39 protein-coding genes and 1 tRNA gene (1 of these 40 cut by a window edge) are annotated in these 43,797 nt (G+C 56.4%); 6 read left to right on the forward strand and 34 right to left on the reverse strand.

Features of this window, described 5'->3' with window-relative positions; all coding sequences use genetic code 11:
- From pelG to AB5Z20_RS03745, 9 genes are all read right to left on the reverse strand, one after another.
- Positions 1-230 carry the 5' portion of an exopolysaccharide Pel transporter PelG gene (gene pelG, locus AB5Z20_RS03705; RefSeq protein ID WP_368156278.1) on the reverse strand. It extends 1,315 nt beyond the left edge of the window, so 230 of the gene's 1,545 nt are visible here — the first part of the coding sequence; its start codon is at positions 228-230; its stop codon lies off the left edge, out of view.
- Between the two features lie 3 nt (positions 231-233).
- On the reverse strand, positions 234-1,661 hold the full coding sequence (gene pelF / locus AB5Z20_RS03710; protein WP_368156279.1) for a GT4 family glycosyltransferase PelF: 1,428 nt from the start codon (positions 1,659-1,661) through the stop codon (positions 234-236).
- Positions 1,658-3,538 (reverse strand): DUF2194 domain-containing protein, encoded by a 1,881-nt coding sequence (locus AB5Z20_RS03715; RefSeq protein WP_368156280.1) that lies wholly within the window; start codon positions 3,536-3,538, stop codon positions 1,658-1,660. The genes pelF and AB5Z20_RS03715 overlap by 4 nt, the downstream gene beginning before the upstream one ends.
- Complete coding sequence (locus AB5Z20_RS03720) at positions 3,535-4,440, reverse strand: hypothetical protein (protein ID WP_368156281.1); 906 nt, start codon at positions 4,438-4,440, stop codon at positions 3,535-3,537. Before AB5Z20_RS03720 ends, AB5Z20_RS03715 begins: the two co-directional genes overlap by 4 nt.
- A complete protein-coding gene (locus AB5Z20_RS03725) occupies positions 4,437-6,605 on the reverse strand; it encodes a hypothetical protein (protein WP_368156283.1) in 2,169 nt (722 codons plus the stop codon). Before AB5Z20_RS03725 ends, AB5Z20_RS03720 begins: the two co-directional genes overlap by 4 nt.
- Before the next feature lie 214 nt (positions 6,606-6,819).
- On the reverse strand, positions 6,820-7,923 hold the full coding sequence (locus tag AB5Z20_RS03730; protein ID WP_368156284.1) for an AAA family ATPase: 1,104 nt from the start codon (positions 7,921-7,923) through the stop codon (positions 6,820-6,822).
- Positions 7,924-8,215: 292 nt separating this feature from the next.
- The gene (locus tag AB5Z20_RS03735) at positions 8,216-8,530 is read right to left on the reverse strand and encodes an AAA family ATPase (protein ID WP_368156285.1); all 315 of its coding nucleotides are present in this window, start codon (positions 8,528-8,530) and stop codon (positions 8,216-8,218) included.
- A 249-nt stretch (positions 8,531-8,779) separates the two neighbouring features.
- Positions 8,780-8,853, reverse strand: a tRNA-Arg gene (locus AB5Z20_RS03740).
- Complete coding sequence (locus tag AB5Z20_RS03745) at positions 8,831-9,499, reverse strand: ABC transporter ATP-binding protein (RefSeq protein WP_368156287.1); 669 nt, start codon at positions 9,497-9,499, stop codon at positions 8,831-8,833. Before AB5Z20_RS03745 ends, AB5Z20_RS03740 begins: the two co-directional genes overlap by 23 nt.
- 122 nt (positions 9,500-9,621) lie before the next feature.
- On the opposite strand from AB5Z20_RS03745, the gene AB5Z20_RS03750 reads away from it, so the two are divergent.
- Positions 9,622-10,584, forward strand: a complete 963-nt coding sequence (locus AB5Z20_RS03750; RefSeq protein WP_368156288.1) for a glycosyltransferase family 2 protein — start codon at positions 9,622-9,624, stop codon at positions 10,582-10,584.
- Positions 10,585-10,700: 116 nt separating this feature from the next.
- On the opposite strand, the gene AB5Z20_RS03755 is transcribed toward AB5Z20_RS03750, so the two are convergent.
- The 6 genes from AB5Z20_RS03755 to AB5Z20_RS03780 form a co-directional block, all read right to left on the reverse strand.
- On the reverse strand, positions 10,701-11,936 hold the full coding sequence (locus AB5Z20_RS03755) for a glycosyltransferase family 4 protein (protein ID WP_368156290.1): 1,236 nt from the start codon (positions 11,934-11,936) through the stop codon (positions 10,701-10,703).
- Between the two features lie 21 nt (positions 11,937-11,957).
- Complete coding sequence (locus AB5Z20_RS03760; protein WP_368156291.1) at positions 11,958-13,016, reverse strand: glycosyltransferase family 2 protein; 1,059 nt, start codon at positions 13,014-13,016, stop codon at positions 11,958-11,960.
- A gap of 8 nt (positions 13,017-13,024) precedes the next feature.
- Positions 13,025-14,140, reverse strand: a complete 1,116-nt coding sequence (locus AB5Z20_RS03765) for a glycosyltransferase family 2 protein (protein WP_368156293.1) — start codon at positions 14,138-14,140, stop codon at positions 13,025-13,027.
- A gap of 1 nt (position 14,141) precedes the next feature.
- Positions 14,142-14,897, reverse strand: a complete 756-nt coding sequence (locus tag AB5Z20_RS03770) for an ABC transporter ATP-binding protein (RefSeq protein ID WP_368156294.1) — start codon at positions 14,895-14,897, stop codon at positions 14,142-14,144.
- Positions 14,898-14,906: 9 nt separating this feature from the next.
- Positions 14,907-15,719 carry an ABC transporter permease gene (locus AB5Z20_RS03775; RefSeq protein ID WP_368156296.1) on the reverse strand — a complete coding sequence of 271 codons (813 nt, stop codon included), beginning with the start codon at positions 15,717-15,719 and terminating at the stop codon, positions 14,907-14,909.
- A gap of 270 nt (positions 15,720-15,989) precedes the next feature.
- Positions 15,990-17,126, reverse strand: a complete 1,137-nt coding sequence (locus AB5Z20_RS03780; protein WP_368156298.1) for a glycosyltransferase family 2 protein — start codon at positions 17,124-17,126, stop codon at positions 15,990-15,992.
- Positions 17,127-17,320: 194 nt separating this feature from the next.
- Here AB5Z20_RS03780 and AB5Z20_RS03785 point away from each other — a divergent pair, with 194 nt between their 5' ends.
- On the forward strand, positions 17,321-19,312 hold the full coding sequence (locus AB5Z20_RS03785) for a glycosyltransferase family 2 protein (protein ID WP_368156299.1): 1,992 nt from the start codon (positions 17,321-17,323) through the stop codon (positions 19,310-19,312).
- A 549-nt stretch (positions 19,313-19,861) separates the two neighbouring features.
- Positions 19,862-21,439 (forward strand): DUF4012 domain-containing protein, encoded by a 1,578-nt coding sequence (locus AB5Z20_RS03790; RefSeq protein WP_368156301.1) that lies wholly within the window; start codon positions 19,862-19,864, stop codon positions 21,437-21,439.
- A gap of 188 nt (positions 21,440-21,627) precedes the next feature.
- On the opposite strand, the gene AB5Z20_RS03795 is transcribed toward AB5Z20_RS03790, so the two are convergent.
- From AB5Z20_RS03795 to AB5Z20_RS03845, 11 genes are all read right to left on the reverse strand, one after another.
- Positions 21,628-23,115 (reverse strand): sugar nucleotide-binding protein, encoded by a 1,488-nt coding sequence (locus AB5Z20_RS03795; RefSeq protein WP_368156302.1) that lies wholly within the window; start codon positions 23,113-23,115, stop codon positions 21,628-21,630.
- 164 nt (positions 23,116-23,279) lie between these two features.
- Complete coding sequence (rfbB, locus tag AB5Z20_RS03800) at positions 23,280-24,299, reverse strand: dTDP-glucose 4,6-dehydratase (protein ID WP_368156303.1); 1,020 nt, start codon at positions 24,297-24,299, stop codon at positions 23,280-23,282.
- A gap of 12 nt (positions 24,300-24,311) precedes the next feature.
- Positions 24,312-24,494, reverse strand: a complete 183-nt coding sequence (locus AB5Z20_RS03805) for a DUF6718 family protein (protein WP_368156304.1) — start codon at positions 24,492-24,494, stop codon at positions 24,312-24,314.
- A 28-nt stretch (positions 24,495-24,522) separates the two neighbouring features.
- Positions 24,523-25,134 carry a hypothetical protein gene (locus AB5Z20_RS03810; protein ID WP_368156306.1) on the reverse strand — a complete coding sequence of 204 codons (612 nt, stop codon included), beginning with the start codon at positions 25,132-25,134 and terminating at the stop codon, positions 24,523-24,525.
- Positions 25,135-25,158: 24 nt separating this feature from the next.
- Positions 25,159-26,058: a glucose-1-phosphate thymidylyltransferase RfbA gene (rfbA, locus tag AB5Z20_RS03815; RefSeq protein ID WP_368156307.1), complete on the reverse strand. Its 900-nt coding sequence runs from the start codon at positions 26,056-26,058 to the stop codon at positions 25,159-25,161.
- 134 nt (positions 26,059-26,192) lie between these two features.
- The gene (locus AB5Z20_RS03820) at positions 26,193-27,836 is read right to left on the reverse strand and encodes a rhamnosyltransferase WsaF family glycosyltransferase (protein WP_368156309.1); all 1,644 of its coding nucleotides are present in this window, start codon (positions 27,834-27,836) and stop codon (positions 26,193-26,195) included.
- Positions 27,837-27,866: 30 nt separating this feature from the next.
- Positions 27,867-30,875: a glycosyltransferase family 2 protein gene (locus AB5Z20_RS03825; protein WP_368156310.1), complete on the reverse strand. Its 3,009-nt coding sequence runs from the start codon at positions 30,873-30,875 to the stop codon at positions 27,867-27,869.
- 145 nt (positions 30,876-31,020) lie between these two features.
- On the reverse strand, positions 31,021-32,919 hold the full coding sequence (locus tag AB5Z20_RS03830) for a DUF2142 domain-containing protein (protein ID WP_368156311.1): 1,899 nt from the start codon (positions 32,917-32,919) through the stop codon (positions 31,021-31,023).
- Between the two features lie 48 nt (positions 32,920-32,967).
- Entirely contained in the window at positions 32,968-33,291 is a 324-nt protein-coding gene (locus AB5Z20_RS03835) for a DUF2304 domain-containing protein (protein WP_368156312.1), read from the reverse strand.
- A 7-nt stretch (positions 33,292-33,298) separates the two neighbouring features.
- Entirely contained in the window at positions 33,299-33,988 is a 690-nt protein-coding gene (locus AB5Z20_RS03840; RefSeq protein ID WP_368156314.1) for a glycosyltransferase family 2 protein, read from the reverse strand.
- Between the two features lie 39 nt (positions 33,989-34,027).
- Positions 34,028-35,083: a glycosyltransferase family 2 protein gene (locus AB5Z20_RS03845; protein ID WP_368156315.1), complete on the reverse strand. Its 1,056-nt coding sequence runs from the start codon at positions 35,081-35,083 to the stop codon at positions 34,028-34,030.
- A gap of 219 nt (positions 35,084-35,302) precedes the next feature.
- Here AB5Z20_RS03845 and AB5Z20_RS03850 point away from each other — a divergent pair, with 219 nt between their 5' ends.
- On the forward strand, positions 35,303-36,328 hold the full coding sequence (locus AB5Z20_RS03850; protein ID WP_368156316.1) for a glycosyltransferase family 8 protein: 1,026 nt from the start codon (positions 35,303-35,305) through the stop codon (positions 36,326-36,328).
- Positions 36,321-37,571 carry a lipopolysaccharide biosynthesis protein gene (locus AB5Z20_RS03855; RefSeq protein WP_368156317.1) on the forward strand — a complete coding sequence of 417 codons (1,251 nt, stop codon included), beginning with the start codon at positions 36,321-36,323 and terminating at the stop codon, positions 37,569-37,571. Before AB5Z20_RS03850 ends, AB5Z20_RS03855 begins: the two co-directional genes overlap by 8 nt.
- 38 nt (positions 37,572-37,609) lie before the next feature.
- Here AB5Z20_RS03855 and AB5Z20_RS03860 read toward each other — a convergent pair whose 3' ends face one another.
- The 8 genes from AB5Z20_RS03860 to AB5Z20_RS03895 form a co-directional block, all read right to left on the reverse strand.
- Entirely contained in the window at positions 37,610-38,539 is a 930-nt protein-coding gene (locus AB5Z20_RS03860; protein WP_368156318.1) for a glycosyltransferase, read from the reverse strand.
- Positions 38,540-38,671: 132 nt separating this feature from the next.
- Positions 38,672-39,166 carry a C40 family peptidase gene (locus AB5Z20_RS03865; protein WP_368156319.1) on the reverse strand — a complete coding sequence of 165 codons (495 nt, stop codon included), beginning with the start codon at positions 39,164-39,166 and terminating at the stop codon, positions 38,672-38,674.
- A 47-nt stretch (positions 39,167-39,213) separates the two neighbouring features.
- Positions 39,214-39,363 (reverse strand): hypothetical protein, encoded by a 150-nt coding sequence (locus AB5Z20_RS03870; RefSeq protein ID WP_368156327.1) that lies wholly within the window; start codon positions 39,361-39,363, stop codon positions 39,214-39,216.
- Positions 39,364-39,710: 347 nt separating this feature from the next.
- The gene (locus AB5Z20_RS03875) at positions 39,711-40,175 is read right to left on the reverse strand and encodes a hypothetical protein (protein WP_368156320.1); all 465 of its coding nucleotides are present in this window, start codon (positions 40,173-40,175) and stop codon (positions 39,711-39,713) included.
- Between the two features lie 384 nt (positions 40,176-40,559).
- On the reverse strand, positions 40,560-41,090 hold the full coding sequence (locus AB5Z20_RS03880) for an N-acetylmuramoyl-L-alanine amidase (RefSeq protein ID WP_368156321.1): 531 nt from the start codon (positions 41,088-41,090) through the stop codon (positions 40,560-40,562).
- A 95-nt stretch (positions 41,091-41,185) separates the two neighbouring features.
- Positions 41,186-41,620, reverse strand: coding sequence for a transposase (locus AB5Z20_RS03885; RefSeq protein ID WP_368156323.1), 435 nt, complete (start codon positions 41,618-41,620; stop codon positions 41,186-41,188).
- Positions 41,620-41,919, reverse strand: a complete 300-nt coding sequence (locus AB5Z20_RS03890; protein WP_368156329.1) for an IS3 family transposase — start codon at positions 41,917-41,919, stop codon at positions 41,620-41,622. Before AB5Z20_RS03890 ends, AB5Z20_RS03885 begins: the two co-directional genes overlap by 1 nt.
- A 161-nt stretch (positions 41,920-42,080) precedes the next feature.
- Complete coding sequence (locus AB5Z20_RS03895; RefSeq protein WP_368156324.1) at positions 42,081-42,326, reverse strand: transposase; 246 nt, start codon at positions 42,324-42,326, stop codon at positions 42,081-42,083.
- Between the two features lie 498 nt (positions 42,327-42,824).
- Here AB5Z20_RS03895 and AB5Z20_RS03900 point away from each other — a divergent pair.
- A partial coding sequence (locus AB5Z20_RS03900; RefSeq protein ID WP_368156325.1) for a helix-turn-helix domain-containing protein occupies positions 42,825-43,797 on the forward strand: 973 nt, incomplete at its 3' end.

Genomic DNA, 43,797 nt, shown 5'->3' on the forward strand with positions numbered 1-43,797 from the left:
GTGAGCGTAAGCGACGCCAGCAGCGTATAGGTCACCATGCACACCAGCAGATCCTGGTTGGCGCGTCCCACGCCCCACAGACCGCACAGCACCAAGATACCCACCTGGAGCAGCACGCCCAGCAGCATGGGGCCCGTGCACACAATGCCGGCGTAGCCGTAGGCGCGCATCGTGGCAAACAGACCCTTGCGTCTAAACAGGCGCTTGAGCTCAAAACCGATTCCGGCCATCGGCTACACCTCCTTCTTGGGCAAATTGAACGCGCGAGCCGTCTCGTCGTACAGCGCGCGATAGTTGGCGAGCATCTGCTCGTGTAGGTAGTAGGTCGCCACGCGACGCTGGCCGCGCTCCCCCATTTCCAGGCGGCGGGCACGGCTCGCGCACATGCGCTCCATGGCATCGGCCAAGCCCTTGCGATACATAGGCGGGGTCACAAAACCTGCCACGCCAAAGTCGTCGCCCGGGGCGCCCTCGAGCAGCTCGCGGCAGCAGCCCACTTCGGTCGTCACGCAGGGGCGACGCGCGCCCAGCGATTCCAACACGCTCAACGGCTGGCCCTCCGAGATGCTCGTCAAAATGGTAAAGTCGAGCTTTTCCATGTACTCGACCACATTGACGCGACCGGTAAAGATCAAGTCACGCACGCCCAATGTCTCCACCAGCGCATGGCACTCGGCGCCATATTCCTCGTCGTCCACGCCGCCCATAATGTGCAGGCGCACCTTGGGCAGGCGCTCGTGCAGCTCAAAGAAGGCATAGATCATGGTCTTAACGTCCTTGATGGGCGCCAGGCGCACCACCGCGCCAATGTCCACCCAGCCGTCATCGGGCTTTAAAGGAATGTCCTTAAAGCGATCGAACTGGATGCCGTTGGGGATAACCAGACATTTTTCTGCATCGCATCCCATGTCGATCTGCGTTTTGCGCGCATTGTGGAACAGACTCGTCACGCGGAAGGCGCGGCGGTAGATCTCCTCCGAAAGTAGGTAGAAAAAGCGGATCCAGCGGTCCTTAAACGACGGCACCACCCAGTCGGCGCGAATGATCTCCTCTTCGCGCTCGCGCGTGTAGATGCCATGCTCGGTCAGCAATGCCGGTGCGTGATTCATGCTGGAGCCCAAACTTGCAAGCAGACCGCCGTAGCCGGTCGAAATTGCGTGATACACGTCGGCCACCGGAACCTCGCTGCCCAGTAGATAGAGCACGGGCAGCAACATCGAACGCATGGTGTGGAAGGCATCGGCGAAAGGCGTATACGGGTACTCGGCCAGGCACACGTCGCGGAAGATGTCCATAAACGTGCGGCTCTGCAAAAATGAGAGCGGATGCACGTGGCGGCGCTGGAAAATGTCGAACAGCACGTCCCAGTCCGGATTGGAGAGCGAAACCAGACGGCGCAACGCCTCGCGCTCGCGGTCGTCGAAGTCGACTTCCTCCTGCTCGCCCGAAAGACGCAGAGCATCGTCCAGGAACACCTCGTGCACCTCGACGACGTTGCCGGGCAGCTCGTAGACAAACTTGCCGCGGTCTTCGGCGTGAGCGCCAATCACCCACAGCACAAACTCGTGCTCGGGCATGGCCATGATGTAGCCGTGCATCCAGGTGGACACACCGCCGTGCACGTAGGGGTAGCAGCCCTCGAGCACTAAGCAGATTCTCATCGGTCGCCGCCCTCCTTGCGCCCAATCGTCACGGTCTTGTCCGTCGCTTTGACTAGGTACAGGTCGCCCGTCAGGTGTTTAATCTCGCCACCGGACACCGTACCCGGCTCGCCGTTATTGGCGCGGAACATAAGCCAAGCCTCGTCGTGGAAGTTGCCCAGGTTGAGCGTCCAGGCATCATCGCCCGTATCCACGCTCACCGTCACGGACGAAAAACGCTGAATGGCACCCGAGCATTCCGAACCCGTCTGGTGGCGCAGGTCGGGCGCAGACTTGGTAAGCCAGTCCAGGTAGTCGGTCAGGCCGCCCTTGTAGACCTCCCAGCCCTCCTTAGCGCCGCGATCGGGATCCAGCAGGTCATCGGGATGCATAAAGTGAGTACTCACGTAGTGCATGTTGAGCTCGGACACCGCGGCCAGACGCATATAGGTGTCATCGACCATGCCGCCCGAAACGATACGCGGCTGCTCCACGATGCCATCGCTCGCCACGCCAAATTCCTGCACGTAGGGCAGGTCGGTTCCGTCCTCAAAGTACGTACTGGCAATGGTCTTAATGCGCGGCACGTCCTCGCCAATAATCTTGCGGGCGCGGGCCGAAAGGATATTCGACGGCGGCACGTAGACCGAGCCGTGCGCGTTGGGCAGCACCTCGTCCTGAAAGGCGACAAGCTCGTCGAGAGACGCGACAAGCGTCTCCTTGTTCTTCCACGTCTTGTAGTCGTACAGCGTGCCATAGTCGGTGTCCCAGAGCGCCAGCGGCTGATGGTTGTAGCCATGAAAGCCCAACTCACCGCCCATCTGCAGCAGCATGCCGCCAAAATAGCGGAACTGCGTGGTATCGGCCTGGCGCGCGGGCTCGGTTTGGTTGACCACGTCCTCGTAGTTTTCGATCATCACGCCGGTATAGCGAATGTCGTATTGCTGCGCGAGCTTTTGCAGGTCGGGCCACCACACCTTGGCATAAAAATCGGCGATAGAAAGGCCGTAGTCGCGTTTGATGTACGTGCCGTCGCCCGAGGGAACGGGGCTCGGGAAATCGTCCAGGTAAAACACCGCGCTATTGATGACCGGATAGGCCGTGGCATCGCCCAACAGGCTCACGGCCGCGGTATAGAAACCGCGCATGACCTTGTTGTAGATACCGATATTGCACACCACGGTACGGCCGTTGCCGCAATCGCTCGACCAAATAAGCGGAGTACCCGTGTCGCCGGTTTTAGCCCACACGTGGGCCGTCTCACGCAGCGAAACCGAGAGCGACGAATCGAAGGGATCCGATAACTCATAACGCTGGCCACCGCCGATCATAAAGTCCTTGCTCGGCACGATGCTCTCCGCCGTCGCATATTCATAGCCGGCAGAATCGATGCCCAGTTTGGGACCGATCGCCTGCAGATAGCTCGAATTGTCCGGTGTCATGGCGAGCATCAGCGAACCGCCGGCGCTCACCCAGCTCATAATGTCGCTCAAGTGCGTACCGAGCCCATCGATCGAAGGCATCAGTAAAATCACGCGGTCGAAGGATGTGAGGGAAGGAATCGCATCAACACCATCGGTGGCAATATCCACATCGCGGTGGGCAATTTTCATGTCGAGCAGAATCTGGTTAAACTGCTCTTTGACGTCCTCGACGCCATCTTGGCCCGAGTCGGTAATAACCAAGCACGTGGGCTTTTCGCCAAACATCGCCGAGCTTGCCGGCACCGCGTCGTTGGCAGCGAGCATGCCCAGCTTATGCTGCCCGGCGCTGTACTGCACGCCGGCACGCTCGATCAACAACACGGCGGCCATGGCGATAAAGACAGCCCATACCACGAGCAGGCCTATCCAGCGAAAATGGCCCGCACGCTCGCGGATATGTTGCACCACGCTCATCGGGCCTCCTCTCCTTCACGCCAAAATGACAACCTCTCGCGGTTCTCGGCGCTCAAATACACATGCTGCCTGTCAATTGCGTCGATTACACGCCGTACCGCCTGCCCATCGCGACGAATCACAGCCAAGCGCAGGCAGAGCATCCACACGTCCTGCTCGTCTGACGCATCGATCACCAACTGGCTAGCGACGTCCTCTGCCTTATCAATCTCGCCGGCATCGGCCAGCGCCGTGGCATAGCGAATGCGCAGCGCAGACCCGTCCTCACGCTCGCAACGACGCGCGAGCAAGCGTGCATACTGTTGACGCTGAATCTGTGCCACGCGGCCCTCTGCCAAACCCGAGTCCAGATAGTCGCCCAAATAGTCGCAATACGCATCCAGGTTATGCGAGCTGGGATCGGTCTTAAACGCGCGCTCCAACTGCTGCAGTTTAAGGTCGGACTCCTTGGAAATCTGCGCCACCGCCGTCGCGGCATAGTGCGCGACCTCAACATCGTCGTTGAGTTTTGCTGCCTGCAACTGTGCCAGGTACGCATCCGGATCCTCGGTAAGCATGGATAGCATCAGACGGCGGCGGTCGCCCGGGTCGTTGACGATCAGCGCTTCCTCGAGCGGCACCACGCCATCATCGCCCTCGCGCCCCTGCACGAGCAAACTGCGATGCATGTCGTCGTTAATGCGCAGCGTCTCCAGCGAGGCGTCCTTAAGGTCGTCACCGAACACCGCGCTACGCACCGAGAGCAGTGCCACGAGCAACGGACCCCACAGCGGTACGAGCACCATCACGGCAAGCATGTGCCCTCGAACCGGCAGCAAGCCCAGTTTCATAAGCGTCCACAGCACCAAACACACCAGCGCATGAATTAATAGCAGTACGGCAGCAACGGCAAGCGAGATCAAGCGGCCTCCCCCTCACCGTTGCCAGCGGGCGCAATGCACTGCAGCAGGGCCACAACATTCTCGCTGTCGACGCGCTCCACCGTAATGTGCTTGGCGGCCAAGCGCGCACAAATAACGGGAAGGTCGGCCTCGGTTGCCTGACGCATGAGCAGGTAAAGTGTGTCTCCATCAACCAAGCCCGCAGCGTCACTCTCGCGAATCGTCGATCCAATGGCGCCGACCAGCTCGCCAACAGGCTCCATGCCCGGCACCACGCGCAGGAGCAAGAAGCTCCCCATCTTGTTGTCCGCAAGCGCTTGCTCGGCGGCAAGCTCCCGGCCAAAGGCATCGTGGTTGAGCACGCACGTGCCGGCAACGCAGCGCTTATCCTGCGCCACGGCCTCGTAATCGAAGGCGCGTCCCAGCGCGCTTTCCACCAGGCCGCACAGGATGCGGAACAGGTTTTGGTAGTACAGGGTCATTTGGCTTTCGGCCACATGGCGCACAAAGATCAACACGGCGGGGGCTCCATCACGCTCGATCGCATAGCCAAACATCGGAAGCCCCGACGTCAACGCACGGTTCACCCACAAACCCGAGATCGCACCTTTGAGCACGGGCGCAAGATCGTCGAGCGATAGCGAGCGCGGAACATCGTTGGAAATCGCCGGGCTCGCCGCTACCAGGCGCGCAAATGCCCCGCCCGAAACATGGTAGATTGTCACCGAATCGTTCTCGAGAATCTCGCCCAGCAGCTCGCAGCACTTGCGGTATATATCGCGCGGGTTGAGTACGTCGAGCTCCCGCGTCACGGCAAAGATCTTGCCAAAACTGTCGTGGCGCCCCACAATCTGTCGCTTATAGGCACGCTTGTCCTCAATGGCGTCGCGATAGAGCCGCGTTAGAAACGTGTTGCGGTTTCGCACAAGCTCGTTCTCGTCACGCTCCGCCTTAACGGCCTCGCTGTTGCGCAGCTGTACATAGCCGCACACGGCGCCCACCACAAAGTACGCAATAAACGGCAGCCAATTGGAAGGCTCGTAAAACAGACCCTGAAAGGTGTAGCCGTACAGGGCAAAATAGCTCATGGCCAGACCAATCGACGCCAGCAGTGCGGCAACCAGGCCAAAGTCGAGCCCGTAGAGCGTGCCAATCAGGACCACATAGAGCAGACGATAGTCGAGCACGTTGAGCTGGGCAGATTGGGAGAACAGATGCTCCAGAACCTCGAACAGTACCCATGCGAAGCCCGTCTCCAGGCATTTAATGGGCAGAGTGCGCAGCTGAATGCGATCGATGGCTGCACGCAAGGGATTGGCCTTTTTGGTGCGGGTGTTAGCCCAGCGGGCGTGGATGGTCGAAAGGTCGCGCAGCAGGTCGTAACGCTGAAACCAGCCATAGCGTTTGCGAGCGGCATCGCCTGCGGGCAACGCATAGCCGGTCGACTCTCCATAGGCAACAGACAGCCCGGGGAACAGGCCCTGGAGCGCGCCGCCCAAGTCGCCCGTTGTGCGATGGAAAGCATCTGCAACATCGAGCGTCTCAAAGGTCGCATCCCAACTATCAAAGACGCGATGCACCAGCACCGCTAGCTCCTCCGCGCACAACAGGGGAAACGGCGCGTCCGCGGCACCTTGGAGCGCGACCGGCCCGGTCGAACAGGCTTCGAACAGCGGCACCAAGAAGGGGTCGTTGAGCGCCGCGGATGCTGTATAGAGATAGGGAGTGCACAGGATCTTGGCCTGGATGTCGTCTTGAGAGGCATAGTAGCGGCACAGGTCATTGGCCGCGCGGGCGATAATGCCCTTGCCAGTTTGGGTGGCAGCATCTGTGGCATTAGGGGCATCGTCGGCGCTCGCCGCGCCACCGGTACGTTCCGCGCCCGCAGGCCCCGCTACAAACAGCAGCTGCACACGGCGGCCCATACAGGCACGAAACACCGAGCGCAGCAGCTCAATGTCGCCAAAAGTCTCGGTATGCGGAGTGAGATAAGTAGAGAGGTAGACCACGCGGTCGAACTCATAAGCCTGGTCCAGGTGGCGCAGCAGCTCTTTCCACGAGCCGTGGGACGATGACTCGCGCTGCGCATCGTCGGCAGCTACAACCTGAACATGGTCACCGGGAAACGCCTTGGCACAAAAGTCGTCGTCAACATACGCGGTATTGCCAACAACCAGCACCTCCATGACGCGTCCCTTCCCTTAAATTCCGCTTTTGCCATAGTCAAACATGCGTATTGTACGCTGTCAACGCAAGCCGAGGCGCCTTTAAGGCTGTGTTAAGTACTTTTTTGAGGATGAGGGGCAAACAGAAGCAAATCGAACAGGGCGGCTCACGGCACCTTACCGTGAATCGCCCTCAATCGTTGTACGGTTAATCTCGAGGTTTTAATCTGGAGCTTTAATACCTCGATAGAATCTCATCTCTATTATCTTTGAGATACTCGTCCAAATCCGGCACAGTAAATTGAACATAGCCCCTCTGAGGCGCCTGGATTACTTCTCGTGAAAGCAGCTTGGCCCTAACAGAACTCAGCTCACTCGTCTTTTTACCAAGGCGTTTGGCTAAATCCGATGTCTTGGATTGCCTACTATCCTCGCACATGGCATACAGGTAGTTGATTTCATTACGGGAAAGACCAGAAATTGCAGGCTCGTGAACCACGTCGTGGAAACGCGCTTCGGCGAGTAGGATACCTTCATCAACATCGCGCTCAGTAACGAGAGTTGATTTCTCCCGATGAAGGTTGGCGCGCTGCCAGATTGAATACCCAACAAGTTGAACTAAATACGCATAACCTTTTGTTGCTCTCGCCGCTTTTGATAGCAAATCCCCGTCGAGAGAAAGACCGGTCGCGTTAAAGCTATCACTCAAAGAAAGTGCAATCTCGATTTGATTGATAGGAGCAAGGTCTTCAGGAACCGCGCGGCGAAGAAAAGTAAGTGCCTTGCCGTTAATGAGATCCATAACGCCCGATGGCAATCCGGCAAAGGCAAGAGCGATGTTGGCTTTCTCCCCAATGAGTAATTGAACTGTTGAGGCAATAATGCGCATTTCCTCAACTGGGGCATCTTGGACTTCATCAACAGCGATAAACAGGCCCTTTGAGCCCTGTGCAATCTGCTTTAGTTTTGCCCGAAGGCTCATTTCGCTTGAAGAAATGTCCAACTTGGCAGAAGCAATACCAACGTTAACGCCAAGCGAAGCGGAGGAAAAAGTCAGTTGGTCTTGAATCTGCTCCATAAGATCGTGCGACAAACGCGGACCAGCCGAAACAACAACGGCCTTCCAACCCAGTTCAATCGCTCGGTCGCGCAGATCGCAAAGAAGAACCGTTTTCCCCGACCCGCGCGGGCCTGTAATTCGCATAAGACGTGCGGGGGCGCCAACGCCGGACATGAGACCCTCCACGAACTCGAGAGAGATATCATCACGACCGATGATTCGAGGAGGCTCCGCACCGGCGGTCGGACGAAATGGATTGTAGAACTTGGCTTTGTCCATAACCAGAATCCTCAGGCAAACGTCGCTTATATAGATTTATAAACTAGTATATATGTATATATAGCTTTATAAGCGGCTATACAATCGATAATGTAAAGAGAATTCATTGAATTAGGGGATACATTCAGGCAAAACTAACCCAACGAAACAAAAATGTGGAAATAAATGCTCAATCGTAGCCAGACGATCACCAACGCCGATCCTGCACGTGCAATAAGCGCAGAGATGGCCCTGCTCCGCAAGCAAGGCCTCCAGAACTTCTCGCTTGCTCTCTCCGAGCAACGCTGTGTAATTAAACGTCGTATCGGGGGTATTGCGTATGACCCTCTTGGAACAAATCGAACAATCGAGCCGCCTCTTCAGGTCGAGAGAATGCTCCCAGGACGGTGTTGAGAATATCCCCGGCATCGCGTCCACGCGTTTCCATAGCAGGCACCGTTGCAGCGTCCTCTCCAAGAATGCGGATGTTACCGCGAGGTACCGACGCCACCACAACAGGTGAATGCGTTGTAACTAAAAACTGTACGTTTGGAAATATGCGAACCAGGTCCTCGAGAATCCGCGCCTGCCAGCGGGGATGCAAATGAAGGTCAATCTCATCGATCATAACAACAACGTATGGCCAACCACTTCAGACTTCAATTGTGCAGAGAAAAATGGGCAGGAGATAAGGCCTTTCGAGTCAGCGTTAGTGTAAGGATGTCGATGGCTAACCGCCAAACGCAAGCGGCCCCTGTCTTAGAATCTGGAATTGCTACATAACTCATAAATCGTGGAGCCCGCAGAAACAGAGTAGCTCAACTTCGCATTTGTGGACAAAAAAGCCCAGCAAAAGCTGAGCTTATTAAACAAAAGGTGCTCCATGGCGGATTCGAACCGTCGACCTTGGGATTAGAAGTCCCCTGCTCTATCCAACTGAGCTAATGGAGCAAATAACCACACGCCAAGCAAGCGCGAGCCCGCCAAGCGCAAATAAGTATAACCTACTTGAACTGTTCGCGGTATGCCTTGCATACCTCATCGACCGGGCCGTCCATACGAAGGTCGCCCTTCTCAATCCAAATGCACGCTGGCAGATGCGCGCAACCATACCCGAAGAGAAGTTCTTGAGCGGCATGTCGACAAAGTTCTGCAGCTCAACGAACTCGATAATGCCATCAAAGTCGGCATCGATATATTCCTTGGTATAGCCGACTAGCGCAACGTTCAAATAAATGTTCTCGCGTGCCGTCAGCTCGGGATCAAAGCCAGCTCCAAGCTCAATCAGAGGTGCAATGTTGCCATGAACCTTAACGCTGCCCTCGCTAGGCTCGAGCACACCAGCGATAATCTTGAGCATCGTGGACTTGCCGGAACCATTAGTACCGACCAAGCCCACGACCTCACCGCGGTGAATATCAAACGAGATGTGCTTAAGCGCCCTAAACTCCTCAAAGAACAACTCATGCTTAGCGAGCTTAATAAAACATTCTTTGAGGCTGGTCAGCGAGTCAGACGCCATGTTAAAGATCATGGTGGTGGCGTCGGCCTCGACAGCCAGAGGCTGCTCGTTGTTATCAACAACAGATTCAGTCATCACAGCATTCCTTTAGATGTAGAAAATGAATTTGCGCTCGGACTTGTGGAAGACGGCTACATCTCAGGATGCCAGGGCCAAACGGCTATACTTTCTACGATTGAATATCAAAGGAGCATTGAGTGAATTCTGAATCTATTGCCGTCATTATCCCCTGCTACAACGAAGCCCTCACGATCGGCAAAGTCATTGACGACTTCCACCGCGAGCTTCCGCAGGCGACGGTCTATGTATACGATAACAACTCGTCAGACGATACCTCGCGCATCGCAACGGAACACGGCGCCACAGTGCGCTTTGAGCCCCGACAGGGAAAGGGCAATGTCTGCCGTCAGATGTTCCGCGATATCGACGCCGATTGCTACCTCATGGTCGACGGCGACGACACCTACCCCGCCGAAGCGGCAAAAGCCCTCTGCGAGCCCATTCTTAATGGTACAGCCGATATGACCGTCGGCGATCGCCTGTCCAACGGCACCTACGCCGAGGAAAACAAGCGCGCCTTCCACGGCTTTGGCAACAATCTGGATCGTGCCATGATCAAATGGATTTACGGATACAGCTTCGATGACGTCATGACGGGCTATCGCGCCATGAACCGTCCCTTTGTCAAAACGTTCCCCGTGCTTTCCGAGGGCTTTCAGATTGAAACAGAACTTTCCATCCACGCCGTCGACCACCGCTGGCGCATCAAGGATGTGCCTATTGAGTACCGCGATCGCCCCGAAGGATCCGAATCTAAGCTTAATACCGTCAGCGACGGCATTAAGGTCGTCGCCATGATCGGCACGCTGTTCAAGGACTACCGCCCGCTCAAATTCTTCAGCCTCGTTGCGCTCCTGTTTGCAATAATCGGTCTTGCCCTGGGCATTCCCATCATTGTCGAGTATTTCCAGACCGGTCTTGTTCCGCGCTTCCCAACCGCCCTGCTCGCCGCATCGTTTATGTTCCTGTGTGGCTTAAGTCTCGCGACTGGTTTTATCCTCAACTCCGTGGCAAAGGTCGAAAAAAAGCAGTGGGAAGTCAATGTGTATAGCAAATACGCCTTCGGTGACTATCGCAACGACAACACGAACGCGAGGTAAACCGCCCCTACGCCGTTCGGTTGGTACTCCTTCTCACACAACTTTGGCAAAGAGGTGGGCCTATTTGCCAGCCTTCAGCATTTAATCCGCCTCGCGCACGAGCGGCCGCGTGCGGTTTACTTCGAGCGCTCGGCGATCAAACTCCGAATGAGGTCGACGGTAGCCTCATAGGAATGCGGGCGGTCGAACTGTGCCGCCGCGAGCTCGCGCGCCACGCGACCCATGCGCGCGCGTCCCGCCTCGTCCTCGACAAGCTCGCAGATCACCCTGGCGAGCCCCTCGGTGTCACCCGGCACAACATTCACGCCAAAGCCGTCACGCACGACCTTCTCGCGAAACTCAGCGTTCATGGACGTGTTGATCATGGGACGTCCCGAGGCCAGGTAATCGCCGATCTTGGTGGGCACGCTCTGGGGCGCGTTCGCCACCAACGAGTTGACCACCATGTCGGACGCCTTGAGCCAAGCCGCCATGACGCGGTACGGCATATAGCCTAAAAGCTCAGCAGGCGCTCCTGTTCGTTCAACTGCCGTCTGGACGGAGGCGCGCTCGGGTCCATCGCCAAGAATCTTGAGCCTGAGCTCGGGATACAACTTGGCAGCTATCGCCACAGCCTCGACGAGCGTCTCCAAGTCGTAGAGCGCCGAGATATTACCCGCGTAGGCAACCCAGACCTCGCCCTCGGGCTTTTTCACGGAGCCGGCGTTCTCAGCGGCGCCCGCGTCGAACTCATCGAGGTCGTTACCCACGTACACCACGAGCTTGGGGATATCCTCGGCGCGGTCGCGGAAAGGGCGCGCGGCGTACTCGTCGGACGTACCCACCACGGCGTCCGCCAACGCGTACGCGCGGCGAGCTTGGCGCTCGAACGGAGCGAACGCTATGTCGGAGAGCACCGGAACGTCGAGCGCGATACGGAAGGCCTCGGGCCACAGGTCGTTCACGTCGACCACGAAGGGGATGCCGTAGCGTTTTGCGGACCGTCCCACGGCGAGCGTCACGTCGTTGGGCGGAATCTGGCAGTAGATGAGATCGTAGTCGTGGTCCGCATCGAAGTACGCCGTCACGCGTTTGGCCATCACATGGTGCGCCCAGATACGCTGGGGACACATGTTGGCGGGATAACTCGGCTCGGCAATGAACTTCACGTTGAACGCGTGCATGCTCGTGTCGAACGTCGCCAAATCACGCTGGCGCTTCTCCCAGTGCTGGAAACCGCTCGTGATGAAGTCGACATCAAAGCCGCGCTCTACGAGGAGCGTCGCGAGGAACGTGTAACGCGTGGCACCCTTGACCTCGTGGCCAAGCTTGGCGTCGGCGCTGAATATGGCTATGCGCGGTTTACGGCTCATGGATCATCCCTTGATAGCGTGCTAGTGACGGCGCTTGGAGACCAAGCGCTTGATGGAGTTGTACGAGAAGCTCAAGCGGTTGAGGAGCATGGCCATACGGTAACGCTGCTCGCCGCGCGCCCACTGGTCTATGTCCGCGCGCCTCAGCTCGCGTCGGAACGCCTTGGCGCGCGCACGCCCACGGCGGCGGTCCTCATCGAACAGCAACGCGATGTTGTAGTGCGTGTCCACGATGAGGTGGACCTTCTCACGCATGTAGCAGACGGACTCATTCGAAAGCTTCTCCCCGCTCGCGGCGCACACCTCACCGTGCTCGCAGCGCTCAAGGTAGCCCAGGAGCTCCATGACCACGCGGTCGTGATCGTCCCAGCGGCGCACGTAGTTCGCCTGGCTCACGGACTGGTTCTCGTTGCCCACCAGGTACTGGTACACCTCGATATCGAGGTAGCAGATGGTGGAGGCGGGCACACTTGCCTTGACCACGTACTCGTAGTCCTCGTAGAAGGTGTGCTCGAGCAGATGGATGCCGATACCGCGCAGGTAATCAGTACGCGCTGTGAGCGTGTGGATCATGATCTGGAACACGGTGTCGCCGTTGGTGAGAACGCTGGAGAAGTCGAGCACGCGACCTGTGACAACGCCCTTGGCGAGCGGGAACGGAAGCCCCTCGCCAGAAGTCATGTCGATCTCGCGCTTCTTGTCTACCACAAGGTCGCAATCGAGGTCGGCAAGACGCTCGAGTAGCTCGGCCATACCGTCCGTGTTCACCCAGTCGTCGCCGTCCACCACGCGGAAATAGCGCCCGCGTGCCTCGGCCAGGCCGGCGTTCACGGCCGAGCCGTGGCCTCCGTTCTTCTTGGAGATGACACGGATCACGCCATGGCTGCGCGCGGCGAACTCCTCCGCAAGCGCACGGGTGCCGTCGGTAGAGCCATCGTCCACCACGACGACCTCGAGCTTGCCCACGAATCGCGGGTCGAGGTAGGACTCGAGGCCGCGGGCGAGGTAAGACTCAACGTTGTACGCGGGAACGGCGATGGTGAGCTGTGGCGCAGATGCGTCGAACGTGTTCTTAGGCACGAGGGCTCCTAACGGGAGAACGTGGCTTTACGGTACGCGAGGCCGGCGCGCGACCTCACGAGGTGGATGATGCGACCGACGGCGCACCACACCAGGGCGCTGCGCGTCTTGAGGAGGCCCACGACCACACGGGCTGCCCCGCCCCGAGGGCGCGCACTCAGGACAAGCGCACCAAAGAGATCGTCGTCCATGACGCTGCGGCAGAAGGCCACGCGGCCCGCATAGTTTAGCCCCGCGCGCGCATCGCAGTTGCGCTCGAGCGCGGACAAGATGTAGCGCGCATAGCGAGCCCCGAGACGGGAGCGGACATCGGCGGAATCGAGGCCCCACGACACCTGCTGGCGGTATACATCGTCGATGCGGCGGCGATGCACCTCGTAGTACTCGGGCACGAATTTGGCCGTCAGGTTGGCGGCCACGCGCTTCTCGTAGCGGTACAAGGGACGCGCAACGAGCGCAAGGTTCTCAACGCGGTTAAAGACCGCAACGTTAAAGACGATGTCCTCGATGAGGGGAACGGTCTCAAACGCGATGCCGTCCAGCACCTCCGCACGGTAGACCTTGTTCCACGCATAGCCCAGAAGCGTGCGGTCCTCGAGGTCGAGAACCTGCGCGTGCGCATCGGAGCCCGAAAAAGCCCCGTCGAGCGCCGGCACGATGTCGTGCGCACCGTATACGGAACCGTCCGCATCGAAGAGCTCCTCGGTAAGTCCGAACACCACGACGTCGGTCCTGGCCTCCGCATCGGCCTGGGAACGGATCTTCTCGGCACAGCGCTCGAGCAGGTCGGGAGCGTACGCATCATCCGGATCGGGCATCCAAACGTAGCGTCCGCGGGCGGCGGAGATGCCGGTGTTGCGAGCATCGGCGAGACCATGGTTAACTTTATGACGCACGAGGCGAATGCGCGGATCCTCGGCGGCAGCATACTCGACGAGCTCCGCGACGTTATCGGGAGAAGCGTCGTCCACGCAGATGAGCTCCCAGTCCGCACACGTCTGCGCGCGGATGCACGCGATGGCGGAGGGTAGGTAGGCCGCGACTCGGTAGCACGGCATAATGATCGAGAACAACGGCCGGGCGTCGACGCCCCGCTCCGCCGCCTTGTCGCACGCGCCGGACATGTTAGTCGAACTGCGCCTTGTAAGCCGCGCAGACCTCGTCCACCGGACCGATCATGCGCTCGTGGCCCTTCTCGATCCACACCGCGGAGGTGCAGATGCGCTCCACCTGCTCGATGGAATGGCTCACGAACAACACGGTCACGTTGCCGGAATCTATGAAGCTCTGGATGCGGCGCTCGCACTTCTGCTGGAAAAACACGTCGCCCACGGAGAGCGTCTCATCGACGATGAGGATGTCGGGCTCCACCACGGTGGCGATGGCGAACGCGATACGCGCGACCATACCAGATGAGTAGTTCTTCATAGGCATGTCGAGAAAGTCGCGCAGCTCGGCGAAGTCCACAATCTCGTCCAGGTGCTCCTCCATGAACTGCTTGGAGTAACCCAAAAGCGCACCGTTGAGGAAGATGTTCTCACGCGCCGTGAGCTCAAGATCGAAACCAGCGCCCAGCTCGATGAGGGGTGCGATGTTGCCACGAACCGTCACGGTGCCCTTCGTGGGCTCGAGCACGCCGGCGATAATCTTGAGCATGGTGGACTTACCGGAACCGTTGGTTCCCACCAGGCCGATGACCTCGCCCTTCTTAACCTTGAAGCTCACGTGCTCCAGAGCATGGAATTCCTTGAAGAACAACTCGTGGCGCACGAGCTTGATGAAGTACTCCTTGAGGGAGTTGAGCTGCTCGCTGGCCATGTTGAAGACCATCGTGACATCGTCGACCTCGATGGCGTATTCAGTGTTGATAGCGTCTGCCATGGTGCCGCCTTAGACGTAGAGAATGAACTTGTGCTCGGTCTTCTTGAACACGAAGATACCGATGATGAGCGCGATGATGGCCCACGCGATGCACATGAGGAGCACCGTGGGCGTGGGGTTCTGCTGCCACAGGAAGATGTCACGCATGAACTCGAGGTAGTTGTACATGGGGTTAATCTTCACCAGCATGATGATCCAGTGCGGGGCGCCCTTGTCGATAAGCAAGGAGAGATCCCAGAAGATGGGCGTGAGGTAGGTCCACGCGATAATGACGACGCTCCACAGGTGGATGATGTCGCGGAAGAAGACGGAGAGCGCGCCGATGGCCAGGCCCACGCCAATGCAGAAGAGCATCAGCAAGAACAGGCACAGGGGCAGCCAGATGAAGTGCCACGTGGGCATAACCTGGAAGAACAGCATGACGATGGCCACGGCGATGAGCGAGAAAGCGAAGTTCACGAGCGCGAACAAGACCTTCTGCACCGGGAAGATGTACCGGTTGACCTTGACCTTCTTGAGCAGAGGCGCGGCGTTGATGATGCTCGTGAGCGCCGCGTTGGTGGAGTCGCTCATGAGCGAGAACGTCACGTTGCCCACGATGAGGTAGAGCGGGAAGTTGGGGACGTTGCTGCCAAACATGTAAGAGAACACGATGGACATGACGATCATCATGAGCAACGGGTTGAGAACGCTCCACAACACGCCGAGGAAACTACGGCGGTACTTGAGCTTGAAGTCCTTGGTGACGAGCTGCTCGAGGATGAGCAGATCCTTCTTATACGGACGCGGGGCCTTTTCGGTTGCAAGAGTCTGTGAGGACACCGACGACGCCTCCCTATTGATTGCACGTTAGCGGCAGATGCCGCCCTTGCCGAAGAACATATGTTAACACAGGGGCGCTTGCGCGATTTCTCGCCCCGGCGAGCTGCACACAATCAGGAGAGTCGGGGGCCCTGCAGGCCATTTCCATCATGTCCCTGCGAACAGTTAAACCGCAGTCGAAGAATCTCGCACCGGGCCGCAGCGCCTCCGGATATCCTTCGTCTTCACCGTCTTCGTCGGCTTCGCTCATGAAAACAAAAGCAGGACCCCCTACCCCTTTGCGTTCTCCTTCGCACGGGCGCGGGCAATCTGCTTGCCGTTCACAAAGCCGCCCACTTTACGCACCAGGCCGCCAACGCCGTTGGTTCGCACGAAGAATGCCGTCTCGCTTGCGAAGTATTTCACGCGCGGCCACACCGGCACGTGGCGGCCGGTAATGCCCATCTGCTCCAGGTAGAAGCGCTTGCGCTTAGGTGAAAGCTTGGGATGCCCGAGCACGATGTCGGTATCCATGCGCGAGAACACACGGCGCGTGCCGTCCTGCACGATGGGGTTCTCCCAGCCATCGTCCACGATTGCGCCGTGGATGTAGTTAAAGCCGCGCATATAGTGCGCCTCGAGGATACCGAGGTCGGTCACGTGCAGGCGCTCAAGGATGTCCGTCATGTTACACCAGCGGTCGAAGGGCAGGGCCACGGCACTGTCCTTCTTGTGGTTGTACGTAGCGCCGGGAAGGTCACAGCGGTAGTGGTAGAAGGCCTCATCGAACGTCATGATGGCCTTGGCCTGGCAGAACGCCTCGATGAGGAACGGGTTGTCCGCCCAGCCAGCGCCCGGGTACGGGACAAAGCGGATGCCGCACTCGTTCAAGAAGTCGCGGCGGTAGATGGCGCTCCAAATGCTCGGGTGTTGCTCCACCATGATGGGCAGGTCGACCAGAGTCACGGGGCGCGTGGTGTTGGGCAGGCGGTGCGCCAGAACGCACTGCTGCTCGTACTGCATGTCCGGGTCGTCCCAATCGTGCACGTCGATCCACGGGCACTTGACGATGTCCACGGGACCATCCACCATGGCCGCGCGCGCGAGCATGCGCTCGTACATGGCCGAGTCGATCCAGTCGTCCGGCTCAATGACGGAAACCCACGCGCCGTGAGCCATCTCTAAGCCACGGTTGCACGTGGCGCCGTAGCCCTCGTTGGGTTTGTCAACAACGATCACGCGCGGGTCGCGCGTCTCAAACTCGCGAAGAATAGCTAGGGAGCCGTCCTTCGAGCCATCGTTCAAACAGATGATCTCCAGCTCACGGTGCGTTTGGGAGCAGATGCTCTCCAGGCACTGGGCGAGATACTTTTCCACGTTGCACACGGGAATGATGACGGAAACGAGCGCGGAAGCGTCGGATTTCATGCAAGACGACCTTTCAGGGACACGACGGCAAAGCGCATTAAGCGCCGGGCTGCATTCTTATCTGAACAAGGATACCAAGGAAGCCCCGCACACTCTCCCTTTTGCTATCATTTGACCCGAATCACAAAACCTCTCGCCGCGGACTAACACCGAAGCCCCGGCTCTTCTGGCACATTTGCAGATCGGATATCCACATGGCCGCTTCGTCCATCACCGCAACCATCGACCAAGTATTCGAGGCCGATGGAGACCGGGTTGTCTACCGGGCAGAGCTGAAGGGCTGCGGAAACGCGCTGCCCAACCCCGCGGACTTTGCCCTTACCGCCAAGAGCGGTACGCCCCTTAACGCGCACGCGGAATTCTTCATCCTGGAGCCCCAGGCCAAAGGAGCCAACCCCGTCCTCTCCGTCAAGGCCGATGGCTTCACCGCCAACTTCAACCTCACCTACCAGGACATGTCGCTCGATACCATGACGGGCAGGCGCCGCGAGCGCATGCGTATCCGCCGCGACCTCGACATGGTGAATCCCAGCATCGACGGCGCGTACGCGAGCTATCCCAAGCCCCAGCCCCTGCCGGAAGGCTCCATTCCCGCAGACTTCCACCCGCTCGTGAGCATCATCTGCCCGCTCTACAACACGCCGCTGCCCTACCTGCGCGACATGATCGACTCGGTGCTCGCGCAGACCTATACGATCTGGGAGCTCGTGCTGGTAAATGCGAGCCCGGACAACGAGGGCATGCAGGAAGTACTGGCCACCTACGCGGACCCGCGCATCAAGACCATTGACTTCCCCGAGAACTTAGGCATCGCCGGCAATACCAACATAGGCATTCGCGCCGCCACGGGCGACTATGTGGCCTTTGCCGACCATGACGACACGCTCTCCCCCTACGTGCTCGAGCGCTACATGGCCTTCGCCGCCGAGCACCCCGATGCGGACCTCTTCTATTGCGACGAGGACAACTTCGAGGAAGACGACGCCGCCGGCTACGCCCCGCGCTTCAAGCCCGACTTCAACCGTGACCTACTCTACTCGCACAACTACATGGTGCACATGCTCATGGTGAACCGCTACATCCTCGACCGCGTGGAGCTGTCGCCCGACGAAGTCTCCGGAGCTCAGGACTACGACCTCTCCCTCAAGGCCGTGGAGCACGCCCGCTGCATCTGCCACATTCCCGAGGTCCTCTACCACTGGCGCGTGCACGCCGGCTCCACCAACGGCGGCGTCATGGAGTCCAAGCCCTACGCCGTTCTTGCCGGAGCCACGGCGCTGGAGAACCATTTCTCACGCCGAGGCATTGAAACTCACGTTTCAGAAACCCATAATTCCTGCGTGTACCACGTGGATTACAAGAAGGCATCGCGCCCTCCACGCGTGGGTTTAGCCATTCTGAGCAACAACACGCAAGACACGACGCGCTTGTTCAAATCTGTTGGTAATGCGCACGGCATCTCGAATACAAGCATCATCCTGAACCCCGCGAGCCTCAGGGCGGCGACGCGAGAGGCACTCGAAACCCTGGATACAGACCTCATCGCCTTCGCAACCGACATGATCGAACTCGACGACGAGAGCTGCATCGCAACCACTGCGGCCTACTTCTGCCGAGCCGAGGTAGGCATTGTCTCGCCCAAGCTTTTCTACCCCGATGGTCTCATCGCACAAGCGGGCACCGTGCTCCTCGCGGACGGAACCCCCGTTGCCCCCAACCGCAACTTCACGGACAACATGGGCGGCGGTTACAACGGCCTTGCAGAGGCAACGTGCAACTTCTCGGCCGCAAGCCCCGACCTCTTCATGATCCGGCGCAGCGATCTTGAAACGATTGCCGGTCAGCTCCACGAATACGGGAACCTCCAAACCGAGGTAATGGAGCTCTCGTTCCTCCTGCGTCAGCAAGACAAGCTCGTCCTCGGCACCCCTCATGCGCGCGCCACCACCCACGGCAGCGCCTACGTAGCGGCCGCAAACCTCAACGCCATCTATGGAAGCGCCACGGGCCTTGCCGAGCTCTGGCGCCGCTTCCCCGCCATGCGCCAAGACGTGCTCGCCAATCCCAACGTAGAGTACACGAGCGGCTACCCGCGTCTCGATATCAAGCGCGATGAGGACGCCCAAGCCAAGCGAATCTACACTAGGGGCATTCTCTCTAGCATCAAGCACCGCATCTTGGGATAAACGTCTCGATATTCAGCATGGCGAACATTCGATGCGCTACTGATACGATATTCATAATATTTCATGCATCATCTATTGAAGACGCTGCATGAAGCCCTCCCGCACGTATACTATTGGACTGGAACAAAACTATAGGAGGGCACATGGGGTCTCATTTCTCCAACAGCAACGAATACCACAATTCCAGCGATACTGAGAACAACAACGAAATACCATGGCAAACGCTTCAAGCCTCTTGACGACACGGGGACAATACCGCAGGCACAGGAGGCGCCCCGGGCTTTCGAAGCATATAATTCTCCCAGCGATACCGCCCAATACGTTCACTTTCCGTATCTTGATCTTCACTACGATGAAGAACCACTCGAGCGCAAAAGGATTCGCAGGAAGAAGCGCTGGCCCATCGTCGTAGGCATCGTCGTTGCTCTGCTCGTCGCTTGCGGCGCCTCCGGAGCTGTCCTCCTCAGTCAAGTCAAGGACGTTAAAACGGATGCAGACTCCATTATTGCCAGCGCGCAAAGTGCCTCAGAAACCGTAAAAACCGGAAACATGGACGGCGTGCTCGATGCTGCTCAGAACATCGATGCCGCGGCCGGGCGCATGCACTCGACCACCTCGAGTGCACTCTGGAATATCGCGAGTTTTATTCCGGTTCTCGGGAGCGATGTGAAGTCCGTTCAGACCATCTCGGCAACGCTCGATACGCTTGCAAACGACGCGCTCACGCCCGTTGCGGAGGCGCTCAAGGGTCAGGGCCTCAACACCCTCTTTACCGAAAACGGATCCATCAACATCAACCTGCTAACCAACGTGTGCACCGTTCTCTCAAATTCCAAGCCATCTATAAACAAGGCCGCGAAAGAGATGAGCGCTCTCCCCGACGCGCACATCGCCCAGCTACAGACAGCTCTTGAAAAAGCCAAGCCCCTCGTAGCCACCCTCAACGACACCGTAAACGCCGCATCGGCAGTCGCTCCGTACCTGCCGCAGATGCTCGGCGCAAATGGCCAAACACGTACGTATGTCGTAGTTGCCCAGAACAACTCCGAGCTACGCGCCACGGGCGGCTTCCCCGGCTCCACCGGTCTACTCACCGTCACGAACGGCAAGATCGAGCTCGGTGAATTCTCCGGCATTTCAAAGCTCAACGGTGGCGAGGGAACGCTTCCCACCACCGAGGTCGAACAGACGATGTATCCCAACGGCTACACCAAGATTCCCCAGCTCATCACCACGAACCCCGATTGGTCTTCTACCGGAATGCACGTACGCGACCTCTGGGCGGACCGCGTGGGAGATGTGGCCAACGGAGCGATAGCGGTCGATCCCGTGTTCCTGCAGCACCTGCTTGCACTCACCGGCGGGGTTACGCTCAGCGATGGCTCCACCATCGATGGCACCAATGCCGCAACAATTCTCCTCCGCAACGTGTACCTCGAAAAAGCCGTTCCGGATCAAGACCCATACTTTGAAGAAGCTGCTGGCGCAGCTGCTAAGCAGGTAATGAGCAATCTGGGCAAGGTCGATCTTACCGCCCTCATAGAAACCGTGGCCAAGGACGCCAAAGCCGGCCGCGTGATGGTATGGATGGAAAACGCAGACGAAGAGAATGCGAACGCTAAACTCGGTCTCGAGGGTGCTGTCTCGCAAGATAGCACCGTTCCCGAGCTCGGCGTCTATATTGATGACAACACCTGGGCAAAGATGAGCTGGTATCTAAGCTCCCATATCGAGGTTGGCCAGGGCACTGCAAATGCAGACGGGTCGAAGACGTACGACGTTACCGTTCGCGTAAAGAACAACTGCACGACCGAAGAGGCCCAGACGCTTACGCATTACATCTCCGGCTACAACCCGGAGCTCAAGGCGCTCGGCAACATGATCTACGGTGTAACGCTGTACGCGCCGGCCAACGGAACCATTTCAAACATCCAGTCCAGCGCCGGCACTACGTATGCCGAGACCAAGTACGGTAATTGCCAGGTCTGGCAATACGGCGGACAGGTCCAGCTCGCCCCGCAGGAAGAGGAGACCTTGACGTTTACGATAACCACGTCCACGGATGCCCAGACGGAGCTTGCCGTACGCACCACCCCCACGGCCCAGGAAGTTGCTGGCTGGCAGTAGGCTTTTTGCGCGATCAGGTTAGGCCGCTCCAACATATTCCACACGCAAAGGGGAGGGGGCTCTATTGGGCACCCTCCCCTTTTAGCAGAAATCTAAAGCATGCCTTGTAAGCTATTAACGACACTACAGGAATAGCGTACTCCCGAAGGTTAAACGTGCAAGCAAGCTTAACAAGAATGAGAAACAGCTTACTCAGCCAACAACTCGTCCATATACACGTCGAGTTCCTCGTGCCAGTCTGCGGGCGCAAAGCCCGTGGCATCGAGCTTGGAGAGGTCCAGCGCGGAGTGCTCCGGGCGCGGGGCGATGGGGCCGGCGGCGTTGGCGTAATAATCCGCCGTGGAGACCGGCACCACCCTGCCGCCGTTGCCGTTGGCGCGATCGAACACCGCCGCGGCGATCTTGGCCCAGCTGGCGGCGTCGCCGGAGTTGGTGCAGTTGTACAGGCCGTAGGGCGCCGGGGCCGTGGGCTCCATGTCGCCCTCGCGGTAGCCGAGCAGATGGAAGATGGCGCCGGCCATGGTCTCGGTGAAGGTGAGGCGGCCCACCTGGTCGTCCACCACGGTGACCCGCTCGAGGGCGTCCCCGGCGTCGGCGCAGCGGTCGGAGAGAGCGCGCATGGTCTTCACGAAGTTGTGGCCGCGGCCAATGACCCAGCTGGAGCGCAGGATGTAGTGCGCGGGGCAGGACTCGACGGCGAGGTCACCGGCGGCCTTGGACTGGCCGTAGACGGAGAGGGGCGAGAGCGCCTCGTCCTCGGAGTGCAGCTCCGCGGTGCCGTCGAACACGTAGTCCGAGCTCACGTGCACGAGCGCGATGCCGTGCTCGGCGCACGTGCGGGCGAGCAGCGCCGGTCCCGTGGCGTTGGCGGCCCAGCACGCCTTGCGGCCCTCGGGGGTCTCCGCCCTGTCCACCGCGGTGTAGGCGCCGCAGTTGATGACGGTGCCGTAGAGCGACCAGTCGAACTTGCCGTAGGCCGCCGGGTCGGACATGTCGAAGGTGTCGATGTCGCAGTAGTCGAAGGAGCCGTTAAGGCCGCGCTCCTCGGCCATGGCGCGCACGGCGCGGCCCAGCTGGCCGTTGCAGCCGGTCACGAGCGTGCGGCGCGGGGCCATGGGCAGGGCGTCGGCGAGCATCGGGTGCGCCCTGTCGGCCTCGGAGAGCTCGCACTCCTCCAGAGGGATGGGCCACTGGATGGCGAGCTCGGGGTCGGCCAGGTTCACGAAGGTGTAGGTCTTCTTGAGCTCGAGCGACCAGTGGGCGTCCACCAGGTAGGTGTAGGCCGTGCCGTCCTCCAGGGCCTGGTAGGAGTTGCCCACGCCGCGCGGCACGAAGATGGCGCGCGAGGGGTCCAGCGTGCAGGTGAAGACCTTGCCGAAGCCCGCGCCGGGGCGGAGGTCCACCCACGCGCCGAAGACCGAGCCGGTGGCCACGGAGATGAACTTGTCCCAGGGCTCGGCGTGGATGCCGCGCGTGACGCCCTTGTTGTCGTTGAAGGAGATGTTGTTCTGCACGAATCGCAGGTCGGGGATGCCCGCGGCCACCATCTTCTCGCGCTGCCAGTTCTCCTTGAACCAGCCGCGGTTGTCGCCGTGGACGGGGAGGTCCACCACCTTGAGGCCGGGGATGCCGGTCTCCGTTACGGTGAGCTGTTTCTCGAATTCAAATTCTGCCATAGGGTCCGTTCCTTTCCAAAGTCCCGGCCCGTGCGCGGCGAGCTCCCCCGGGATCATCCCCATGTCCGCAAGGGAGCTCGCCGTGCACGGGCCGAGAAGGCGTCTCGCGTACTCGGGCGCCGCCGCGAGTAGTTCGCGACAGCGCCCTCGGTCAGTGTGGTAACTTACTGGCCCTGCGCGCGGTAGCGGGCCTCGGTGGCCTCCTTGGCCGGGCGCCACCAGGACTCGTTCTCGACGTACCAGTCGATGGTGGCCTTGAGCCCCTCGGCGAAGTCGGTGTGGGCCGGCCTCCAGCCCAGCTCGCGCTGGAGCTTGGTGCTGTCGATGGCGTAGCGGCGGTCGTGGCCGGGGCGGTCGGCGACCCAGTCGAAGTCCTCGGGGTCGCGGCCCATCGCCTCCAGGATCATGCGCAGGACGGTGATGTTGTTCTTCTCGCCGTCTGCGCCGATGAGGTAGGTCTCCCCCATGCGGCCCTTGGTCAGGATGTCCCAGACGGCCGAGGAGTGGTCCTCGGTGTGGATCCAGTCGCGGACGTTCTCGCCCTTCCCGTAGAGCCTGGGGCGGACGCCATCGACGATGTTCGTGATCTGGCGCGGGATGAACTTCTCCACGTGCTGGTAGGGGCCGTAGTTGTTGGAGCAGTTGGAGATCGTGGTGCGCAGCCCGTAGGTGCGGGTCCAGGCGCGCACTAGCATATCGGAGGACGCCTTGGTCGAGCTGTAGGGGCTCGAAGGCCAGTAGGGCGTCTCCTCGGTGAACCTGGCCGGGTCGTCGAGCGCCAGGTCGCCGTAGACCTCGTCGGTGGAGACGTGGTGGTAGCGGATGCCGTATTTGCGGACGGCCTCCAGCAGGCGGAAGGTGCCCTCGACGTTGGTGCGCAGGAACGGCTCCGGGTCGGCGATGGAGTTGTCGTTGTGGCTCTCGGCGGCGTAGTGCACGATCGCGTCGTGGCCGGGGACGAGCTCGTCCAGCAGCGCGGCGTCGCAGATGTCGCCCACGACGAGCTCCACGCGGTCGGAGGGCAGCCCGGCGATGTTCTCGGGGTTGCCGGCGTAGGTCAGCTTGTCCAGGACGGTCACGTGCACCCCGGGGTGGTTGTTCACCACGTAGTGCACGAAGTTGCTGCCGATGAAGCCGCAGCCGCCCGTGACGATGATGTTCTTAGGTTCAAAAATCTCAGACATTATTCTCCTTATTTACGCAGCCTGCTGCTCAAGGCGTTCCACAAGCTGCTCTTCGGAATGAACAAACTCAAACGGTTCGTACTCGCCGTATGCAGAAGGACGACTGATGGTAACGAGCTGAAGGTCAGACGTGCCAAAACGACCCTGTACCCTTCGCATCATCTCAACAAGCTCCTTGCCTGGTTTAACGGCCATTACCAGCGAACCTTGCTTAGAAAACCACTTAGCAACCAGATAGCGCATCAGCCAACTCCCTTCTGAACTCAGCTTCATCATGAATCAAACCGGCCTCGTAGCGCATTCGCAAGAAGGCACCAATCTTCGAATCAGCGGTCTTCTTATACAAATACTTGTGAAGCCAGTTGTTTAACTGCCTATCAAAGAAAGTATTGTACTGAAGCTCTATCGGATAGCAGCGAGCTTCACGCACATAATAGAGATGAACGCCACGATAACCGTCGTCTATGGCTTTTCCAGCAGATAGATCAACAACTTTAAAATCAGAACCGCTTAACGCAAGAACGGATTCATAAGAATCAACAATGGATCGAAAGCCGAGAAGGTCATTAAAGACTTTACGCACTTGATGATCGGGCCAATAACGGTCTAACTTAAGCTTGATAGACTGAAGAGATTTAATTCGACTGTCTATAGGCAAGTCAACCAATGCCGATTGGCCTTGATACCACTCATTAGCTCGAAAGAGCTCATCAAGCAGGAGGTCCCGATCAAAATAGTGCAGGTTCTTCTTAAGCGATATCCCTAGCTCGCTTTTATAAGAAAGGGATGAGAGCAGCTCGACGGAGAGGCCATCGCGCTCCAGAATGTCGATCATCTCTCGCCCCCTTTCACCGGGCAATTAGTACTCGCGCGGGCTGTTGACGATCTCGCCGGCGGCGACCTTCTTCAGGTGCTGGCCGTAGACCGACTTGCCGTAGGCCGTCGCGGCCTCCTCAAGCTCGGCGGTGGTGATCCAGCCGTTCTCCCAGGCAATCTCCTCGGGGACCGAGACCGGCAGGTCCTGGGAGTGCTCCACGGCGCGGACGAACTCCGCGGCCTCGTGCAGGCTCTCCATGGTGCCGGTGTCCAGCCACGCGTAGCCGCGGCCCAGGGTGACGACGGAGAGCGTCCCCTCCTCCAGGTACATCTGGTTGAGCGTGGTGATCTCCAGCTCGCCGCGGGCGGAGGGCTGGACCTTATGGGCCTTGGCGGCCACGTCGCCCGGGTAGAAGTACAGGCCGGTGACGGCATAGGAGCTCTTGGGCTCGGCGGGCTTCTCCTCGATGGAGACGGCCCTCCCCTGCGCATCGAACTCCACGACGCCGAAGCGCTCGGGGTCGTCCACGTGGTAGCCGAAGACCGTGGCGCGGCCCGACTCGGCGTTCTGGACGGCGCGCGTCAGGTGGCGCGACAGGCCGTTGCCGTAGAAGATGTTGTCGCCGAGGACGAGGGCGCACGGCTCGCCGGCGATGAACTCCTCGCCGATGGTGAAGGCCTGCGCCAGGCCGTCCGGCGAGGGCTGCTCGGCGTAGGAGAGGTTCACGCCGAAGCGGGAACCGTCCCCGAGTAGGCGCTCGAAGTTAGGCAGGTCGGTCGGCGTGGAGATGACCAGGATGTCCTTGATGCCCGCCAGCATGAGCGTGGACAGCGGGTAGTAGATCATCGGCTTGTCGTAGACCGGCAGCAGCTGCTTGCTGGTGACGAGCGTGAGCGGGTACAGGCGCGTGCCCGAGCCGCCCGCGAGGATGATGCCCTTCATAGATTGGACCTCCAAAGTTGGGCGTACACAGTTGGTACTAGTATACGCGAGAGGGCACGCGGGCTGCGAAGCTGCACAAAAGTAGGACGAGGTGCAATGTCGAGCACGCCCGTCCGTCGATCTACTTCCCGACTCTACGCAACCCCGCCCTTTATGCAGCGATCCACCCATGCCTTAAGCCTTCGAGGAAACGTCTCCCTAGCCCCGCTATCAGTATCATCGATATCGGAAACGGGCTCACCGCAGACGAGGTTCGTGATAGGCGCTTCCGCGATTCGCACCTCTCCCCCCAAGATTGGAACAGCAGCTTCGACCTTCCCCACAGACACATCAGGAGACAGCGGGACAACAGCGCTACCGGCAAACACGGGCTCACCCTTGCTTGCGTTGATGTAGAAATGAAAGTTGTAGGTTCGACATCCGACGTCCCAGCCATCTTCCCGGTCAACAAGCACCTGGAAATCCGCATCAGACCCATCCATCTGAAACCACTGAAGATCCGACTGATCCCCCATGGACCAAACAACTAAACGCGCATCGCCAGCGGGCTCAAATGATGTAAAGCTAACGCAAATGCCAGAGTCAGGCCAAATAACAGGTACACACGCTTCCGCACGCGAGCGGTGCGACTCTTCGACAAGGCGACGCTCGACAGCAAGAGCCTCGTCAGATGCCTCAACGGGTGCGCAAGTATAAGTCTGACGGATTGAGGCGCCATCAAAACCACCCGCGCCCAGATCAGAACAGACCAAGTTCGCAAAGCAATCAGACTCTAAAGCAACCGTTCGCTCGGCAACAAGATCAAGACCTCCCTTGCGCAGACTATCCTGTTTCTCCCTATCTGCAGCCAGCGACACGATCGCCGTTGCCAAGGAAGCTGCATCCGAACGCGCAAGCAGAAGACTACCGTCCCTAAAATCAAATAGGTTGTTCTCCCGGTAGAGATCGATGACGGGAAGCCCGCACGCCATCATTTCGAAAGGAATGCGTGAGGGATTTGAGATACTGAGCGATACTCCGCATTTGCAACGCCAGTAGAGCTCGCGGCATTCATCGGTAGAAATCAAGCCAAGCGACACCACGCGATGATCGGAAATGGGCACCGGGGCATCAGAGCCATACAGATAAAACGTAAGCGATGGATCGAGCTCCAGTGCAACGCGAATTGCCTCCACGAGCAGAGGAGCAACGCGTCGTCCCTTTTCAGGCTGATAAATAGCGCATACGGCGTGCTCTGAAGCCGGCTTCGAGTTTTCACGGCAGCCGAGGTTCTCTGAATAGTAAGACGGACCAACGCCAAAGTCCGTATATCCAAGCACACTGCCATATTCTCTGTCTATTTTTCCCGCGAGCCACTTGCCAATGGTGACAACTCGAAGCCCGTGGCGATACGTGTTTTCCGCAGCAAGAAAGTTGCTATCCAAGGAGAAGAACCAAGGCTCATAATCCTGAACGAAATAAAAGCCAGGAGCGCCATGTGAACTCGAAGCCAGATACTCGACAGTGTCCCAGGACGTCGCAATGGAAAGAGTTCGATCTTCCTCATTAGCACCTGCAAGGAGCCAACGATCAGGAGCCATGCCAAACCACGCTAAACAAGACTCCTCGACGAACAAAAGATCAAGAACTTTATTTTCTGGAGGAATCACATAAAAGTCATTGCGATATCCACGGCAAGAGAGCGCGGCGGCATTTTGGAGAATGGTTCGAAATCCACCGCCGCCCATAGTGGGGGTGGGTACGTACCACGCGGCAACTAGTCCATCTTGTTTGTTCATCATGAGCCCCCGACGCTCTCCAGGACATGGCTACAGGCCAAGTGATTTAACCATATCGGTCAGAAATGGGAACAAGTCCTCATCGGAAAGATAGCGAGCGTTCACGCGGCCACACGACACTTCGGCGGAGTATCCTTCGCAAATTCGGGCAAGCTCACAGCCGATTCCATGCGGCGTGACATTGCTCACAGAGACGACGGAATCACCGAAACTCGCGAGATCCTTCCCGACAAACGTATTCGTTATGACCTTAACGCCGAAAGAAGCCATTTCCAACGGGGGATAGCTCGGATGGGGCGAGGCCATCAGAGAAATGCCCGCATAGGACTCAGCCAACAAGCTCGCATATCCTTCGAGAGACTGCTTGCCCACAGAAACAAGATACCTGCCGTTGGCCAACGGCACAGGGGGATGCTGCTCACCAGCAGAGACGAACTCCCACAAAGAGCTTTCTGGACAGGCCTCAACGAACTCCCTCAAGGACTCGACAACGAGCTCGAAGGCATTGCGCGGTGTCCCAGGACGACCATATACGAGAATCTGACGACGCTTCGCGGCCCTGCCATTAAGCTGGACAAGCTTTTCCTTAAGCTTATCGTTCAGCATCGGATCGAAAGAAAACTCGGACTCGAAGCGGAAACCACGCTCAAAGAAGTACTGCCTGAGCTCAGAGGAATTGAACACGGCAACAACGGGAGTCGAGCTCGTGTATGTAGAGCGCGCGAGAAGGTAATTAGAAGACCAAGCATAGAATCCAGGCTCATAATCTTGGATCAAGTATATAAGTGGATTCATCTCAAGGTCGCCGCGCGAGAAATGGACACCGTATTCAGACTGATAGCAGTAAGCCGACCACCAGGACGTAGCAATGAACCAATCGCCTCGCGCAACGGGAATATCAGCGGCATTACGAGAAGACGCGTTCACGATGCTGAAGTGTGCATCGCCCTCGGAGCCAAGTTCATATAGCTCATAGCCGTCGAAGCGCTCGGATACAGAACCGACACGCGTTACGGCATCGAGCACAATAATCCTGCCATCCATGCCAGTTTCAGCAAGCAACCGTTCGTAGAACTTAAGAGCGGTGGCGATGCCGCCGAAGATATCCTCAGGATTAACGGACGGAACGAGAAGATTGAGACGCCTGCGTTCCGACTCAGCTTTAACGAAATGAAGCGGTCGAATCTCGGGGACTGACACCTCCATGCGTGCACCGACACTTCTCTGCAGACGCTCCTTGTTCGAAAGCACCCTTGGCACACAGGACATGTAGTCCAAATTGGAGTTGTAATACGGATCTCCAGCAGCAACGTAAGGCCGATACATAGCCTCCGAAAGCTTAAAGTCGATGGCAGGGATATCCTTGGCATCACGCGTCTTCGACTCGTAATGGGTAAGCCTCACGCCCGGAAGATACACATTGCGCTTACCATACTTCATTGCACGGAGGCACAGCTCAACGTCGCTACCACACACAATGAAATCCTCATCAAACAGCCCAATCTCTTCCAAGCAGGAACGGGAGATGGCCATGCAGGCGCCCGTAACAGCAGAAACATTCCTTGTCACCATGGGAGAAATGAACGGATTTCCGTTGTGCACCGCAGGCATTGCCTTATAGACATGATCGGCCCAGCCGCCCATTCCGACCACAACGCCAGCATGCTGAATAGTGCCATCGGGATAGGTAAGTAAGGCTCCAGCGACTCCAATTTCAGGTCGCAGTGCGTTTTCGACAAGTCGGGTAAGCCAGGAACCTTCGAGTACCTCAACATCATTATTCAAGAAAACGAGAACGTCGCCCTTCGCCTCAGAAATCCCCTGGTTGTTTAGCTTTGACCAGTTGAAAGGGTAGGCGGAGGTTACAACCCTGACGTTCTCGTGCTCGGAAACAACTGTATCAAAATACGCAAAGGTCTCAGCATCGGACGAATTATTATCCAACACGATAATCTCAAAGTTAGGATACTCGGTCTTTGCGAAGATGCTGTCGATAGCAACCTTCAGATCGTCCGCATGGTCTTTTGTGGGGATCACAATCGAGGCCAGCGTGCCCGCAGCGACCGGATACCTCACGTCATAGACGAACAGGTTGTCAGTCTCATCTACTCGACACTCGTCTTTACCGTACAAGCTGTCGAGATAGCTTTGGATTGCTTTCTGCCCCGCGAACTGAGAATACGGCTTGGCATCAGGGTTCGATGCCGTAGAGGAAGCGATGGCACGCCAAGAATACAACGACTTCGCAACGTGGGAGATGCGCTTAGCAGCAGCCGACATGCGAAGGAACAGGTCGTAATCCTGACTGCCGTCGAACTCAGAACGAAAGCCACCCACCGACTCGAACAGAGAACGACTGAAGGCAACCAAATGCCCCACGTACATCTGAGAAAGCATGAGGTCAGGCGACCAGTCGGGCTTATGAAGTACGGCGAGTCGATTGCCATCTTCGTCCACCACATCATTGTCGGTGTAGATAAGATCAGCATGCTCCACGGTGGCCGCAACGAACAAGTCGGCCAATGCAGCCGGATGAATGATGTCATCGTTATCCATCAGGGCAATGAAATCGCCCTTGGCAAGCTCTGCGGCGGCATTTGTTGCGCCCGAAATCCCTTGGTTGTCTTCCAGGTAAACAACCTTGATCTTTTCGGATTCCTTCTTTTGCAAGTAATCGCGCACGCGCTGGTCGGTCGATGCATCGTCAGCGATACAAATCTCCCAGTTATCGTACGTTTGAGCCTCTACCGATTGAATGGCCAAATCGAGCCATTTGATATCCACGTTATAGACGGGCATCACGATGGAGAAGCAAACGCTCCCCGTAGAGCTCCCCGGCTCAAGACCCTCAGATGGAAGCGCAACGTCATCCATCACAATCTCATCGTGAAAACGATCGCGCAGACCAACAAGACCATACTTAACGGCGTACTTTGCTGCTCGCGCATAGCTACCAGGATTCTTTTTTGCCAACCCAAGCAGAGTCTTTGCTGTATCTATCTTCGACATATTTACCTGCCCAATAATAAACAGTTCCAAAACATAGACTTTATCCCAAATGAACCTGAGGTCCAGAGAGCGTCAAACTATTGTAAGCAAGACGGGCGGCATACTCGTGGCCAAATACTCACATCCGTCATCCATACATAGCGCCACCTCGCCCAGCAAATACACAGACTCGTGTCTAAAGCTGGAATACCACAAACATACAGACGGCAAAACCCGTCGCGCCGGTGAGCATCATACCGCCCCTTGCCAGCAATAGACGCACGCGCGTATCGGAAATACGGCTCGATCCGACACCCAACATGAGAGGCGCAAGCAGAGGCAAGATATATCTCGGCGAGCAACCATTTACTGTCCAGAAACCAACAGGAGTAAACGACACGTACAGCGCAGTAGCCACAAGCACAACAGAGGCGAGAAATATAAAAACTAGATAGCACCTTGCAAACACACTGAATGAGGGTCCGCTCTCGGAATCGGGGTCAAACAACGCGGTAGCCACAATACACGATAGGGGCACGAGGGAAAGAAAAGGGACGATCGTTTCAATAAAACCGAGATACGCCGTATACACCGCATATCCGCCTGCTTCCAAAGGCGAAAGATAGCCAATAACAAAAAAGCCGATCGTCGCCAAAAAGCCGAGAGGGTCAGTGAAAAAGTACTTAATCTGTCCAATCGAGCTGACGTCTGAACCGCCCCTTACATCGCCTGCGTTACCGCTGGACGTAAACAGCAGAGGCAACACAAACGACAATATCATCGCCAAGGTAAACACAAGCAGGGCAGCATAGTACCGGCGTTTTTGACCTGCATTTCCAAGCCGCCCTTTCGGCACCAGAAGTAATATGCCAGCGAGTAGAAAATAAATGGCCTTCGATGCAAGGCCCAGAGCCAAGACGACCAGACAAGGAAGCAAGCGACTGAATGAAATCCGAACATTAGAAGAAATCAACCGGGAAGCAAGTGATGTGAACAGTATGAGACATGAGATGACCCATGGATCATAGGAAAAGCTTGCCGCCAAGAATAGGTTGGTGGGCAAAAGGCCAATACTAGAAAAGCACCATTTCTTCGAGGGGGCGATGGCAATCGCGGTTCCCGTAATAGCAATATACGTAAGCAGGTTAAACAATCTACCCGCCAACACAAGGCCGCTCAAAGAAAGATGAAGCAGCCGACCCATCCAGATGCCAAGCGCATTCGGAATGTTACCGACCATTGAGATTGAAATGAGGTCCGCATGGAAAACAGGGGAAATCCACCCGTGCACCTCTTCGATCTGACCAAGATCGGCAGCGTCAGAATATTGCTCATCAAGTCTAGGAAGAGACTCATAGAGGAGGGAGTAGTTCATTTCACCGGTCGTATTGTTCCACGGCATGACCGCCATTTCCACTTCAGCAGGAGACGATTCCGCACTGCCAAAGTAAGAAATACCCAAGCTTCGATCAAAATGAATGCCGTCATCCCAAGAAAAGCCCGTGGATGGGGGAATGCAAAAAACAAAAAAAGAGCCGATAGCAAATGAAATAAGAAGGAATCCAGCAAGAGGCGTAAAGGAGCGCCATTGAAGTAACATCACCACGAACACAACAACAACGACAACGCACGCCGAAAGATAGATTAGGGAAGACGCGTGCCCCACAACAACGTAGAGAATTCCCAGTCCAAGCAACATCAAGAAGCTTGCAGCCAGGAGAATCACAACGCGTACTCGATCGCGACGATTGTCTGATTTAGACAGCTGATTTCTTAGGACCGGAACGAGACGAACAAAAGCCAAGCGCACAACTATCGCAACAACAATCCCGAACACAAAAAAAATCGCCACACGCCTTCGACTCCAGTCCTCAATAACAAGTGGATTGGAAGAACGCATGCCCCACAAGGTCAGAGCCTCCATTGCGATAGCGAACAGCGTTGAGAAAAAGAGAAGCGGCTTCGCTTTATGCCAAACCGAATAAATATGTTTTTGATGCTGGGATCGGTCTGGAATTGAACCAAAGTAAGAATAGAGCAATGACACAAATATGAATAGAAAAAGTAAACCGGCAATAACGCGAGGGATAGACACTGTTGTGACCTCTACTCTCAATTACTTCCTACGGAACAGACCATCACATCAACCTCGAAGCGCCTGTTCCTCAACAAGCTGATTAATCCTCCGACGCAGCTTCGAGATGCTCACCGTATTGCTGAACTCACGATACAGGAGCAAAACGATCACGTAGAGGAACACGAAGTTCGCCGGACTCTCAAATCCCAGAAGAGAAGATAGCCAAAAGGCTACCTGGGGAAAAGCGGCCAGCACAACAAAGCTAAAGACAAAGAAAAGCCAGAACACGGAGTCCAGTACCTCGATCTGCGCCTTCCTCAGTTTCTTGATGACAAAATACAAAACCAAAAGCGCCCCGAGCAGGAGGACGGCCCTAAGCACAATAGACATTGTTCAATCACCTAAACCACTGAACGAAGAGTATGGAAATGCAAGCACGCGCCATATAGGCAATCGATTTGGGAATATTCAAGTAGCTCTCCCCCGCCTGCCTCTCGCGCATTTCAACCTGGACCTCACGAACCTTCGCGCCCTTCTTCATAAGGTAAGAAATAGACTCAGGTTCCGGATTCAAGGAGTCATCGTTTGCAAAACGCTCAATCATCTTCCTATTAAACATGCGCATGCCAGAAGTCGGATCTGCGACTCGCTTGCCGGTAGTGAGCTTAATCGCAACCGTAATGATGCGCGAGCCGAGCATGCGTGCAGAAACCTCTTTGCACTTGTTTACAAAGCGTGAGCCAATAACGATGTCGACGTCTTCAGCAACCGCGAGATCAAGCATCTTGGAAATATACTCAGGCCTGTGCTGGCCGTCCGCATCAAACTGAAGGGCGTAATCATAGCCGTTACGAAGTGCGTACTTCATGCCAGTTTGGAAACCGACTGTGAGGCCGGAATTAACCGGCAACGACACGTAGTTATAACCATGCTCGAGGCAGATACGCTCTGTACCGTCCTTTGAACCATCGTTTACTACAACGTAATCGACACCAGGCAGCGTCGAAGTCAGTTCGTCAACGGTTGAAGAAATGGATTCTTCCTCATTGTAGGCTGGAATAATCACCAAAAGGCGCTTATTGGACATGAGACAAATGCCTTTCAGACAGTGGCGAGAAATTGCGTACTACCACTTGATGTCGATCCTCAGTTTGGTAATCGCAAAGCGATAGGCAGACAAAAACGGCCTCATGAGGTGCGCTTTATAGAACAGGCGTGCAATCCAAAGCTTGATGAACGGGCCTTTTTGCTTAAGGGCATACGAAAGAGACATGCAGTTCGAATTGCGCCACGTCGAGAACTTGTCATCCAAGAATGAAGTGCACCTCGAAATGTAGGCAGAAACATCGCAGGTCGGATCGTTGAACAACCTAAACAGCAGAGAGACACCCAGATGAAGGAACGCCATACCGTCTAAGGCCTTAAGCATGTCCTCTGAAACGCCGCGTTCAAGGTACAAGGAACGTATGAAGTCAAAAGTGCGATAAATCGAATCTACCTGTTCTTTGCGAACAGTGTTAATAATCGAATCTGCGCGCACCATATAGTTGATCAGCGGCACATCGGAGAAAACGACCTTGCCGCGAGCCTCGAGATATACGAGCAAGTGGAAAGCCAAGTCATCTAATACAGTCGGCGGCTCCTCAAGGTCGTTCATGGACTTGAGAATGCTTGACCGGAACGCCTTATTCCAAGGAGCTCCGTTAAGCTCAATGAGTCGACCCGGTTCCTCGCTAATAACGAAGTCCTCGCGGGGACTGCACATCTCAACCGACAGAACCTTATTGGTGTCGAGATCAATCCGCTTAAAGCCACACACTGAAATATCGGCATCGTTCTCCTTCGCTGAACGATAAAGAATCTCAGCGAAATTAGGAGCAACCGTGTCGTCACTGTCTACGAATCCGATGTACTCACCCCTGGCAATTCGAATACCATCAAAACGACCGCGCCACACGCCCTCGTTCTTCTTATCAATAACGACAACTTTTCCAGGATTTGCAGCCTCATAGGAACGGAGGATATCGATGCAGCCGTCCGGCGAACCGTCGTTGATACAGATGATTTCAATATCATCTAGCGTCTGGTTAATAAGGGAGTCGAGACATGCCGGGAGGTACTTCTCCACCTTGTAACAAGGAACAATCACACTCAGCTTAATTGACGAATCGGCTGTTATCAAAGCAACATCCTTCTAATCGCATCTTCAAAGGGCCTCAGGTTCAACTAGCCTAGTTTACCGCAGGGTGGCCATCCCCATTAAACATCAACCACAAGAGCACCTCAGACCGAGCAGGACATCATGCGCTTAACATGAACAAAGCCCTCCTTGGCAAGACAAACGGTATCATTATCGAATTAAAAAGCAGTTCGTCCAAACGTAAGGTGCAATGGAGGTCTCATGGCGCAGCCCAAGATTCTAAACGTCTTGTATCAATCCGACAACAACTACGCGATGGTTACGGGCGTCTCAATAGAATCACTCTGCATGAATAACGCCCACCTTGATCAGATAAACGTCTACCTCCTTGATGACGGCATCTCTAAAGAGAACCTTGCAAGAATTAGGGGCATTGCGGAGAAGTATGGACGCAATCTTATTCCCGTTGACCCTACGAGCATTAGGAATATGCTCATCCAACTGAAAGTCGAACCTTGGCGTGGAACCTACACCACGTACTACAAGCTATTCGCAGCCTCCACGCTCGATCTTCCCACCGACCGAGTCCTCCAAATTGATGGCGACACCATCATCAACGGCCCTCTTGACGAACTAATCGAGATGGACCTTGGCGATTCTATCTGCGCCGCCACATGGGACTGCGTTCTCACCGAATACAAACGCTGTATTGATATCCCTCGTGAGGATTACTACTTCAACTGCGGAGTCATGCTCATCAGCCAACCAAACTGGAACGCCTATGGCTGCACCGAAAAGATTATCGACCACCTGACCCATGTGAGAAACAAGTACTTTGTCGTAGACCAGGACATCGTAAACGTCCTCTTCCGCGATAAGATCGAGTACATCAGTCCAACGTACAACTTCAATAGCTGCTTCTACATCTACGGAGTCGACTATGTTTACAAGATCTATCATCTTGACGACAAGCTATATTTCCCCAAAGAAACCGTTACCTCCATTCTTGATAACGGGGGCCCGCTCATCAATCACTGCATGAGCGCTCAGACCGGTCGCCCGTGGGAACACAACAGCATCCATCCCCAAAACGCGCTTTTTGATAAGTATCTGGCCCTCACCCCTTGGACAGACGCCGACAAGCTGACCGTCCGCCGAACCTTCGTTTTCCGGGCCCAGCGCTTTGCCTACGAGCACCTTCCCATGTCCATCTACTGGGTTATCCATCGCGTCGTCCTCACGATGTGGATGAACGAACAGGACAGGAAGTGCAAAAAGGGTGAATAGAGCCAAAGAACTTAGCATCGGCGAAAACATTGCATGGAACTCAATCGGCAACTTTGTCTACCTCATCGCACAATGGGCCCTTAGCTACATCGTTGTTCGAGTCCTTGGCTATGGACCGGCAGGAACCTTTTCACTTGCAATGTCCATTGGCAACTCCCTAAACGCGATTGCCACCTATACGATGCGCAATTATCAGGTCTCCGACCTGAAGGGAGACTACTCTGATAACCAGTACATTCTTTCGAGAGCCATCACGTCGGGAATCTCGCTTTTAGCATGCATTGTGTTTACCGGAATTAACCCTTACGACGGTTACACATCCCTGTGCATCATCGCCTACATGGTGTTCAAGATTTCCGAGGCCGTCTCTGACGTTTATCAGGGGATACTTCAACGTGCGAACAGAATGGACTACATCGGGAAAGCTTACATTCTTAAATCCCTTGTGGACCTCGCGCTATACTGCGGAATCCTCTTGGCAACCAATGACCTCCTGTTTGCAATTTGCGGACTCAGCATTGGCTCTACCGCTATTGTCTGCATCTACGAGCGAGCCACCGCACGACCGTTCTCAAACCAGAAGAAAACGAGCAGTGATGTAAAAGAGGATCTGGGAAGGGTGCTAGGTCTGCTTATTGCCTGTCTTCCCATCGCGGCCTATGGCCTCTTCTTTAACACCATGGGGCAAGTACCCAGATACGCACTTGAATTCATGCTTGGAAGCGAGAAGCTCGGCATATACACGTCCGTAGCTATGCCAGTAACTCTTGTGCAGGTATCTGCAAACTATCTATTTGTTCCCCTTACTGCCCCGCTCGCCCAATGCTATCTTGATAAGAACTCCAAACGCTTCTACGACATTATCAAGAAGGTGAGCATAGCGATCGCTATTATTGCTGTCTGCGCGTTTGCCGGATTTGGCCTTCTTGGAAAACCGGTTATGCGCCTGCTATTTGGAGACTCGATCCTCCCGCATCTCTATTTGCTCAACCCACTCATCGTATGCAGCATCCTCGTTGCGCTTTCATGGTTTCTCTCGGCAGCGCTCACCGTTATCAGGCAACTCAAAGGGCAGCTACTTCTCAGCCTTAGCAGCTTCATCCTCTCCTGCATACTGAGCCCCTTACTTATCTCGTTATTTGGAATGAACGGGGCGACGTTCTCCTATATCGCCGCTCTTCTTGCCTTTTCGGCCGGCAGCTTGGTGCTGCTTTTCAAAAGCTTCAAACCCAGCACTGCTTAATATAGCGCCCCGGGATCGATTGTGATCCCAGGGCGTTCCTACATCCTACCCAAAAGAACCAGTAACCTAAAAGCCAGCTCATCACCGACGGTTTCTCGATAGCGAACAGGCCAGAAAGCCTTCCTCAACTGGGTGAGAACGGTAATGGGCCGACTGTAGAGGTCAATTAACTCACGGTTGTGAGCGCTGAATTCCCCAGAACATGCGGTGGCAACCCTCTTGATCATCACACGCACTTTTCCGACAGTTTCCCCAAACAAGAACGTCCTAATCCTGAAACTGAGCCTCTGAAATGCTCCCATATTCCCAGCCGATACATTCTCTGAGTGTCTCCGATATTTAAGGGACACCCTCGGATCCGAAATAGTCTTCCCATACCCATTTGAGATGAGAGCGCATAACCAATCATGTCCCGCAATACCATCGGGATCGACAGACAGCAATCGCTCCCTCATGGCGCGATTGAAAACCATTACCATCCCGGGTATAGCGGCTTCAGCAACAGCATTTTCCAAGCTGGAAGACAGCCTGCGATTTGGAGTGTCTTCGACCTCATTCAGATTCTGATCGCAGAACACGAAGTCACTGTGATACATCACAGGCACGGAATCTGCGAAAGCCCCCGCCTTGTCGAGCTCTTCAACCGCACGCGATAGCTTTTCGGGGAGCCAGAAGTCGTCCTGGTCACTAAACGCATAATAATCGGTATCTGGACATGCTCGCAGTGCAGCGAGGAAACCAGCTGCAAAACCAAGATTCACACCATCGATCACGACGACATTATCGCGGTCTGTATATTCGTCGCAAAGCGCCACCGTTTCAAGGTTCGGAGACCCATCATTCCTCATGACGAGAACGGGCTCGCTCGTCTGCCCAAGAATACTGTCTACTTGCTCACGAAAATACTCAGCTCTCGGGTTATACACCGACATCGCGACGGATACACGATGCACCTTTTGCGTGGTCACGCCATCTCCAATTCTATAAGCTTGCCGAAAACCATTGTGCTACTTGAATATACATAAAAGTGTACGGCAGACCAAATCTACCGAGAAACTATCCGCCGCGACATTCCATATCTACGAGAAGCGGATTAGGGCCTACTGAAACGGCCTCACGACCGCCAGGATGGGCGTTGACGCGTACACGCTCGCAACGCGTACGCCAACCGCCGGAGAATTCGCCTCAATGATTCGATCTCCACCAATGTAGATGGACACGTGCCCGTTCGTCATAATGAGGTCGCCCGGCCGCCTTGACTCAAACGACACATGAGTGAACCGGTCGTTGTTGCGAATGTCGTTCGCATAGTGGTCGTGGCCCGGCGTGTAGTAGTGGTCCCACGGGTTCATGGGGCTCAAGTCCATACCCATTGCGCACAAGGCCTGCATGACCAGACCCGAACAATCCACGCCCACGCCAGGGGCACACGAGTAATCCCGCACGTATGGCGTATTGCCCACGTAACTCATGGCGGTTGTGACTATGGCGTTCACACACTGGTTGCGCGTAGCGTTGTAGGGGATCTTAGACTCGGTACGGTAGCCGAAGATACCCTGCCCCAAGTGCGGAATGCTCATCGACTTGTTAGACACTTGGTAGTACGGCCACGGGTTCTGGAGCCGATGTAGAGCGGACTCTGCTAACTGGTGAACACAGAGTTTATCGTGCTGCCAGGAGCACCCGCCCCCTTGCCACACACAATTACCTGAACGCCCTCAACTCGCAGGCCGCAACTTGTTGTGCCAGCGGTGGCTCCATTAGACGTCCAACCCAGCCAGCCGTACTCCATGCAGGCAATCAAGATTGAACTCACAGGTAATATAGCTAGCGGCTACGACGTGTGCTGACGCATTCACGCTCAAAACTTCGGATGGCTGGGCTGATGAGTATTGCGCGCTCCACGTAACACCCGTTTCGCACTTTCAATATCGCCGCTGAGCGAGTTCGTTCCGCCGCTTGCGTATCATAGATTTCAGCGAAGATGCAATTAAGCTCCTCTTCGTTGGTTTTCAGCGTATGCCAACGATTCTCGCACTCAGTATGCCAACGATCCTCGCACTCAGTATGCCAACGATCCTCGCACTCAGCCTTCCATACGTTGTATTTATCAGAGATTTAACGCCCCGTACTTTTTCCTTAAATTCCGTAGCACTGCTTGGTTGCCGCCCCTGAAAAGGAGCCGAGAAATGTGCCTGCCGTCTCTGCCGTTACCGCAATAACATTCGGACAGGTCGTAGCTTGACCCACGCCATCTCGTCCAATCAGTGCAAATCCGTGCTTGGTAACACGAATGTTCTCAGGATTTTCGCTTTCATCGACCTCAAAGAGAAGAGGCGTCATACAGGCGAAGTATCTGGCAATCAACTTTCGATCAATGCCCCATTCGGTAAAATCAAGGCGAAATACGCTATCGTTCTTTGTTTGGAGGATCTGCCAGACGAACTCCCTTTGAAGTTTCTTGTCAATTGGACGGCTAGCATCATCTGGAATTACCCATCTAAATTTGGGTTTTTCTGCGCCAGGAACCTTGCCGTCTTTGCACCATCGTGCAACAACGTCGCGAGTGGTATTCCATTTTTCTGCTGCTTCTGTCGTGTTCATGCAAATCACCTAAATCACGGGATCAATCCAGCCAACTCCAGCCATATGTGCCTGTGCAGAAAGGAAGATGACCTTTTCCAAGTCCTCGTCAGATACCCCAGGCAACTCCTCAGCAGTATCGAAGGCTCCATCGATAGCATCAACCGACGAAGCACCGGAATCTTCAGCATATGCTGGCAAGCAGACATACAACGGCATAGCCAAAACAAGGGCAACGCATGCACCCAGGACGACCTTTCCGATAGAAGTTACAGGCCTCACCAATATCACCCAAAAATAAAAGTATCTAAATCAACACAATAATACCATCACATTTTAGGTCACAGCACAGGAAAAGACCTCCGTAACGCGGAGGCCCTTTCCTGAAATGCTATTCGTTTGAGATTAGTGACAGAGCCTGCGCCAAAGAAGCCGCAACGCCCTGCGGGGAGCATGTTGAGAGGTCGGCCTCGCCCATCCCGAAGGAACCTCGTAGTACGTAAAACCATTTCCCAGATACTCATTCGCCTTCGAAACAATATAGCGAACATTAAGGTCTCCCGGGTAGGCTGTGGCACAGTACCACCTATGAATGCCAACGTTGCCGCCCACCACAAACTGTTTCCACCCCTTCTGACGCGCAAGGGCAGTCATGAGCTGGACGCTCATATCCATAGTAGACGTGCTGGCCGAATTCATCCCCACATGTTCGATGGACACCGTATGCATATTCCATTCCCAGTGACCGACCGCCCACGCAGCATGATTGAGCACAATATACCAGTGGATCTGACCATCTCCAACACCAAAGTGCGCCGAAACTTGTCGTGTCCCCAAGAACGTGTTGTCAATCTGCTGCAAAGTCCTGCAGACGGAGATATGCAAAACGATTGCATTCCAATCGTTACCATAACCAGATGCGCTGTAATGATTCACGCCAATCCACGTTCGATGCAGATTGGACGGAAAGAAGTTCGTAAAGTACGAAAGCTCGCTACTGCTAGAATCTGCCCCGATTTCGTTGACAGGTACTAAGCCGCCTTCGAGCGGCTCTCTTCCATCTGCTTTTTCTCGAACTCCTCGGGGCTGAGCCGGCCAAGCGCGGAGTGAATTCTGATCCTGTCGTAGAAGCACTCTAGGTACTCGAATATCTCGAGCGCGACCTCCTCTCTGCCTGAGAAGGTGCGCGCGTGCACGCATTCCGCCTTCATGGTCCCCATCCGGGATTCCGTCACAGCGTTGTCCCACGGGCTCGAAACCGACCCCACGAACGGCATGATGCCGCCCTCCCCCATGGTCTTGCCGATGAGCGGCGACACATATCGGCTCCCGTGGTCCGAATGATGGAGGCGGCCCCTCTCCGGGCCCCTGTGCGCTATCGCCATCTTGAGCGCGTCGTCGGCCGGTTCCGCGGCCATCCCGGGGGCCATGGGCCGACCCACGACCTTGCGCGACCGCACGTCCATCACAACCGCCAGGTACAGCCGGCCCTGATGGGTCCTGACGTGATGTCGACGAACCGCGCCCTGTCCGGGCCGTCTGCACTGAAATCGCGCTTCACCGGGTCGGGGGCCGATTCGCCCTCGGAGGCGCGCTTTTCCTTCTCGGGATCCTTCGTGCAGCGCCTGGTCACGCCGCGCCAGCCGTTCCCCCGCATTATCCTGGCCACGCGCTTTCGCGAGACGCACTCGCTGTCGCGCTTCAGGACCTGGAAGACCTTCGGCGAGCCGCAGATGCAACGGCCGGCCTCGTAAACTTCAAGTATCTTCGCCGCGAGCTCCGCGTCATGTCACGACGCGCATGCTCGGAGGCGGCCGACCTGCGGTGCGCGTAGCAGCCCTGCCCTGTGACCTTCAGCGCCGACCACGGCTCCAGACACCGAGCACCGGCAGCCGAGCACCGCGATGAACTCAAACTTAGCTCTCTTCACGGAGTCTTACTCGCGAAGAAGGCGCTGGCCTTCAAAAGGATCTCGTTCTCGCGCTTAAGCCGCCCGTTCTCCCTTCTTAGCCTGCGCAGGTCCCCTGCCGTCTGGAACGGGTTCTGCGATTTGGGATCGCCCTCGGCCCTCCGGTCCGCCTGCTTCACCCAGCTGGAAGGCGAGCCGGGGTCGACCCCTAGCCTGAGCGCTACCTCCGCATAGGTGGCGTCGGATTTTATATACAGCTCCACAGCCTACTGCTTGAACTCCGGTTTGTACTTGGGCGTACCGACCATGATCTCCACCTTTCATCCTTTCCGGAATCTTATCGGAAAACGGAATTGCAAGTGTCAACCAATCTGGGGCGGATTCATACGTCCCGTTCTTCTACTTGCCCACCGACATGCTATCTGCCTCTTCTCGGCTCGGTCGAGCATTCCGAAGTCGCCCTCTCGAAATACTCTCGGCTCACCCTGCCATGGATCGTCCTGCAACCGCCTTCCTTGAACTCGGCGTTGAGCTGCCTAATGATCTTATAGGCCGCCGCCTTCAAGAACCCCCCCCCATCAGGTCGGTGCCCTCGTTCGCGTTTATCATCTCCACCGCCGTTAACCTCCCGTCCTTTAGTAGCACATTTACGCACTGTATAGCAAGACGCTAACGCACTGTTGATGTAAACTAAAAATGTATTAGTAGGTTCGCGCAATTCTGGCGTTTTATCGGACATCCGAAGCGGGGATTCGATGGAGATGAGAAACCCGCTCCTCCCGAGGGGGCGCGAGGAATATCGCCTCGCCGAGAAGCTGAGGCAGCTGAGGTCGCTGCGGGGACTCACCCAAAGAGAGGTCGCGCAGGTGGCGGGCATCGACGAGTCCACCGTGCGCAACTACGAGCTCGCAAGGCGCATGCCGAAGCCCGAGCAGGTCCGGAGCCTGGCGGCGGCGCTGGAAGTCATGCCGGAGGCCCTGATCCCGTTCGACCCCGCTGCCGACCACAACGAACTCTTCCTCATGACCGTGGAGCTGGCCGACATCTACGGCTTCGAGTTCGGCATCAATGACATTACCTGTTCGCTCATCCATTCGATCATCTACGCCAACCAGATTCCCCAGGACAACTACAAGATTTATCTTCTTTCTGACGGAACGGCTACCTACAACTTCATGAACGAGGCATTCAACGCTGAAGGTGTGGATCCCGCCGCCAAGGAAGCCCAGCTTGAGCAGAGTTGGCTGGCCGCCAAGGAGTACGCATACAAGAACGGACAGGCAAGCTCGGACTACGGATGGCACGCCCATTGGGACTCCATGTACGCCGTGTTGAAATGCGAGCCGAACACTGAATGGTGGATGACGCGCGCGAACCTGTTCCAGAGCGCTGACGGCAACGCATTTGCCAACGCCATTGCCACCGATCCGGCGGTAAAGAAGAAGAACGTGGCGAGTATGCTCACCGCGCTCCAGCAACGTGGCGACGCAACGGTCGCGGCGTTCAAGGCACTCTACAACTTCAACGACGGCTACTTCACCGCCGCCGAAGCTGAAGGCAAAAAGCCCATGGTTCTCTTGGGCACCTACGTCAACCTAGAGCAGTCGTTCGAAGACTACGCCAAGCTCACCATGACCTACTACGGAGACGAGTACGCCTACTATTACAAGGGACACCCCAACACGCCAACCGGGCTGTGGCCCTCCAAGCAAGACCAGTTGAGCTCCTTGGGAA

It is taken from the genome of Collinsella aerofaciens (genome assembly GCF_040910245.1).
Classification (GTDB): Bacteria; Actinomycetota; Coriobacteriia; order Coriobacteriales; family Coriobacteriaceae; genus Collinsella.

Excerpts from the sequence above, each read along its gene's own strand:
- pelF (WP_368156279.1), bottom strand. The coding sequence starts at position 1,661 with ATGAGAATCTGCTTAGTGCTCGAGGGCTGCTACCCCTACGTGCACGGC.
- AB5Z20_RS03715 (WP_368156280.1), bottom strand. The coding sequence starts at position 3,538 with ATGAGCGTGGTGCAACATATCCGCGAGCGTGCGGGCCATTTTCGCTGG.
- AB5Z20_RS03725 (WP_368156283.1), bottom strand. The coding sequence starts at position 6,605 with ATGGAGGTGCTGGTTGTTGGCAATACCGCGTATGTTGACGACGACTTT.
- AB5Z20_RS03730 (WP_368156284.1), bottom strand. The coding sequence starts at position 7,923 with ATGGACAAAGCCAAGTTCTACAATCCATTTCGTCCGACCGCCGGTGCG.
- AB5Z20_RS03735 (WP_368156285.1), bottom strand. The coding sequence starts at position 8,530 with ATGATCGATGAGATTGACCTTCATTTGCATCCCCGCTGGCAGGCGCGG.
- AB5Z20_RS03745 (WP_368156287.1), bottom strand. The coding sequence starts at position 9,499 with ATGACTGAATCTGTTGTTGATAACAACGAGCAGCCTCTGGCTGTCGAG.
- AB5Z20_RS03755 (WP_368156290.1), bottom strand. The coding sequence starts at position 11,936 with ATGAGCCGTAAACCGCGCATAGCCATATTCAGCGCCGACGCCAAGCTT.
- AB5Z20_RS03765 (WP_368156293.1), bottom strand. The coding sequence starts at position 14,140 with ATGTCCGGCGCGTGCGACAAGGCGGCGGAGCGGGGCGTCGACGCCCGG.
- AB5Z20_RS03770 (WP_368156294.1), bottom strand. The coding sequence starts at position 14,897 with ATGGCAGACGCTATCAACACTGAATACGCCATCGAGGTCGACGATGTC.
- AB5Z20_RS03780 (WP_368156298.1), bottom strand. The coding sequence starts at position 17,126 with ATGAAATCCGACGCTTCCGCGCTCGTTTCCGTCATCATTCCCGTGTGC.
- AB5Z20_RS03785 (WP_368156299.1), top strand. The coding sequence starts at position 17,321 with ATGGCCGCTTCGTCCATCACCGCAACCATCGACCAAGTATTCGAGGCC.
- AB5Z20_RS03790 (WP_368156301.1), top strand. The coding sequence starts at position 19,862 with ATGGACGGCGTGCTCGATGCTGCTCAGAACATCGATGCCGCGGCCGGG.
- AB5Z20_RS03795 (WP_368156302.1), bottom strand. The coding sequence starts at position 23,115 with ATGGCAGAATTTGAATTCGAGAAACAGCTCACCGTAACGGAGACCGGC.
- rfbB (WP_368156303.1), bottom strand. The coding sequence starts at position 24,299 with ATGTCTGAGATTTTTGAACCTAAGAACATCATCGTCACGGGCGGCTGC.
- AB5Z20_RS03805 (WP_368156304.1), bottom strand. The coding sequence starts at position 24,494 with ATGGCCGTTAAACCAGGCAAGGAGCTTGTTGAGATGATGCGAAGGGTA.
- AB5Z20_RS03810 (WP_368156306.1), bottom strand. The coding sequence starts at position 25,134 with ATGATCGACATTCTGGAGCGCGATGGCCTCTCCGTCGAGCTGCTCTCA.
- rfbA (WP_368156307.1), bottom strand. The coding sequence starts at position 26,058 with ATGAAGGGCATCATCCTCGCGGGCGGCTCGGGCACGCGCCTGTACCCG.
- AB5Z20_RS03820 (WP_368156309.1), bottom strand. The coding sequence starts at position 27,836 with ATGAACAAACAAGATGGACTAGTTGCCGCGTGGTACGTACCCACCCCC.
- AB5Z20_RS03835 (WP_368156312.1), bottom strand. The coding sequence starts at position 33,291 with ATGTCTATTGTGCTTAGGGCCGTCCTCCTGCTCGGGGCGCTTTTGGTT.
- AB5Z20_RS03840 (WP_368156314.1), bottom strand. The coding sequence starts at position 33,988 with ATGTCCAATAAGCGCCTTTTGGTGATTATTCCAGCCTACAATGAGGAA.
- AB5Z20_RS03850 (WP_368156316.1), top strand. The coding sequence starts at position 35,303 with ATGGCGCAGCCCAAGATTCTAAACGTCTTGTATCAATCCGACAACAAC.
- AB5Z20_RS03870 (WP_368156327.1), bottom strand. The coding sequence starts at position 39,363 with ATGGAGTACGGCTGGCTGGGTTGGACGTCTAATGGAGCCACCGCTGGC.
- AB5Z20_RS03875 (WP_368156320.1), bottom strand. The coding sequence starts at position 40,175 with ATGAACACGACAGAAGCAGCAGAAAAATGGAATACCACTCGCGACGTT.
- AB5Z20_RS03885 (WP_368156323.1), bottom strand. The coding sequence starts at position 41,620 with ATGGACGTGCGGTCGCGCAAGGTCGTGGGTCGGCCCATGGCCCCCGGG.